Raw genomic sequence first — 57,428 nt, forward strand, 5'->3', positions numbered from 1 at the left:
GCGGCGGGAGGCGGTGATGATGTCCCAGGCGCGGGTGCCCTGCGGCAGCGGATCCGGTTCGGTCTGCGGGTCCGGCACCGGGGCGGGGACCTCACGGGCGCCCATGAGGACGTTGAGGACCATGTTCACCGTCGAGGCGATCCGCTCCGGTGAGAGCACTGCGTCGATGATGCCGTTGCGGTAGAGGTTCTCGCCGGTCTGCACGCTGTCGGGGAACTTCTCCCCATAGAGCTGTTCGAACACGCGCGGGCCGAGGAAGCCGATGAGGCTGCCGCGGTCAGCGACGGTGAAGTGTCCCAGCGAGCCCCAGGAGGCGAACACGCCGCCGGTGGTCGGGTGGCGCAGGTACACGAGGTACGGCAGGCCGGCCCTGCGGTGGGATTTGACGGCAGCGGCGAGCTTCACCATCGTGAGGAAGGCGACGGTGCCCTCCTGCATGCGGGTGCCGCCGGACGCCGGTCCGGCCAGCAGCGGCAGCCCTTCGGCCGTCGCGCGTTCGATGGCGCGGCACAGCCGTTCGGCTGCGGCCACGCCGATCGAGCCGGCGAGGAACCGGAACTCACACGCGACGACGGCCACGCGCCGACCGTAGATGCGGCCCTCACCGGTGATGACGGCCTCGTCGACGCCGGACTTCTCCGCTGCTGCCGCCAGTTCAGCGGCATACTCCTCGGAGAGGCCGTCGGCCGGGGTGATGGGCGGTTCGTCCCAGGAGACGAAGGTGCCGTCGTCGACGACGAGGTCGATGAGCTCGGCGGCGCTCAGTCGTGAGCTCATGACTCATCCTCCAGCCAGGCGCGGATCGCTGCGCCGTGCTCGTCGAGCAGCGGCGGGGCGAGGTGCTCGTGCGGGGTCGATTCGGTTTCGCCGGACGCATCGGCGTCGAAGAAGCGCAGCGGCGGTCCGGGCAGGTCGATCTGTCCGAGCACCGGGTGTTCGACGGAGAGCTTGAGCCCCTGGGACAGTGCCTGCTCCCACTGGTAGACGTCCTGCAGGGAGCGCACGATGCCGGAGGGCACACCGGCGGCGGAGAGCTTCTCGAGCAGCTCCTCAGCAGTGTAGGCGCTGAAACGGTCTTCGATGAGGTCGATGACCGCCGGCCGGTTGTCGACACGTTCGTGGTTGGTGGCCATGCCCGGGGTCTCCGGGTCGATGTCGAAGGCGGCGCAGAGCTTGTGCCACAGGTTCTGGTTGCCCACCGAGATCTGCACGGCGCCGCCCTTGCAGCGGAACAGGCCGTAGGGCGACAGGGACGGATGGTGGTTGCCGCCGGGGGCCGGGTTCTCCCCGGCGACGGTGGCGCGGGTGCCCTGAAAAGCGTGTACGCCGACCATGCTGGCGATGAGCGAGGTGCGCACGACCTTGCCGCGGCCGGTGCGCTCGCGTTCGAGGAGTGCGGCGAGCACACCGTAGGAGCCGTAGATGCCGGAGAGCAGATCGGCGATCGGCACGCCGACCTTCTGCATATCGTCCGGGCCGGAGCCGGTGAGCGACATGAGCCCGGCCTCTCCCTGGGCGATCTGGTCGTAGCCGGCGCGTGCCGCCTCGGGACCGTCGTGGCCGAAACCGGTGATTGAGAGGATCACGAGCCGCGGGTTGAGCTCCATGCAGCGTTCGGTGGGGAAGCCGAGGCGGGCGAGCACGCCGCCGCGGAAGTTCTCGATGAGCACATCGGAGCGGGCGAGGAGCTGGGCGAGGGTCTCATTGTCGGCCTCGTCTTTGAGGTTGAGGGCGATGGACTCCTTGTTGCGGTTGCAGGAGAGGAAGTAGGTGGCCTGCAGATCGTCCTCCGGGCCGACGAACGGCGGACCCCAGGAGCGGGAGTCGTCGCCGGCGGTCGGGTTCTCGACCTTGATGACGCGCGCACCGAGGTCGCCGAGCATCTGCCCGGCATGCGGGCCGGCGAGGGCGCGGGAGAGGTCGACGACGGTGTAGCCGGACAGCGGTCCGGAGCGGGCGGTGGTCTCGGAAGTGCTCATCGTCTGGCGGTTCTCCTTCGTCGTCGGGCCGGTGCAGGCAACAGGGCCTGCTGAGTCACAGTGTGCCCGAGGTGCCGGTCGTCTCACCGAGGCGTCTCATGCGGGTGCCTGCGCACCGGCACCGGGCGCCGCCTCAGTTGTCGGGCACATCGGGTGCACTGTACGTGTCCACGAGTCTACGCAACCGGTCACAGGCGCGGCGCGCCCGGTCTCCGTCGGCGGACTGGATCGCCATGACCGACAGGGTCGAGCCGTCGGAGAGGTCGAGCATCACCCAGGAGTCACCGCCTCGGGGGTGGTAGCTGATCGAGAGGATCCGCGACCATTCGACGCGGGTGGTGCCGATGATGTTGCGGACGATGAGCGCCTCATCGGTGACGAAGGCGGCGATCGCGCCGATCCGCCAGACAGCGACGCCGAAGAGCAGGCCGAGCGCGTTCATCCAGAGGATGTCGAGGCGGCTCCAGGCGGACCATTCGAGTGTTGTGAGTCCCCAGCTCAGCAGCGCGAAGGAGATGACGATCGTCACCGCGAGGACGACGGTGAGGATCCTCGTGAAGTAGGGCCGGAAGGGCCGGGTCTCAGATGCGGCAGGCGCCAATGTTCGTCACCAGGATCGCACGTGCGCCGACGGCGTGGAGCTGGTCCATGATCTTGTGCACGTCGCAGGCGGCGACCATCGTGCGCACGGCATACCAGTCGCTGTCGTGCAGCGCGGACACAGTCGGGCTCTCGAAGCCCGGGGTGAGGGCGGTCGCCTCGGCGAGGTGCTCGGCGGCGATGTCGTAGTCGACGAGGACGTAGTCGCGGGCGACCATGACGCTTTCGAGCCGGCGCAGGAACGTCGCTGCAGCCGAGGTGCGCTGCCGGTTGATGATGACGACGGCTTCGGAGTGCAGGATCGGGTCGCCGAATGTCTGCAGGCCGGCCATCCGCAGTGTGGTGCCGGTTTCGACGACATCGGCGATGGCGTCGGCGACGCCGAGCTCGATCGACACTTCGACGGCTCCGTCGAGTTTGATGACGCGGGCGCTGAGGCCGCGCTGGGCGAGGTCGCGTTCGACGAGTGTCGGATAGCTGGTCGCCACCGTGAGGCCATCGAGTTCGGTGATCTCGTGGAAGGCACCTTCCGGTCCGGCGTAGTGGAACCGGGAGCGGGCGAAGCCCAGCGGCAGGCATTCCTTCGCTTCGGCACCGGATTCGAGCAGCAGGTCGCGGCCGGTGATGCCGAGGTCGATGAGGCCGCGGCCGACGTAGATGGCGATATCGCGGGGGCGCAGATAGAAGAATTCGATGCCGTTGTCGGAGTCGCGGTGGACGAGGCGCTTGGAGGTTGCGCGCACCTGGTAGCCGGCCTCGCGCAGCATCGTGCCGGCCTCTTCGGACAGGGAGCCCTTATTGGGCACGGCCACCCGCAGCATGCCGTCGGTGCGCACGGTCGGAATCCGGGCGGTGTCGGGATTCTCGGGGCTCACAGCTTCCTTTCCGTTCACAGGGCGCGGTAGACGTCGTCGAGGCTGATCCCGCGGGCGATCATCATGACCTGCAGGTGATAGATCGCCTGGGCGATCTCCTCAGCCAGCTCGGCGTCGGATTCGTACTCGGCGGCCATCCATACCTCGGCGGCCTCTTCGACGACCTTCTTGCCGATCGCGTGGACGCCGGCGTCGAGTTCGGCCACGGTCGATGAACCGGCCGGACGGGTGGCTGCTTTGTGCGTGAGTTCTGCGAACAGTTCTTCGAAGGTCTTCACACGGCCAGGGTAGTACACGCTCCACGCCCAGCTGCAGCGGGTCTTGGTCGCTGTCTGCCCTCGGGTGCCGCGCCTGTCTGTGGTCAGGTACCGCGCCTGTCTGTGGTCAGGCGCCGCCCTCCCGCAGCGGTGCCGTGCGCAGGGCGCGCACCGTCAGCATCCAGCACGCGCAGATCGCAGCTGTGCAGATGGTCACGGCGATGAGCAGTCGCAAGGGGGTGTCAGCACTCAACGGCCAGCCGGTCGGTCCGAGGATCCACAGCGGTGACGCGGCGAGCACATCGCCGCCGAAGGTGGCGCTCACGACGATGCCTCCGATGCCGAGTCCCAGCGCCCAGCCGGGCCCGAGGCGGACGGCCAGCCACAGCGCCGCAAGCGTCTGTGCCGTGCCGAGCAGCAGGCACAGGAGTCCTGCCGCTGCGAGCTCACCGAATGCCATGGGGTGAGCCGTGGTGAGATTGAACACCGCAGCCAGCACCCAGAACCCGAGTGTGACAGCGGTGACGCAGGTGAGCAGGTGGGCAGGCAGCGCCGTGGTCACGCGCTGGCTGCGGACGAGCAGCAGTCGCCACCCCGGCGCCAGGGTCAGCCAGGCGATGCTCGCCAGCAGCACGGCACCGGCAGGCAGCAGCAGGAAGCTGTAGAAGCCGATGATCGCAGCAGGCCGGTAGACGAGGGCGGCGGCCAGGCACAGCAGCAGCGCCGTCGCACACAGGATGCCGATCCCCCTCCCCCGCAGGACTGCGCGGATGCCGGGGCCGGCACCGGGTCGCATGGAACGCCAGCCGACCGGGGCGCTGTCACGTGCACCGCGGACGGAGGCCGAACGGCGGTGCAGCAGCGGGCGCAGGACGAGGACTGCGGCTGCGGCGCTGAGGAGGATGGCCGGCCAGGCCGGTGCCGTGGTCAGCGTGTCAGCGGCGGTCAGTGGTGTGGCGTTTGCGTGGATGCCGAGCACCGGCAGCATCGCCCGCACCGACCAGATCGGCGGGATCGCCCACCACAGCGGCCATTCGGCACACAGGGTGCCGATGAGCTGCCATGCGCAGCCGATGAGGAAGGCGGCGATGACGCCGAAGGCTTCGGAGAGGACGAGCGCGGCAGCGAGGAATCCGAGGCTCGAGGCCCAGGCCACCACCGCTGCCTGCAGCATGGCCGGTGGATCGATCGGCTGGCCGAGGACAGCGCCGAACGGGATCGTCAGACCGAAGACAAGCAGATTCAGAAGAGCGGCCAGCCCGGCGAGGACCGCGAACCGGGCCGCTGTCACTGCTGCCGGACGCACCGGCCGCCACATCGTGCCTCCTTCCCGGGCGCGCTGCTCACGGGAGCTCGTCAGGCCGGCGATGAGGGCCAGCAGCGGGGCGCTCATGCCGGTGACGAAGAGCGCCTGCCACATGAACACCGACCGGCCCGCGGCATCGGGGGTGGCGTAGGTGCCCGAGACCGTGGCGATGACCGCGATCGGGATGCCGATGAGGGTCAGCCATGCTGCGGCCGATCCTGTGGTGCGGACGAGTTCGGCGCGGAGTGCCGGAAGCTGGCCGATCATGACCGTGTCCTCCCCACGGTCGTCGGCATGGTGAGGTTGAGGAAGGCCTGTTCGAGTCGTCCTGCCGGTGCGAAATCGTGGAGCCGGCCGCTGTAGCGGCACTGTCCGTCGGCGAGGACTGAGATGTCGTCGGCGAGGTGGGTGATCTCACCGAGCTGGTGTGAGCTGACGAGCACGGTCCTGCCGGCAGCGGCAAAGCTGCGCAGCAGTTCGCGCAGTTCGACGATGCCCTGCGGGTCGAGTCCGTTCTGCGGTTCGTCGAGGATGAGGATCTGCGGTTCGGTGAGGATGGCGATGCCGAGTGCGAGGCGGGCCTTCATTCCGGTGGAGAAGCTGCGCACGCGTTTGCGGCCGGTCCCAGCCAGGCCGACGATCTCAAGGACGTCCTCGATGCGCTGGCGGCCGATGCCGGTGAGCCTGGCGTGGATGAGAAGATTGTCGAAGGCGCTCAGGTGTCCGTAGACGGCCGGCCCGTCGATGCTCGCGCCGACATGGGCTAGGACCTCGCGTCCGGCATGCGGGGTGATCGGCTGGCCGAGGATCTCAGCGCTGCCGGAGTCGGCGTGCAGCAGCCCGAGGATGATCCTGAAGGTGGTCGATTTGCCTGCCCCATTGCGCCCGAGGAGGGCGTGGACGCGTCCGGGCATGACGGTGAGGTTGAGTCCGTTGAGGATCGGGGAGCCGCCGCGGGAGATCTGCAGATCGGCACACCGGATGGCAGGTGCTGCAGCCACCGACGCGGGAGCCTGGTGCTGGGGACGCTGGTGCTGGGGATGCTGGTGTTCGTTCATAACCTCAGCGTCACGCAGCGGCGGCGTTCGCGGCACCGCCGCTGGGAGGAGATCTGCACCCGCCTGTCTCCTCCTTACGGAGGATGCCGAAGCCTGCCCGGCCGTCAGTTCCGCCGCAGGTCTGCAGCCAGCACGACGAGGGCGATGCGGTCGCGGCACTGGAGTTTGAGCAGCAGGTTCGACACGTGTGTCTTGACGGTCGTTTCGCCGATGACGAGCTCGTCGGCGATCTCGGCGTTCGTGAGTCCCTGTGCGATGAGTTCGAAGACCTCGAACTCCCGTGGCGTCAGGGTGCTGAGCCCGGGAACCGCTTCAGGCGCGGTGCGGCGGGCGGTGGTGAGCATCTCCTGGTAGGCGGTCACAAGATGCCCGGCGGCTGCAGCCGAGATGACCGGCTGACCGGAGCTGACCGCCTGGATGCCTGTGGCCAGTTCGGTGGGGTCGGCGTCCTTGAGCAGGAATCCGGCTGCGCCTGCGTCGAGTGCCTCGCGTACGAGCTCCGGTTCGTTGAAGGTTGTGAGGAACAGCACGGCCGTCTCAGGGTGCTGCTGCCGGATCCGCCTGGCGGTCTCCAGGCCGTCGAGGACGGGCATGCGGATGTCGAGCACAGCGACATCGACGCGGTGGCGCACCATGTGCTCAAGCGCCTCGGCGCCGTTGCCGGCGGTCGCGGTGACCTCCAGGCCGTCGACGGCGTCGATGACGGTCGCCAGGGCGGACAGGAGCAGCGGCTGATCATCGGCGATGAGGACGCGCACGGCGGGTTCCCGCTGCGAGTTCATGTGCTCACCTGCCTCGCGGGGATCCTGGCGCCGAGGTGGAATCCCGGTGCCGGTGTCGGCCCGGCGGTCAGCGTGCCCCCGAGCAGGGCGGTGCGCTCGGCCAGGCCGGTCAGTCCCCAGCCGTGTTCTGCCCGCCTGGCAGCTGTTGAGCCACCGGACCGTGGAGGTGTGGTGACGACTGGGGTGGTGTCGGCGGTGATGAGAATCTCGCGCTCACCGATCACCAGCTGCAGATCGGTGAGAGCCTCCTCCGGTGCGTGACGCCGCGCGTTGGTGAGCGCCTCCTGGATGATGCGCCGGACGGCCAGGCGCACAGCCAGCGGCAGGGTCGTCTGCGCTACCGCCAGCTCCTCGGCCGTCGGGAGGTCTGCCGTCACCTGCATGCCGGTGGCGGTGAAGGCGGTGACGACCTGCGGCAGTGCGGTCAGGTCAGCCGATGGAAGTGCTGCGGCAGAACCCGTTGGTGCCGGTTCTGAGGTGTCGTCGGTTTCGCGCAGCAGGGTGACGAAGGCGCGAACATCGCTCAGCGACTGCCCGGCAGCCGAGGCGATCTGCGTCAGTGAGGCAACCGCCGCCTCGGGATCGGTGCGCGCGGTGACCTGACCGGCATGTGCCTGGGCGCGGATGAGCGTGAGACCGTGGGCGAGGACGTCGTGGAGTTCGCGGGCGATGCGCTCGCGTTCGGCAGCCGCGGCCGCCTGCTCGGCATCGCGGGTGCGCTGTTCGGCAGCGAGCGCGGCCGTGCGCATACTGCGGGCGGCGAGGAACACCGCGGCAAGGACCGCCCAGTGGGTGATGACGCGCCAGAGGTAGTAGTCGAATCCGGTGCCCGGCAGCGGCACGTACATTGCAGGTGAGGCGAAGGCGCCGGCGCAGGCGATGGCCAGGGCGGTCCACCCGGCGGCAGGGGCTGGTGCCCAGCGCGTCCAGGCGAAGACGACGAGCGGAGCAGTCAGCAGGAACGGGGTGATGCCGGTGTTGTACGGCAGTGCCGTCCAGAAGGTGACCGCCCAGATCGCCAGCAGCACACCCATCGCAATGCCGGCGGGAAGGAGTGCGCGCCGCCAGAAGAGGAGCGCTGTGACGAAGCCGCAGGCGAGGGCGGCTAGCAGCCAGTCGACGAGACTGCCGCTCTCGGCTGCGATGAGCACGTAGAGCCCGGCCACGAGCGCAGCGGGCACTGCCGCGGCCAGCTCGCTGGGACGCGGCCACCTGCGGTGCGCCTGAGCGGGGATGGGCGGGGAGTTCACAGCTCCAGGCTACCGACACCTCGGGCGCAGGCCATCCTCCTTGAGGAGGAGGCTGGTCGGTTCAGCCGAGCTCCTCACGCAGGCACGACCCGATCGCTGCGGCCCCGTCAGTGCCGAGGACCACGGTGTAGTGGTTGAGGTCAGGCAGCTCGAGGTGCCGGACCGACGGGAAGTGCGGCAGCAGCGACTCGACATGGGCAGGCGGGTACAGGCCGGGGGTCTCGTCCTGGAGTCCGCGCGGCACGGTGGTGAAGAGCACCGGACGGCCCCAGTCCCCCAGCGCGGCCAGCGCCTCGGGCAGGGCGGACCCGGTGTTCATGTCGACCGTGTCCTCCTTCGTGGTGCGCAGGCTGGTGGCCGGGCGCAGCTCGTTTCCGGCGGGCACGAGATCGTAGGCGAAGTAGTCTTCGAGCACCGGTGTCCAGGCGCCGCGGAATGCAGGGTGGTCGCGCCAGAAGTCGAGGTATTCGCTGACCGAGCCGAAGCGCATGGATAGCCGGGCAGCAGTCGGGCCGAGGATCGCCTGGACGAGGTCCTCCGGGTCGAGGCCTGCTGGAGCGTTGAGCGGCAGGCCGCCGTCGATGAGGACGAGGCGCTCGACACGCTGCGGGGCGAGGTGGGCGAGGACGACGGAGACGAAACCGCCCATCGAGTGGCCGATGACCGGCAGGGACTCGATGCTGAGGGCGTCGAGGACGGCGATCATGTCGCGGGCGTGTGCGGCCATGCCGCCTTCGCCTGCCAGGTCGCGGCTGACCCCGCGGCCGCGCAGGTCAGGTGCGATGATCCGGGTGTGCGGCAGCTCGGCGACGACGTGCGGCCACACGAGGTGTGAGGAGGTGACGCCGTGGATGGCGAGCACGGTGGGCACGGCCGCACCTTCGGCGACCTCGATGGGGTCCCAGATGCCGGCGTGCAGGCGTCCGCCGTCGACGGGTACATCGATGGTGCTGTATCTGTGCGTCATCATCCTCGGGTCCACCGGCCTTTCGTCGAAGTCGTGTGCAGCTGTGTCATGTGTCGTGGCTGTCATCTGCCGTCGCCCTGCTGTGGTGCGGTCAGTGCGTTGGAGATGAAGCGCATCATCCCGTCGAATACGGCGGGGTCGAGCTGTGCGGGAGCGTTGCCGTCTGGGTCGCGCTCCCACAGGATGTAGCGCATGCCGATGAGTTCGCCCATGCCCATGAGCGCCCAGGCCGCAACAGCCGGGTCGAGGTGCGGATCGATGTCTCCGCGCTGCTGGGCGTCGGTGAGCCCGGCTGTGTAGCCTTCGACGATGCGCTGGTAGTGGGTGTGCATGACCTCAGGTGAGACGAGCTCGGCTTCGCGGACCACGCGGTAGAGGGCGGGATGCTCTGCGGTGAAGCGGAAGAAGCCCTGGAAGCCGAGGCGTTCTGCCTCGACGCGGTCAGCGGCTCCAGCCATCGCCTCGCTCATCGACTGGCGCACGCGGCTGTTGAGATCGAGGACGAGGGCCTCGAAGACGGTCTTCTTGCTGTCGAAGTAGAGGTAGAAGGTGCCCAGTGCCACTCCGGCGCGCTCGGTCAGCTTGACGATCGAGGCTTCGTGGTAGCCGAGCTCAGCGAACACCTCTTCGGCGGCTTCGAGGATGCGGCGCCGGGTCGCTTCTCCGCGTTTCGTCAGGGGCCGTCCGGTGGCCAGCGACACCGGTGCCGCCTCTGCGTTGCTGACGACGTCACTCTTCTCAGGCATGTGTCTGTCCCTTCTGGCGGAGGCTTTCAACTGCTTTCTGTGCGCGCCGGCGCAGCCGGTGTCGCGCGATCTTCTCGATGGTGCTCTTGGGCAGTTCGTCGACGAACTCGACATGCACCGGGATTTTGAAGCCGGCCAGGCGCGTGCGCGCGAAGGCGAGCAGATCCTCGGCGCGAACCGGTTCTCGGGTCACGACGAAAGCCACTCCCCTCTCACCCCAGACCGGGTCGGGGGCGCTGACGACGACGGCCTCGTCGACGTGGTCGTGGGCGAGCAGCACCAGCTCCACCTCTGCTGGAGCGACATTCTCGCCGCCGGAAACGTAGATGTTCTTGATCCGGTCGACGACGCGGTGAATACCGGCATCATCCCGCTCGACGAGGTCGCCGGTGCGCAGCCAGCCGTCACTCATGGCTGCTGCGGTGGCCGCCTCGTCATCGAGATATCCGGTGAAGATGCTCGGCCCGCCCACCCACAGCTCGCCGGTCGCCGCGCCGTCGAGGACGTTGCCTGTGCTCGGGTCGACGAGCTGGACGTCGACGCTCGGGTACGGCCTGCCGACGGCGCCGGGATTGTCAGCGAGTTCGTCCGGTGGCAGGAAGAGCACGTTGGGACCGGCCTCGGTCAGACCGTAGCCCTGTGTCAGCTGCACGCCTCGCTGCGCCCAGGCCTGGGCGAGTTCGATGGGGATCGTCGCTCCGCCGACGACTGCCCGGCGCAGTGAGCTGAAATCCCGCGCTTCCGAACCGGGCACGTCGAGCAGCATCTGGTATTGCGTCGGCACGCCCATCATCGTCGTCACCTGCCGCTGTTCGATCAGCTGGAGAACCCGTTCGGGCTGGAAGGACCGTTCGAGCACGACGGTCGCGCCCTCCCGCCAGGCGAGGAGGGGCTGCACATTCCATGCTGCGACGTGGTGCTGCGGCAGCATCGACAGGACGACATCATCGCGGGTCATCGGCATCGCCTGAGCGAGTGCCTCGTTGTTGGCGCAGCAATTGGCGTGGCTGAGCACGACGCCCTTCGGGGCGGCTTCGCTGCCGGAGGTGTAGATCACCAGCAGCGGGTCCTCACCGCGGGCTGCGCGCATGGGCCTCGATCGGTGTGCTGCTGGGAGCCCGAGGTCGATGCCGGCTGCTGCGATGTCGATGTGCGGGGGCACGGCGGCGTGCGCGTCCCGCTGGTTCCACTGCCGGAGCGCTTCTTCGCCGAGGGACATGTGTTCGTCTTCGATGAGCACGAGGTCGGGTTCGCTGCGCCTCAGCAGCTCGCTGAGCTCCGCTGGGGTCAGGCGCCACGACAGCGGCATGAACACGGCACCGGCCAGCGCGCAGGCGAAGAAGGCCGCCACATGGTCGATGGAGTTTCCAGAGACAGTGCAGATACGCGAGCCGGCACCATACCCGGCGGTGCCGAGATGCTCGGCCAGCGCCTCGGCGCGGGCGCACAGGCTCGCGTAGTCGATGAGCACGCCTCGGTCGTCGATGGCGATGGCGCGCGGATCGGCGACTGCGCGCTGCTGCAGCCAGGTGCCGATCGTCTGGGCGCCCTCTGTCGTCATCGTCTCATCGCCGCGCGTCTCAGGGCCGGGTGTCTGCACCCGGGCCTGCCTGCTGGTCGGCAGCCTCTGCCTGGTCGAGAGCCGTCAGGCCGACTGCCGGGCCGGCAGAGCGGTGACGTGCACGAGCCCAGGCCTTGTCGATCGTACCTGCGATGCCGCCGGGGAGGAACATGACGACGAGGATGAACAGCGTTCCCAGCAGGAACAGCGGTTCGGACAGCGGCACGCGCAGCACATCGGGCAGCGCCTGGATGGCGTCTGTCTTCGCCAGCACCGTCAGACGCTGGTCGAGCAGTGTGTAGATGACACCGCCGGCGATTGCACCCCAGCGGAAGCCGACACCGCCGAGCACCACCATCACGAGGACGGTGATCGTCAGGTCCGCGGACACCGCCCGGGGGACGGTGCCCGACTGCAGCAGCAGATATCCCATGCCGGCCAGGCTTGCGAGCACTGCCGCAATGACGAAGACGATGACCTTCGCGGTGTACGGGCGCAGGCCGAGAACCTGGACGCGCTGTTCGTTCTCACGGGCGGCGCGCACCAGGTGGCCAAGCTGGCTCTTGTCCACCCACAGGCACACGAGGTACACGAAGACGAGCAGGGCCAGAAGCACCCAGTAGAGGTTGCGTGTGTTGGCAACGCCGACCAGGGCGTCGGGCACCTGCGCTGTTGCCAGGCTCAGTCCTTCTTCACCGCCGGTGACCTTCGAGTTCCGTCGCACCAGCACAGAGCCGGCCTGGGCGAACGCGAGGGTCACCATAGCGAACGGTACGCCGCCGATCCGGTTGGCGATCGATCCGGTCAGCAGGGCGATGACGAGCCCGCCGAGGAGTGCCACCGCGGTCGCTGGGATGAGGGGCATCTCGAGATACCGTAGCACCATGCCGAGCAGGTAGGCGCCGCCGCCGAATGACAGGGCGTGTCCGAAGGACAGCATTCCTGCGGTGCCGAGCAGCATGTTGTAGGACAGTGCGAGGGCAGCGAACACCATGCACAGCGACAGGAGTGCCAGGGTTCCCGGCATGTAGGTCGGGGTCGGGAGGATTCCCGGCAGGGAGATGTTGAGCAGCGGCAGCATCGCCATGAGTGCGATGAGGCCGATGCCGATGCCGATCGGAAAGAGTGCGCCGCGCTTGGCCGGCGACTGCGTGGGAGCTGATGTCTTGCTCATGCTTTCCTTCCGATCAGTCCTGACGGCCGCACCAGCAGCACGACAGCGAGGAGGATGACGACGATGAAGTCACCGGTGCCGGCGAGGTAGAAATTCGCGAACTGCTGCAGCACAGCGACGAGCACTGAGGCGATCGCCGCGCCGGCCAGCGAACCGAGTCCGCCGACGACAGTGACGATGAACGCGAAGATCAGCAGTGTCTGGCCGAGGTGGGCCGAGACGAACGTCATGTAGTGCATCGCCAGCACTCCGCCGATCCCGGCAGCCGCACCGCCGATGGTGAAGACGAGGGTGAAGGCCCTGCGGACGTCAATGCCGAGTGCTGTGACCATCGCACGGTTCTCCACACCGGCGCGGATGATCATGCCGTAGCGCGTCTTCTGCAGGAACAGCACCAGGAGGCCGAGGACGACACCGGCGGAGATGATGAGCAGCCAGTAGACGTTGGGCACGCGCGCACCGAGGACCTCAGTGGTCTGGCGCAGCCAGGCGGGGCCGGTGATGTTGATCGGGTCGCTGCCCCAGATCCCTTCGAACAGGGCGATGGCCGCAAACGACAGACCCACAGTCACGAGCACCTGTTCGATGTGGCGCTCATACAGCGGTTGGATGAGCAACAGCTCGGTCAGGGTTGCCACCAGCGCTCCCACAAGTGCGCCGACGAGGATCGAGACGAGCAGCGCGGTCCAGGTGCTGGCACCGAGTGCCTGGGCGGTCTGCCAGCCGATGAAGGCGGCGAGGGTGAGAAATGCGCCGTGTGCGAAGTTGAGCACGTGCATAAGGCCGTAGATGAGGCTCAAGCCCGAGGCGACGAGGAAGTACAGTGCGCCGAGTCCGATACCGGTGATGAGGGTGAGGATGACAGCGCTCATGCCGTGGCCTCCTCGTCGGCGTGGACGCCGAGCAGCTTCTGGGTCAGGGCTGCATCGTCGAGGATCTCCGCTGCCTTTCCGGTGTGCACCACGCGTCCGCCGGAGATGACGAAGGCGTCATCGGCGAGCTGCCGTACGACTTCGAGGTTCTGCTCCACGAGCAGGATGGGCACAGTCTTCGATGCCTCTGCGAGAGCATCAGCGACTTCTCCGACGATCTTGGGAGCAAGGCCCTTGGTGGGTTCATCGACGAGCAGGATCTTGTTGTCGTTGATGAGGGCGCGGGCGACCGAGACCATCTGCTGCTGACCGCCCGACAGGGTCCCGGCCTGCTGGTTCGCCCGCGCGATGAGGTCGGGAAACAGCTCAGCGACGAAATCGCGGCGCGGGTGCGCCTGGCGCTCGGCGAGGGCGAGGTTCTCTGCGACCGTCAGTGAGGCGAAGACCTCACGGTCTTCGGGCACGTAGCCGATGCCGCGCTGCACGATCTTGTGCGTCGGCAGCCGGCCGATGCTCTCCCCTGCCAGTCGCACCTCTCCGGTGCGGGCGATGAGGCCCATGATGCCGCGCAGCGTCGAAGTCTTGCCTGCGCCGTTGCGCCCGAGAACGGCGGTGATGCCGGTTGGCGGCACTGAGAAGGAGACATCTTCGACGACCTGCTGCCCGGCAATGCTGCACCGCAGGTTCGCTACTTCGAGAATCGGCTCGGTCATGCGGTCTTTCCTAGATATGCGCTCTGCACTGTCGGGTTGTCCATGATCTTCTGTGGGGTGTCGTAGGCGATGATGCTGCCGAAGTACATGACCGCAACCATGTCGACGAAGCCCAGGAGCACGTCGATGTGGTGTTCGACCATGAGCACCGTGCATGCCTTCTCCTGCTGCATCGTGCGAATGGTCTGCACGAGGCCTGCGACATCTCCGGACGCCACTCCGGCCATGGGCTCGTCGAGGAGCACGAGGCTTGCTTCGGCCACCAGCAGGACGGCGATCTCCAGCTTGCGCTTATCGCCATGGGCGATGTCTCCAGCCAGAGCGTGCGCCTTATGCGCAAGCCCGACGAGCTCGAGCGTCTCCATCGCCCGCTCAGTGGAGCGATCGTGAGCTCGGGGGAAGCGGAACAGCGAATAGCTTCCGCCGACCGAAACCTGTGCTGCAAGGCGCACATTCTCCAGCACGCTCAGACCCGGGAAATAGCTCGATGTCTGGAAGGTGCGGCCCAGCCCCGCCCGGGCCCGGGCGGGGACTGATGCCTTGGTGATGTCCTTGCCGTGCATCCGCACGATACCGGCAGTCGGCGTGATGAGGCCGGAGACCGCGTTGAAGAATGTGGTCTTGCCTGCACCATTGGGGCCGATGATCCCGACAATGGAGCCTTCCGGGACGTCCAGATCAACATCCTTGAGGATCGTCGCGCCACCGATCTGGAGTCCGAGGCCCTCAACGTGGAGAGCCGAGGCGGGTGTATCCATGAATCCAGCCCTCACTCTGCTCGCAGGATCGATCGACTGCCGATCTTCGAGATCACGGAGCGACCTCGTCGCCCGGGACGGTGTCGATGAGTTCGGGTTCGAACTCTCCGTCCTTCTCGACGAGCTTGACGTGGTACATGTCCTGGATCAGCGCGTGGTCTTCTGGACGCACGGTGTTCGAGCCCTTCGGGCCTTCGAAAGTGAAGCCCTCCAGCGCATCGATCATCGCAGGCACGTCGTTCTTGCCTTCCTTGATGGCCTCAACGATCATGATCGCTGCGTTGAAGCCGTCTGGCGTGAACAGGTCCGGCGTTCCGCCTGCCTCTTCGACGGCCTTGACCATGGTGTCGTTGATCTCGTTGTCGGGCGCGTCGGGGAAATAGTGGTTGAGGAAGCTGATGTCCTCGGAGGCTTCACCGTAGGCACCGAAGGTTGCGGCGTCACCGAGGCCGGTGACGACGGGAGCTGAATCGAAGATGCCCTGCTGGCTCATCGCCTGCCACATGGCACCAGAGGTGGCACCTGCCCACGCGACGAAGACCAGATCAGGTTCGGCGGCCACGACCTGCTTGGCAAACGGGGTGAATTCTGTGACGTCTTCAGCGACGAGGACGGAGTCGACCTCTGCTCCCTTTGCGCCGAGCACGTCCTCGACAGCCGTCACGTTGCCCTGGCCGAACGCATTGTCCTGGGCGTAGACCATGACCTTCTTGCCGTCGAGGTCATCGATGAAGGTGCCGGCGGTCGCCACGTCCTGCGCGCTCTGACGACCACTGCGGAACGTGTAGTCGTTGATGCCGGTGACGGGATCGCCTGCAGCCGGACCGGAGATGAAGAGCACCTCGTTCTGCGCAGCCTGTTCGGCGACCTTGAGTGCCACACCTGAGGAGGCGCTGCCGGCGAGGATCTTGACGTCCTGGCCGATGAGCTCCTTCGCGGAGGTCACTGCCTTGTCGGGATCTCCGGCATCATCGACGTATTCCACCTTGATTGCAGTGCCGTCGACTTCGCCGCTGCCGTCTGTCGCGTAGTCGAGTCCTGCCTTGAATCCGTCCAGGTACTGCTCGCCGTATCCGGCCAGTGGGCCGGTTTCGCTAGTCACGACACCGACAGTGACTTCCTCCGGGGCGTCTTCTCCCCCGCCGGATCCCGAGGCCGGCGCACACGCCGAGATTGCGGTGACTGCCCAGAGGGCCGTCACGCCAATGGTGAGTTTCTTCGGAACGCGCATGCGCTTGCCTTTCGTCTTCGGAAGGTGTTTATGAAACCTGGTTCAGGTATCACTCTAAAGGTAGTTCTGATTGTGACCCGGGTCAAGGACTAACGGTGATTTGTGCCACAAATGTGTAGCACGGCTCAGCGGTCACGGCAGTCACGCCCACGCGGGGCTGCGGAGTGTGTGAGCCGCGCTCCTGACTGGAGCGCGGCTCACACGACAAGGGATGGCCGTCAGTCTGCGCAGTCGCTGACGAGTGCGTAGGATTCAGCAGACTGGCGCTCCAGGCTCGTGACCGTCGCATCGCCTTGGCCCATATAGGCCCGGGTTCCGATCGCGTAGTAGGGATTGTGAGGATCCGCTCCGTAGGACACGGCACGGCCCGCGGCCTGGTGCTCGGCGTTGCTGACGGTCACGCATTCACCCACCGGATCGGGATCCGGTTGAGGGCCGGGGTCCGGTGATGGGCTCGGGTCACCCCCGGGTGGCGCGTCTTCACGTTCGATCCGGCGATTGTTCTCGAAGAAGAATGACGTGAGATACGCCGGGTAGTCGATGCTGTTGGAGGAGATGTAGGTGCCTCCTGCCCCGGTTCCAGCCGGCCAGGCGTGACCCAGACCGGTATTGCTGATGACCGACACCCGCGGACCTGAGTCGTCGGAGTACTGGACCCCAGTGCCATTGGTGTTCTGACCGGCGAGTTCTGACAGGCTGAACCCCGCTTGGGTGCCGGCTCCGTAGAGTTCGGCCATGATCGCGCCGTTGAGGCGACCGTATCCCTGCGCGACGGTGTAGTCCGCACTGCCGTAGACCACGGATGTCAGCTGTGTGCCGAAGGATGCCTCCGCGTCGCCGGCAAAGGAGGTGCACGTGGCCGCGCCCTGCGCCTGGGAGACAGCAACCCGGCCGATCTGCAGTGAGGTCGTGCCGACCGTCGGGCCGGCGCTGATGCCGATGCCTGCGAACACGTCCGGGGCGAGGCAGCCCATCACCATCGCCTGGCCGGCTCCTGAGGAGAGGCCGGAGATGTAGACCTGGTTGGCGTCGATCGCAAGGTCCGCATCGCCTTTGAGTTCGGCGACGAGATCGAGGAGATTGTCGTCGTGCCTGCTCGGGGAGGTCCGGGAGTGACCGGAGTCGTAGTAGTCCCAGCACCCCATGATGACTCCGCCATCGGGGGCGTCGGGCAGGGCGACGATCATGCCATGCGCTTCAGCGGATGCAGCCCAGTTGCCGTGCTCCTGGAGGTCGGCGCTGCTCTGTGCACATCCGTGGAGGTTGACCATGAGCGCCCTGCCGGTCCCGGCGGCGTGCTCACTGGTGGGGACGTAGAGCCGAACGTTCATGCCGGCAATCGTGGCCGTTGACCAGGTCCCGGCTTTCGCGTCGGTACTCACGCCAGTCACCTCCCTATTCGCACTCTGTGATTCTGAAACGGCATCGGAAGGATGTGCAGCTGAGGCCGGTGGTGCTAGGCCGATGAGCCCGGCGGCTGAAACGCTGAGCAGTGTCAGCACGGCCGCCGCTCTCCTCGGCCGACGTTGCGATGACTGCAGTTCGGATGTGGTCGTCATTGACTCTCCCAATCAGGTGTGGAGAGGGCTCAGGTATGGCACCTCCCCCAGCCTGCTGGGCGCATCATCCGCTTAGCGGATGCAGAAAGGACTGCATGACACCTGCAGACTGTGTCTGAGAACACAGTAACGTGAAAGGCGATTCAGGTCTATAGGACTTTTGATGTAGGCGGCCCGGCACGATGCCGCCCGGGCCGCCAACGGCATTCAGTTGTCGGCGGAGTGTCCGGCGATCGTCTGGGCGGGTTCGGCCGGCGACGCGATCGTCTGGCGGGACTTCTTGGCCCAGTCGATGATGCCGATGATCACCATGACGAGGAAGAAGAGGTAGACGGCGCCGGAGAACAGCAGTCCGCCCATGATCGCCAGCGGAATGCCGACGAGGTCGACCGCCAGCCACACGAACCAGAACTCGACGATCGCCCGGCCCTGAGCATACATCGCCGCGAGCGAGCCGATGAAGATATAGGCGTCCGGGTATGGGTTCCACGACCAGTCGTTGACGGCGAGGATCCAGCCGAATCCCGCGGTTCCCGCTGCCAGTGCGGCGATGAGGACGAGACGTTCCTTCCACGTCGCCCAGCGCACGCTGATCTCACCGGTCTGCTGCTGAGAGCGCTTCCACTGGCTCCAGCCCCAGATCGCGGCGGCGATGATGACGACCTGGCGGGCGGCATTGCCGCCGAGTCCGGCAGACACGCTGGCAGAGAACAGGAAGATCGAGCCGGTGATCTGCACCGGCCAGGAGAAGATGTTGCGGCGCAGGGCGAGGAAGACGGTCGCCAGGGCGCAGATGTTGCCGATGACATCGGACCACGGAACGGGCTTGCCCATGAGTTCGAAGACGGGGGCGTTGAGCCACGAGAAGATGTCCACTGCTGTTCCGAAACCTTTCATTTCAGGCTCCGGGATTGCGACGCGTGAATAGCGCGTGACGCCGCGCAGGTCACCGACGGGTCGCCCCATCGGCTGCGCAGACGCAGACGTGCTTCCTCCCATCCGGACTTTCACCGTCGGTACTGGAATCCCACCAGTTCAGCCCCGCCATGGACGGGGGTCGCGGACTTTCACCGCCGGCTCGGACTTTCACCGACCCCGGAGCACGTACTCCTAGCCGAACTATAGGCTCAGCTTCAGCAGCGCAGCAAATCCGTCTCACCAGCACATTCAGTGCCGGCGAGGGTCAGTCGCGGGCGGCGAGGGTCAGTCGCGGGCGGCGAGGGCGAGTTCGCGCAGCTCCTCGATCGCGGCGGTGCGGTCCTCGGCGCTGTAGACCGCAGAGCCGGCCACTAGCACATTCGCTCCGGCCTCCACCGCCCGGGCGACGGTCCGGGCGGAGACGCCGCCGTCGACCTGCAGCTGGACGTCAAGTCCGGAGTCCTCGATCGCCTGCCGGGTGCGGGTGACCTTCGGCAGGCACACATCGAGGAAGGACTGGCCGCCGAACCCGGGTTCGACCGTCATGATGAGGACCTGGTCGAACTCCGGCAGCAGGTCGATGAACGGTTCGATCGGCGTGGCCGGGCGGATCGCGAGCGAGGCCTTGGCGCCCAGCGCCCGGATCTCACGGGCCAGCCGGACAGGAGCGGCGGAGGCCTCGACATGGAAGCTCACCGAGGCGCAGCCCATCTCGGCATAGACCGGAGCGTGCCGGTCGGCCTGTTCGATCATGAGGTGGGCGTCGATGGGGATCGGCGAAACCTCGCGGATCCGGTCGACCACCGGCGGGCCGAAGGTGAGGTTCGGGACGAAATGGTTGTCCATGACGTCGACATGGGCCATATCGGCCGCCGCGATCGATTCGAGTTCCTCGGACAGGCGGGAGAAGTCGCAGGACAGGATGCTGGGATGAATGCGAATGCTCACCCTTCAAGCATAGGGGCTCCGCCGGCTCTCAGCTGCCGCGGCGCAGCAGCGCCAGGAACATCCCATCGGTGCCATGGGCGTGCGGCCACAGCTGCACGGCCCGCCCGCCGCCGATCTGCGCGGAGGCGAACCGGCTCGCCGGTGCACCGGTGACCGCGGCCATGACAGCGGCCGCGTCGAGGACGTCCGCATCCGCGCCCGAGGTGGCGAGCACCTCGGCGACGATATCGATCGTCTCTGCGTGGTGCGGTGAGCAGGTGGTGTAGGCGACCACTCCCCCAGGTGCCGCCAGCGTGAGGGCGTGGGTGAGCAATTCGCGCTGGACCGGCTGGAGCGCTGCGATGTCGTCGGCGCTGCGCCGCCACCGGGCCTCCGGGCGGCGGCGCAGCGCACCCAGTCCGGTGCACGGCACATCGGCGAGCACCCGGGCATAGCGGCCGAGGTGTTCGCCGTCCAGGGTGCGGCCGTCGGTGCTGAGGACGGTGATATCCGTGTCGATGGCGCGCACGGAGTCGCGGACGAGTGCGGCACGGTGGGCGGAGACATCGCAGGCGACGACCGAGGTGCCGGAGACCGCAGCGGCAGCGGCGAGGATTGCGGTCTTGCCGCCGGGCCCGGCGCACAGATCGAGGACTGGGCCCGGCTGAGTCGCGGTGCCGTTGAGGGCCAGTGCGACAAGCTGGGAGCCTTCGTCCTGCACCCGGGCGGTGCCGGCCTGCACCTCGGGCAGGGCGTACGGGTCACCGGAGCTGAGCTCGACACCCAGCGGCGAGAGCTCGGTCAGCTCACCGCGGCCCTCAGCCATCGCCTCGCGGTCGGCCAGGCCCGGCAGGGCGGTGAGGCAGACCCGGGCCGGGGCGTTGTCGGCTTCGAGCAGGGCGGTGACTTCGGCGGCGTCGCGTCCGTGGGCGGTGAGCGAGTCGCGCAGGGCGGTGACGATCCAGGCGGGGTGGGAGTGGCTGAGGCCAAGGCGCTCGTCCTCGCTCGCATCGGCGGTGACGATCTGCAGCCAGGTGTCGCGGTCGCGTTCGCTGATCCGGCGCATGACGGCGTTGACGAATCCGGCGGCCTTCATGTGCTTGGTCGCACGCATGAGTCCGACGGTCTCGTTCACGGCGGCATGGGCTGCGGTCCGCATGCCCAGCAGCTGGTGGGCACCCATGCGCAGCGCATTGCGGGCAGGAACGTCGAGGTCGTCGACGGGGCGTTTGGCGGCGCGGGCGATGATCGCATCGTAGAGGCCGCGTCCGCGCAGCGTGCCGTAGGTGAGTTCGGTTGCCAGGCCGGCATCGGCGGTGCTCAGCGCTGCGCGGCTGAGCCGCGGCGGCAGCAGCAGATTGGCATAGGCGTCGTCTTCGTCGACGGCGATGAGCACTTCGAAGGCGATGCGCCGGCCGGGGTTGAGGCGGCTGCGGCGCTGCCGGCCCCGACCCTGTGCGTTCCGGCCCTGTGGGCTCCGACGCTGCGGTCCACCGGAGCGCGGCCGGCTGCTGTGGGGATCAGCCATCGGCTCGCTCCGCGCTGGTGTCGAAGGCGGCCTGGCCGCGGCCGCGGAGGAAGTCGGCGGCGTTCATCATCGGCTTGCCGAAGGGCTGGATGCGGTCCACGGTCACGGCCCCATCTGCGGTGCCGATGAGCACGGAGTCGTCCGGCCCGGCGGCGAGCCGGCCGGGCCGCTGCCAGGCGGGACTGTCCGCTGCCGAGGCGGGGGCGAGTCCGGCGAGCTTCGTCCGCTTACCGTCCATGAGGGCCCACGGTCCGGGAGCTGGGGTGACGCCGTTGGCGCGGGCGACGATGGCAGCACTCGGGCTGGTGAAGTCGAGTTCGGCTTCAGCAGGGGTGATCTTCTCAGCATGGCTCACCTCGCCCTGCTGAGGTGTCAGCTCGGCGGTGCCGGCAGCGAGCTCGTCGAAGGCGGATACGAGCAGTGCGGCGCCGATGCGCGCATAGGAGTCGAGCACCTCACCGGCTGGTGCTGATGGCAGGTCGAGCTGCTGCTGGGCGAGCACCGGGCCGGTGTCCATGCCGGTGTCGATGCGGAAGACGGTGAGGCCCGAGGTGGTCTGTCCGCTCATGAGCGCCCGCTGCACCGGGGCTGCGCCGCGCCACTGCGGCAGCAGGGAGAAGTGCAGGTTGTACCAGCCGTGTGCGCTGATCGACAGGGCGCGCGGGCCGGCGATCGCGCCGTAGGCGACAACGGCGACAGCATCGGGGTTGAGGGCAGCGAGCTCGTCGAGGATCTCACCGCGCAGCCGTTCGGCTTCGAGCACGGGCACGCCGGCGGCGATTGCGCGCTCCTTCACCGGGCTGGGTGTCAGCACGCGTTTACGGCCGACGGGCGCATCGGGGCGGGTAAGCACCGCGATGACCTCGTGCTCGGAGGCGAGCAGCGCCTCGAGTGCCGGAACGGCGACAGCGGGGGTTCCTGCGAAGATGATTCTCACCCGGCCAGTCTAACGACCGTGCCACCGGCATGTGCTCAGTCCTACCGCTGCCCACTGGCCCGGCTGTGAGCCGGGTCAGAGCACATCGGGGTCGTCGACGCGGGCGAAGACGGACTCTTCGCGGCGCATCGAGCGGGCTGCGATCTCGGCGGCGATGCGGCGGGTGACAGCGCTGCCAGAGGCGATCGTCGTGCCGATGATCCGCTCATAGGGCTCCTCATGAGCGAAGATGTCCCAGACCTCTCCCGCCTCGGAGGCGGCAGCGACCACCTCGGCGACGGCACGGCGCTCGCCGCGCAGCCCGATTGTGCGCACAGCAGGCGGGAAGCGCAGCTCGCTGCGCGCCTCATACTGCTCATCAGCCCAGGTGACAGGGGCGAAGTCGGTGATGACCTGGCGGATCGAGGGGTCGTCGTCCATGAGCAGGATGCGTCCGCCGTGCTGCCAGCTGCGCACGAGGCAGGCGGCGCGCATGCGGCGGGCGATGGCACGGTCGGTGGCCTGCAGGCCGGGGCCGGGCCACAGCGAGTCGAGCAGCAGCGCGAGGGCGTATCCGTTGTCGGCATAGGGCTCCGCTCCGGTTGTGGCCACGATGATGCTCGGTTCATCGGGCACCCGGTCGATGATGTGGCTGCCTCCGGAGCGGATGACCTTGACGCCGGGGAATGCGCGACCGAGCTCTTCGAAGGTGCGGTCGATTCCGGCGACGACGGATCGGATGGCGTGGCTGGAGCACTGCGGGCAGGTGAAGGTCTCTGCACGGAACCCGCAGGTGCGGCAGGCGAAGGGCCCGGTCTGGGAGGCCGCTTCGAGCTTGCCGGCGCATTGGGGGCATTCGATGACTGCGCGGCAGCCGGCGCAGGCGATGACCGGCAGGTAGCCAGCGCGCGGGACTTGGACGAGCACGGGCCCCACCGCCGGGCTCTGCTTGGTCCGGCCGAGGGCGGCTTGGGCGAGCTGAAAGCCGAGTTCGGGCAGCCGCTGGCGCTGCTGTGGGGGCAGGTCATCCGGCGGCAGCTGGCACAAAGGCGTGCGCTGCCGGTGGACGGCCGGCGGATAGCTGATCTCTCCCATCCAGCCGATGCGCACGAGCCGTTGGATCTCGACGGTGCGGTTGTAGTCGAGGAACAGGGCGGCAGCGCCGGTGTGCTGGATCCGGCTGAGCAGCACCTGGCGGGCGTGCGGGTACGGTGCGTGCTGGTCGAGGTAGTTCTCGTCACCGTCGTCGAGGCAGATGATGAGCCGGATGTCATCGGCCGGGGCGAAGGCCGCCGCGCGGGTGCCGATGATGAGGCGGCCGGTCCCCTGCAGGGCGCGCACCCAGGCCGACCAGCGCGCTGATTGGCCCTGGTCGGCCGACAGGCGGATCGCCAGGGGTGTGAGGTCGCCGAGCGCGGCTTCGAGTGCGGCGAGTTCGCGGTGATCCGGCACGAGCCACAGCACTGAGCTTCCCGTGCGCAGCACTCGCGCGGCTGCGCGCAGACCGCAGTGGATCCAGCCGGTGCCTGGCAGTGAACCGGGCAGCAGTGCCATCGCCGCCCGCGGCCCCGATGCGGGCGCCGCCGTCTCCGCCGGCTCCGCCGCGTCATCTGGCTCCGCCTGACCGTCTGACTCCGCTGCGGGAACTGACTCTGGCGCGTCCCCTGACTCCGCCGCGTTATCGTGGCCGGATCGTGCCAGCCACTCGACGATGGCAGTGAGATACGCGGCGAAGGCTGGAGGCTCATCGGGGTGGGAGCTGAGCTCATCGCAGATCTGGCGCCGCTCCACCGCCCCCAACGGCTCAGGCTCAGCTTGGCGGGCGCGCTTCTCTGCCGTCGCGTGCCGAGGCGGGATCGCCAGGCGCAGCACATCGGGCAGAGTGCCGGCGTAGCGGTCGGCGATCTCCTCGCACAGCTGCCGCAGACCGGGGGTGAGGACGACGAGGTCGGAGACGATCCGCTCGATCGCCGTCAGCTCACCCACATGGTCGGTCGTGTCCTTGCGGGCGATGATGAACCCGGAGATGAGGCGTCCGGCGAAGCGCACGCGCACGCGCACGCCCAGCTGGGCGGCTGCGTCATCGGCTTCCGTGACCGCGTAGTCGAAGGGCCGGGCCAGGTGGGGCAGCTGGGTCTCGACGAGCACCTCGGCCACCGGCAGCTGCGCGGCTGGGGTCTTGCCGCCGCGCACACGGATGCCGGTGTCGAGACTGTCATCATCACCGTCGTCGCTGATGAGCCGCGGTTGCTGACTCATGGTCGGGATCCCCTGAACGGGTCAGGAGCACAGGCGGCGCAGATCCTCTGCGCGGTCCGTGCGCTCCCACGTGAAGTTCTCGCCGCTGCGCCCGAAGTGTCCGTGGGTGGCGGTCGCGGTGTAGATCGGACGCTTGAGGTCGAGGCTGCGGATGATCATGGACGGACGCAGGTCGAACACCTCGCGCACGGCGGCTTCGATGCGCTGCGGATCGACGGTCTCCGTGCCGAAGGTCTCGACATAGAGACCGACTGGCCATGCGGAGCCGATCGCATAGGCGACCTGGGCCTCGCAGCGGCGGGCCAGTCCGGCGGCGACGACGTTCTTCGCCACCCAGCGCATCGCATAGGCGCCCGACCGGTCGACCTTCGAGGGGTCCTTGCCGGAGAAGGCGCCGCCGCCGTGTCGAGCGAATCCGCCGTAGGTGTCGACGATGATCTTGCGGCCGGTCAGCCCGGCATCACCCATCGGCCCACCGACGACGAAGGGACCGGCAGGGTTGATGTAGAACTTGGTGTCGCCGGTGTCGAGGGAGAAGTCGGCGAGCACCGGGTCGACGACCTCACGCTTGATCTCGGTCTCCAGCTGGTGCTGTCCGATCGCCGCATCGTGCTGGGTCGAGACGACGAGCGCCTCGACGGTGCGAGCGGTGTCCCCGTCGTAGCCGATCGTCACCTGGGTCTTGCCGTCGGGCCGCAGGTAGTCCAGCCGTCCGGACTTGCGCACCCGGCTCAGCTGCTCGCTCAGCCGGTGCGCAAGATGGATCGGCAGCGGCATGAGGGCGTCGGTGGAATCATCTGCGTAGCCGAACATGAGGCCCTGGTCGCCGGCACCCAGCAGGGAGTCAGCGTCGTCGAGCTCACTGCCGCTGCGGTGTTCGAGCGAAGTGGTGACGGCATCGGCGATGTTCTGGGACTGTGCGCCGATCGACACCGACACGCCGCAGGAGTGGCCGTCGAAGCCCTTCTCCGAGGAGTCGTAGCCGATGTCGGTGATGATCTTCCGCGCGATGCCGGCGACATCGGCGTAGCCGTCGGTGGAGACCTCACCTGCGACGTGGACGAGACCGGTCGTCACCATCGTCTCAACAGCGACGCGCGCATCGGGGTCCTGCCGCAGCAGTTCGTCGAGCACCCCATCGCTGATCTGATCGCAGATCTTGTCAGGATGCCCCTCGGTGACGGACTCGGACGTGAATTGACGAAGATGTTGTGTGCTCACACAGCCATCCTAACGATTCGCACGGACAGCGACAGCTGCCATGACTTCCCGTGACACATTCTCCTTCGCCCCTGCCGCGCGCAGAACTTCGCGCACGACAGCGCTCTCACCAGGGGCTTCACTGCGGGCATCGACATCGGCGAGACGTTCGTAGACGACGAGGCTGGTGTCGTCGCGGTCGAAGGCCTGCCCACCGGAGACATCGTTGAGCACGAGCATGTCGCAGCCTTTGCGCAGCAGCTTCTGCTGGGCGAGCTCCTCGGGGGTGGCGTCCGGTGAACCGGTTTCGGCAGCGAAGCCGACGATCGTCTGCCCGGACGGGCGGGTGATGACGAGGCCGGCGAGGATATCGGGGTTCTGCACGAGTTCGAGCGTCATGCCCGCATCCCCGGACTTCTTCATCTTGTGCTCAGCGCGTGCCGCCGGGCGGTAGTCGGAGACCGCAGCGCACATGATGACGATATCGGCATCCGGCTGGGCGGCCTGGCAGGCTTCCTGCAGCTCGGCCGTTGTCTCGACCCTGGTGAGGGTGATCGTCTCGCCGAGCCCATCGGTCAGCCGTGCTTCGACATTTGCGGCGATGAGGGTGACATCAGCGCCGAGGGCCGCTGCGGCCCGGGCCAGCGCGACCCCCTGCTTGCCGGAGGACCGGTTGCCGAGGAACCGCACGGGATCGAGGGGCTCACGGGTCCCGCCTGCGGAGATGAGGACGCGGCGGCCGGCGAGCACCGCCTCGGGCGCGGCAGCCGGGCCCGAGGTGTGGGTCCGGTGCGCCTCCAGCGCGGCGGTGACGATCTCCTCGGGTTCGGGTAACCGGCCGGGGCCGGAGTCCGCTCCGGTGAGTCGGCCGGTGGCCGGTTCGATGATGTGCATCCCGCGTTCGCGCAGCACCGCGACGTTCTCGACCGTGGCGGGGTTGAGCCACATCTCGGTGTGCATCGCCGGGGCCACGACGACCGGGGCGGTCGTCGTGATGACGGTCGCGGCAAGCAGGTCATCGGCACGGCCGGCGCGCAGCCTGGCGATGACGTCAGCGGTGGCGGGAGCGATGAGCACAAGATCGGCGTCCTGGCCGATCCGCACATGCTCGACTTCGTCGACGCGGTCGAACACCGTCGTCTGCACCGGCTGTCCGCTCAGCGCCTCCCAGGTGGCGGCGCCGACGAAGTTGAGGGAGGTGGCGGTGGGCACGACCTTGACGCTGTGCCCCTGTTCGCGCAGGGCGCGGACGACATGGCAGACCTTGTATGCCGCGATGCCTCCGCTGACCCCGACGACGATGTTCACTGCTCGGTGGGGGTGTCGAAGCTCAGATCGATGTCGGGGGTCTCAGCCGTGTCGAACTCATCAGCGACCGGCGGGGCGAAGTCCTCTTCGCGTGGCTCGCGGATGAGGATCTTGCCGTCGTTGACCTCGCGCAGCGCGATGGACAGCGGCTTCTCGTTCGGCTCCGGGGTGACGAGCGGACCGACGTTTTCGAGCAGGCCTTCCTGGAGCTGCGCGTAATAGGCATTGATCTGCCGGGCGCGACGGGCGGCTTCGATGACGAGCTCGTACTTCGACTCCGTCACCGCCAGCAGGTCGTCGATCGGCGGATTGGTGATACCTTTCGGTTCAGCGGACACTCAAACTCCATCAGTTGTCGGGGGTGTTGTCGACTGACAACCCCATCAATGCTACTAGTTCCTCGGCTGCTTCTGAAATGTCGTGGTTGATGACGGTGTGGTCGAACTCCGTCTCAGCAGCGAGTTCCTCTTTGGCGGTCTCCAGTCGGCGGGCCTGTTCTTCTGCCGATTCGGTGCCGCGGCCGATGAGCCGGCGGACGAGCTCATCCCAGCTGGGCGGGCCGAGGAACACGAAGCGCGCCTCCGGCATCGTCTCCTTGACCTGGCGTGCGCCCTGCAGGTCGATCTCCAGCAGCGGGTGGCACCCGGCTTCGAGTGCTTCGCGCACCGGTTGGGCCGGGGTGCCGTAGCGGTAGCGGCCGTGGACGGTGGCGTATTCGAGGAGCTCACCGTCGTCGATCATGCGGTCGAACTCCTCTTCGCTGACGAAGAAGTAGTCGATGCCCTCGCGCTCACCCTTTCGCGGCGGTCGGGTGGTGGCGGAGACGGAGAACCAGATCTGTGGGAAGTTCCTGCGGATGTGTGCGCCGACGGTGCCTTTGCCGACGGCAGTGGGTCCGGCCAGAACGGTCAGTCGTTGACTCACGCTGTTTCGAATCTCTCCAGGAGTGCAGCCTTCTGATGGACGCCGAGGCCTTTGAGGCGTCGGGATTCTGCGATGCCGATCTGCTTCATGAGCGCAGAGGCTCGGCGCTTGCCCACCCCGGGCATCGAGCGGAGCAGATCATGGACCTTCATCTTCGACAGTGCTTCATCGCCTGCGGCCTCCTTGAGCACAGTCGCCAGACTCTTCGCGCCCGATTTGAGCGCGGCCTTCGCATCAGCTCGAGCCTGCCGGGCTCTGAACGCCTTGTCGAGTGCTGCAGATCGCTGTTCCGGGGTCAAAGGTTGGAGAGCCACGTCTACTCCTTTGTGATCCTTTCCGCATCCGCGGATTTGTATCAGTGTAGACCTTCTCACCCGCTCAGTGCACGAGTCGTTTCCCGGATCCTCTCCCGCAGCGCAGGAATATCCGGCCCGGCTGACAGGATGGTGCGCCCGGCGTTGACGATGACGCGCCTATCGGCGAATGCCGGGCCGAAGACCTCGTGCAGCTCGCTCACTCCAGCGCCCTGGGCTCCGTAGCCGGGTGCGAGGATCGGGAAGTCGCCTGCTGCCAGGTCGATGCCGATGTCACGGGCCGCCGTTCCGGTCGTCGCGCCGACGACGACGCCCAGACGCGGGGCACCGAGCTGCGCGTTCACCTGCTGCACTCCGGCGATGACCTCGGCAGCGACCGCCTGCCCGCCGGTGGTGCGGGCGTGCTGGACGCGGGCGCCATCGGGGTTGGAGGTCAGGGCGAGGACGAAAGCGCCGCTGCCGTAGCGGCGGGCGCAGTCGAATGCCGGTTCCAGTGAGCCGAAGCCCAGATAGGGCGACAGGGTCACGGCATGGGCATACAGCGGCGACGCCGGGTTCATATAGGCCTCGGCGTAGCCGGCCATCGTTGAGCCGATGTCGCCGCGCTTGATGTCGAGGATCGTCGACAGTCCCGCGGCATGCGCGGCCGCGAGGATGTCTTCGAGGGCGCCCAGGCCGCGGGAGCCGTGGCGTTCGAAGAACGCTGCCTGCGGCTTGACGATGCCGCACTCCCCTGCAGCGGCCTCGACGACCCGCAGGCCGAAGTCGCGGGCGCCGGCGGCGCTGTCGGGCAGCGACCAGTCGGCCAGCAGCCCGGCGTGCGGGTCGATGCCGACGCACAGCCGACTGCGGTTGGCCTCAGGCCAGCTGCGGCCGTAGTCGTGGAACTGCGGTGTCGGCGTCTGCTCTGGGGTCGGCGTCTGCTGTGGGGTGGTCATCTGCGCGTCCTCACTCATGCCCAGTCCTGCAGGGACCGCACACCGAAGTCCGCCGCCCGCTGCCCTTCGATCGCGGTGACGGCTGCGGTGAACTCCGCGACCGTCGTCACGAGTGGGATCGAGGAGGCAACAGCCGCGGCGCGGATCTCGTAGCCGTCGGCGCGCTCCTGGCGGCCGGCCGGCACATTGATGACGAGGTCGATGCGGCCTTCGCTGATGTCGTCGAGGATCGTCCGCTCACCATCTGCAGCCTCATAGTGCTTGGCGATTCGGGTGCTGGTGATGCCGTAGCGGTCGAGCATCGCCGCGGTGCCGGCGGTGGCGACGACTTCGAAGCCCATGTCGACGAGCTGCTTGGCTGCGAGCACGGAGGAGCGCTTGTCGCGGTCGGCGACGGAGACGAAGGCGGTGCCCGAGGTGGGCAGCGCCGCTCCGGCGGCCAGCTCCGACTTGGCGAAGGCGACCGGGAAGGAGGTGTCGATGCCCATCACCTCGCCGGTCGAGCGCATCTCCGGGCCGAGGATCGAGTCGACGACTTTGCCGTCGACGGTGCGGAACCGGCGGAAGGGCAGCACCGCTTCCTTCACCGCGATCGGGTGGTCGACCGGCAGCGTCGATCCGTCGTGCTCAGCGGCGAGGATGCTGCCGCGCAGCTCCTCGATCGTGTGGCCGACGGCGATGAGGGCAGCCGCCTTGGCCAGCGGCACGGCCGTGGCCTTCGAGACGAAGGGCACCGTGCGCGAAGCCCGCGGATTGGCTTCGATGACGTAGAGCACATCGGCAGCGACCGCGAACTGGATGTTGAGCAGGCCGCGCACATTGGTGCCGCGGGCGATCGCCGCGGTGGCGTTGCGGACCTGTTCGAGGACGTTCTCCCCCAGCGTCAGCGAGGGCAGCACGGAGGCTGAGTCGCCGGAGTGGATGCCGGCCTCCTCGATGTGCTCCATGATCCCGCCGATGTAGGTCTCATGTCCGTCGTAGAGGGCGTCAACGTCGATCTCAACAGCGTCCTCGAGGAAGCGGTCGACGAGCACCGGCCGGTCGATCGACACCTCGGTGGCGGTGGCCATGTAGTTCATCAGCTGTTCGGTGTCGTAGACGATCTGCATGCCGCGACCGCCGAGCACATAGCTCGGGCGCACGAGGACCGGATAGCCGATGTCCTCGGCGATCGACTGCGCCTCGTCATAGGTGGTGGCGGTGCCGTGCTTGGGTGCGCGCAGTCTCGCCTCGGCGAGCACCTGGCCGAACTCGCCGCGGTCCTCAGCCAGGTGGATGGCCTCCGGCTGGGTGCCGAGCACCGGAACGCCTGCGGCCTTGAGCTGATCGGCCAGGCCGAGCGGGGTCTGTCCGCCCAGGGTGCAGACGACGCCGGCGACCGGTCCGGCCTGCTTCTCGGCGTGGTAGACCTCCATGACGTCTTCGAAGGTCAGCGGTTCGAAGTACAGGCGGTCGGCGGTGTCGTAGTCCGTCGAGACGGTCTCGGGGTTGCAGTTGACCATGATCGTCTCGTAGCCGGCCTCGGCCAGCGCCATCGTCGCGTGCACGCACGAGTAGTCGAACTCGATGCCCTGACCGATCCGGTTGGGACCGGATCCGAGGATGATGACGGCTTCGCGTTCGCGCGGCAGCACCTCGGTCTCGGCGTCGTAGCTGGAGTAGTGGTACGGGGTCTTCGCTTCGAACTCGCCGGCACAGGTGTCCACGGTCTTGAACACCGGGCGCAGGCCGAGCGCCTGCCGCACTGCGGTGACGACGGATTCGTCGAGGTGGCGCAGCTGGCCGATCTGGGCATCGGAGAAGCCGTGGTTCTTGGCCAGGCGCAGCGTGTCGACATCGAGGCTGTCGGCAGCGGCGACCTCAGCGGCGACCTCGTTGATGAGCTGGATCTGGTCGAGGAACCACGGGTCGATGTCGCAGGCCTCGTGCACCTCGTCGACGCTCATCCCGGCGGCCAGCGCCCGCTGCACGGTGTAGAGGCGTTCGGTGGTGGCGTGCCCGAGCTCGGCGATCACCTGGGCGCGGGCCTCCGAAGTGGAGATGTCGAGCGGGGCGTTCCAGGAGAAGGAGGAGTTCTTCTGCTCGATCGAGCGCATCGCCTTCTGCAGCGCGGTGGTGAAGTTGCGGCCGAGCGCCATCGCCTCGCCGACGGACTTCATGGTCGTCGTGAGGGTCGGGTCGGCGGCCGGGAACTTCTCGAAGGCGAAGCGCGGCACCTTGACGACGATGTAGTCGAGAGCCGGTTCGAATGCAGCCGGCGTGACCTCGGTGATGTCGTTGGGGATCTCATCGAGGCTGTAGCCGATCGCCAGCTTCGCGGCGATCTTGGCGATCGGGAAGCCGGTGGCCTTCGAGGCCAGCGCCGAGGACCGGGAGACGCGCGGGTTCATCTCGATGACGACGATCCGGCCATCATCGGGGTCGATGGCGAACTGGATGTTGCAGCCGCCGGTGTCGACGCCGACCTCGCGGATGACGGCGATGCCGATATCGCGGATCTGCTGGTATTCGACATCGGTGAGCGTCAGCGCGGGGGCGACGGTGATCGAGTCGCCGGTGTGCACGCCGACCGGGTCGACGTTCTCGATCGAGCACACGACGACGACATTGTCGTTCTTGTCGCGCATGAGCTCGAGCTCGTACTCCTTCCAGCCGAGGATCGACTCCTCCAGCAGCACCTCATGGGTGAGGGAGTCGACGAGTCCGTCACCGGCGATGCGGCGCAGATCGGCTTCGTCGAAGGCCATGCCGGAGCCGAGCCCGCCCATCGTGAAGGAGGGCCGGACCACCATCGGGTAGCCGAGCTGCTCGGCGGCCGCGAGGCACTCCTCCATCGAATGGCAGATCGCAGAGCGGGCGACCTCCGCGCCGCAGCGTTCGACGACCTGCTTGAACTGCTGGCGGTCCTCACCGCGCTGGATCGCGTCGATATCGGCACCGATGAGTTCGACGCCGTACTTCTCCAGCACGCCAGCCTCATGCAGGTTGATCGCGGCGTTGAGAGCGGTCTGCCCGCCGAGGGTCGGCAGCAGGGCGTCGGGGCGCTCCTTGGCGATGATCGTCTCGATGACGCTCGGGTCGATCGGCTCGACGTAGGTAGCGTCGGCGAGCTCCGGGTCGGTCATGATCGTCGCCGGATTCGAGTTCACGAGGATGACGCGCAGGCCCTCGGCCTTGAGCACGCGGCAGGCCTGGGTGCCGGAGTAGTCGAACTCGCAGGCCTGGCCGATGACGATGGGCCCGGATCCGATGACGAGGACGGAGGAGAGATCGTCCCTCTTAGGCATTGGCAGTGTCTCCTTCGGTCTGGGCGGTGGTGGTCTCGATGCTCGGTGTCACGCCGGCGGCACCGTCGAGCAGCTCGATGAACCGGTCGAAGAGGTCGCGGGCGTCGTGCGGACCGGCAGCTGATTCGGGATGGAACTGGACGGAGAAGGCTGGGATGTCGAGGCAGCGCAGACCTTCGACGACCTGGTCGTTGAGGCCGATGTAGCTGACGGCGACCCGCCCGAGGTGCTCACCGGCCGGTGCGGTGACGACCTCGCGCAGCGGGGCGTCGACGGCGAAGCCGTGGTTCTGGGTGGTGATGTGCACCCGTCCGTTGGCGGTGTCGAGGACCGGCTGGTTCGAGCCGCGGTGGCCGAAGGGCAGCTTGTAGGTCTCGAAGCCGAGCGCACGGCCGAGCAGCTGATTGCCCAGGCAGATGCCGAAGAACGGGATCTTCGCCTCCAGCACCTGCCGCAGCACCGCGATCGCGTTGGCGGCCGTGGCCGGGTCGCCCGGGCCGTTGGAGAAGAACACGCCGTCCGGGCGCAGCTCGCTGAGCTGTTCGAAGGTGAAGTCCTCTGGCACGACGGTCGTCTCGATGCCGCGGGCAGCGAACTGGTCGAGGGTCGTCGTTTTGATGCCGAGGTCGTAGGCGACGATGCTGTGCTTCTTCTCCCCCACGGCCGGGATCGTGTAGGGCTCCGCGACGGTGACCTCGGCGCTGAGGTGGGAGCCCGCCATCGGGGCGGTGGCCTGCACCTCGGCGAGGAGCTCTGCGGCGGGGCGCTCCGCCGCGGGACCGGAGAAGATCCCGGCGCGCATCGCGCCCTTGTCACGCAGGTGGCGGGTGAGCGCGCGGGTGTCGATATCGGTGATGCCGACGATGCCGCGCTCTGCGAGCCGGGCTTCGAGATCGCCGGTGGCCCGCCAGTTCGAGCGGCGGCGGGCGGCGTCGCGGACGACATAGCCGGCGGCCCAGATGTCGCGCGACTCGTCGTCTGCGTCGTTGACTCCAGTGTTGCCGATGTGCGGCATCGTCTGGATGACGATCTGCCGCCGGAAGGACGGGTCGGTGAGGATCTCCTGATAGCCGGTCATCGAGGTGACGAACACGGCCTCACCGGTGGTCGAGCCCTCAGCGCCGTAGGCGCGGCCGGTGAGGGTGCGGCCGTCGTCGAGGACGAGGACGGCAGGTGGGCGCTGGTGCAGGGTCATGAATCCTCCCCGAGGAGCTGGCGGATGGAAGCGAGGGTCGGTGTGCGGTCAGCGGAATGGCGCGGCCGGAAGCCGGTGTCGACGAGGGTGTCGCCGAGCCGCCAGGTGACGATGATGAGCCCGTCGCGTTCGACGAACTTGCCGATCATCCCCGAATCGGTGCGCACGCCTTCGAGTGCGGCTGCTGGGATGAGAATGTCGGGCACGCCGTCGCGGTCGAGGACGATGCCGGTGCCGCTGATGCCCAGTGAGGCGGTGGTGCGGACGCCGAGGTGGTGGACGGCGACGCGTTCGAGCGGCTCGGCCGCCAGGGTGGTCGCCACATAGGTGCCTGCGATGGGTGGCGAGCTCAGCCGCAGGTCCGCAGCCGGCGCCTCGGGCGCGGGGATCGCGCTCTGGCGGCGCTGCCGTCCAGTCCAACCCCACCACATGAGGGCGAAGAGCCCGATGATGACGGCGACGATGATGAGGGTCGGAATCAGGCGATCCATGCGCCGCCTCGGGTGATGGGGTGCGGCTCAGCCAGCTGGGAGTCGGCGACGACGCGGTGGCCGTAGAGGATCGTGTGGACGATCCGGCTGGAGACCTCGATCCCGGCGAAGGGGTTGTTGCGGCCCATCGTCGCGTGCGACTCAGGGGTGATGCGGTCATCGGCGTCCGGGTCGACGAGCACGAGGTTCGCGCCGGTGCCGATCTCCAGGCTGCCCTGTTCGCGCAGGCCGGAGATCCGTGCCGGCGTCGTCGACATGACGCGGGCGATATCGGCCCAGCCGAAGTCGTATTCGGCCATTGCCTCGACGACGATCGGCAGCGCCGACTCCATGCCGACCATGCCCATCGCCGCGGCGGTCCATTCGCAGCACTTGTGCTCCGAGGGGTGCGGGGCGTGGTCGGTGCCGATGATGTCGATGGTGCCGTCGGCCAGTCCGGCGCGCACGGCGTCGACATCGGCCTGGGTGCGCAGCGGCGGGTTGACCTTGTAGACGGGGTCGAAGCTGCGGACGAGCTCATCGGTGAGCATGAGATGGTGCGGGGTGACCTCGGCGGTGACCTGCACGCCGCGGGACTTCGCCCAGCGCACGAGGTCGACCGCGCCCTTGGTCGACAGGTGGCAGATGTGCAGGCGGGAGCCGACGTGCTCGGCGAGCAGGATGTCGCGGGCGATGATCGCCTCCTCGGCTACCGCCGGCCAGCCGGGCAGGCCGAGCTCGGAGGATACGACGCCTTCGTTCATCTGCGCGTCTTCGGTCAGGCGCGGCTCCTGGGAGTGCTGGGCGATGACGCCGCCGAAGGTCTTGACGTACTCCAGGGCGCGGCGCATGATAAGCGGATCGAACACGCACAGCCCGTCATCGGAGAAGATCGTGACACCGGCCGCTGAACGGGCCATGGCGCCGAGTTCGGCCAGCTGGGTGCCCTTCTGTCCGACGGTCACTGCGCCGATCGGCACCACCTCGGTGTAGCCGGCTTCGCGCCCGAGGTGGTAGACCTGCTCGACGACGCCGGCGGTATCGGCCACCGGTGCGGTGTTGGCCATCGCGTGCACAGCGGTGAAGCCGCCGCGGGCAGCGGACTGGGAGCCGGTGAGCACAGTCTCGGCGTCCTCGCGGCCGGGTTCGCGCAGATGGGTGTGCAGGTCGACGAGGCCGGGCAGGGCGATGAGTCCGGTGGCGTCGATGACCTCATCCGGGCTGCTGAGGGAGGCGGGGTCGATGAACCGCCCGTCGGCGATCGCGATGTCGCCGACCTCCTGGCCGAGGATGTTCGCACTGCGGATGAGCAGCGATGTCATAGGGCACCTTCCTGTCCGGTGAGCAGACTGTAGAGCACGGCCATGCGCACAGCCACGCCGTTCTCCACCTGGTTGAGGATGACCGCGCGCGGGGAGTCGGCGGCCTGCGCGCAGATCTCAAAGCCGCGGTTCATCGGGCCCGGATGCATGATCGCCGTGTGCTCGGGCAGCCGGCGGTAGCGGGTGGCGGTCAGGCCCCACAGCCGGCTGTACTCGCGGGTGTTGGGGAAGAACGACTGGTGCATCCGCTCGAACTGCACGCGCAGCATCATGACGGCGTCGAAGTCATAGGCGTCGAGGGCGTCGTCGAAGTCGTAGAACACCTCGGCCGGCCAGGTGTCGACGCCCCACGGCAGCAGGGTCGGCGGGGCGATGAGCACGACCCGGGCGCCGAGGGTGGTGAGCAGATGGACGTTCGAGCGTGCGACCCGCGAGTGGAGGATGTCGCCGACGACGGCGATCGTCGTGCCGGCCAGGTCGGTGCCGCGGGCGCTGCCTCCCGGGCCCGAGGCGGGGGAACCGGTGAGCGTGCGCCGCAGCGTGAAGGAGTCGAGCAGCGCCTGGGTGGGGTGCTCGTGCGTGCCGTCGCCGGCGTTGACGACCCCGGCGTCGATCCAGCCGGTGGTCGCCAGCCGGTAGGGGGTGCCGGAGCCGTTGTGGCGGACGACGACGGCATCGGCGCCCATTGCGCCCAGCGTCTGGGCGGTGTCCTGCAGGCTCTCGCCCTTGGAGACGCTCGATCCCTTCGCAGAGAAGTTGATGACATCGGCTGAGAGCCGCTTGGCGGCGGCTTCGAAGGAGATGCGGGTGCGGGTGGAGTCCTCGAAGAAGAGGTTGACGACGGTGTGGCCGCGCAGCACCGGCAGCTTCTTCACCGAGTGGGTGCTCACCTGCGTCATCTCCTCAGCGACGTCGAGGAGGCCGATGGCGTCCTCCCGGCTGAGGTCAGCGGTCGACAGGAGGTGCTTCATGCCTGGCCTCCCTCCGCCTCGGCGGTCTCCGGCCAGGAGATCGTGACGGTGTCCTCGCCGTCGATCTCATCGAGGCCGACGAAGACGCGCTCCTCGATGGCGGTCGGCAGGTTCTTGCCGACGTGGTCGGCGCGGATCGGCAGGCAGCGGTGGCCGCGGTCGACGAGGACGGCGAGGCGCACTGCGGCGGGGCGGCCGATATCGGCGATCGCGTCGAGGGCCGCGCGGATGGTGCGCCCGGAGAACAGCACATCGTCGACGAGCACGACGGTGCGCCCGTCGATGCCGCCGGGCGGGATGCGAGTGGGTTCAGGTGCACGGAGCTTGCCGTGGCGCAGATCGTCACGGTACATCGTGATGTCGAGGCTGCCGCAGATCTGGGCGGGGGCGACGCCGGGTTCGATGGCGGCGATCTTGGCGGCCAGCCGCTGGGCCAGCGGGACGCCGCGGGTGGGGATGCCGAGGATCGTCAGATTGCCGGCGCCTTTGTTGCTTTCGAGGATCTCATGGGCGATCCGCGTGACGGCGCGGGACATCTCGTCGGCGTTCAGGACAGTGCGAACACGCATGTGCGGTCCCCCTTCTCCGCCTCACAGGACGGTGGTTAAAGGAGTGTCGTCTGCACACGAGTGTACCCCCTCGGGCCGCGCCCGGAACCGGCTGGGTGGTGTGCCCGGCAGGCTGTGATTAGACTCTCACCACAATGCGACGCACTTGAGCGCCCCGAGCCCGGCCCGACTGCGCCGGGCGCACCCGCCCTTTGTGAGGAGAACCGCGTGAGTTCCACAGCATCACACGCACAGCTGCCCGCCCTCGACCTCGACGTCCACAATGCCGGGCTTCCCGCCGAGGTGTCGTTCGCCACTGCGACCTACCCCACCGCTGATGGCGAGCACACGTGCGGATACCTGCACGCCGGCAGTGCCGACGATCCGCTCATCGTGTTCCTGCACGGCTGGCCGGAGCTCGGGCGCTCCTTCGCCCCGCTGCTGCCGATGATCGCAGCTGAGGGCTATTTCGCCGTCGCCCCGGATATGCGCGGCTACGGCGCTTCGACGATCTATGCGGATCCGACGGCCTACGCGATCGAGAATGCAGTCGCCGATGTGCGCGGCCTCATCAGCGCACTCAGGCCGGGTGCGGACGCCGAGGCGATCGTCGTCGGCCATGACTACGGCGCCCCGGTCGCCTGGACCTTCGCTGCCGCGCATCCGGAGATGTGCCGGGCCGTGGCCGGGATGTGCGTGCCGCACCTGCCGGCAGGCGCGTCGATGACTGCGCATGTCAATCGGTCGATGTACCCGGAGGACACTTTCCCCCACGGCCAGTGGGACTATATGGTCGCCCACCAGCAGATGCCGGAGAAGCTCGCAGCGGAGTTCGATGCCGATGTGCCCGGCTTCATCGCCACCATCATGCGCCGCGGCAATCCGAAGCAGATGTCGAAACCTGCCCTGCAGTCCAAGATCCGGGTCCGAGGCGGTTGGTTCCCTGAGGGCGTGCCGTTCGAGGAGCGCGATCCCCGGGTGCTGAGCGAAGAGGACTTCGCTGCGCTCGTCGTCTCGCTCTCACGCACCGGTTTCGCCTACCCGAATGCCTGGTACCGCAATGTCGAGGCGAATGCCGCCTTCACCGAGAGCCTGCCCGGCGGCGGGCGGATCACTCAGCCGGCGCTGTTCGTCCACGCCCGCTACGACCAGGTCTGCGACACTCTCGGCTCCACTCTGGCAGAGCCGATGCGCGAGGCGATCCCGCAGCTGACCGAGCGCATCATCGAGGCCGGCCACTGGGTGGTGCAGGAGAAGCCGATCCACACCGCCGAGGTGCTCACCGACTGGCTCGAATCGCTGCCACATTCGGCGTGAGCCCGGCGACCTACCTCCGCGGAGCGGCCATATGCAGGATTCAACGAACTATCAGAAGCGGATCTGCGCCGGAAAGCTGATCCACTGTAATGTGCCAACAGCATTGAACCCGCACCGCACCTTCAATTCAGTTCTTAAAGAACCCAGATGCACGATTCTCTCGGCATCCGACTCCGTGCAGTTCGTTGAACTAACGAACCAGATTCGATTTCCCGAGCGCTTCAGCGCGACTTTCCCACTAAACTCCGCAGCGTTCATCAACGGTGAAGTGCCTGACAGGTAGCCGCAATAGTGTATCAGCTCAATGCCAAGCAAGCGCCCATCGAGATAGTAGTCGACGCTGGTTCCAGGGTCCATGCAACCAGATTCATAGAGCGTGATAACAGGCAAGCCCGATCGACCGCCATTGGGAACCGTCAAATAGAGCGCACGAGCTTCACTGTCGCGTTTAAAGCAAAACTCCATCGCACCTCGCATTTAAAGCCGTCTAACCACAACACCCGCCCGCATTCGCACTGCGGAGACCTCGCTCCAGCGCAGTTCGAGGAACACTACTACACTGAAACCAGTCGGCCAGTGGTGGCTGGCGTACCGCTATGAACTCTCCACCAAGCTCGGGGCGATCCAATCCTCATCCCCGGTACGGCCCTGATCAACTGGTACGGGCAGAACTTCGAGTTCATGCCCGAGCTGAGCTGGCCCTACACCGCCTGGGTCCAGATCGCCGGAGTGTTCCTGCTCGCCGCCCTTCCCATCTACGTCATCAAGCGCGCCGGACAACTCTGATGACCCTCCCACCCCACCACTCCCACTGCGTCATTTGCTCAAGCCGTTGAGAGTTGGATAGGGTGGTAGGTTGGGGCCGACAGGCCCCCACAGCGTGTGTGAGGAGGTGATCCGTCGTGAGTGACGAACACAGTCGATCGATGTGCCCGAGCGGGGCGACGGGTCGGCCCCGAAAGGTGTCGAGCGCGGTCCGCCGGGGCCCGACAACCATTTTCCAGCGACGCTGACACGCCCGCGCATGCCCCATCTTCGGCACCCGGCGTTCTGCCGCGTCCGAACCCGATGGGAGACACTTCCATGCATACCCTCTACGCCCGCGCCCGGCTTCTGACCTCGCCGCCGCTTAGCCCCACGCCCGGCCTCCCGCCCCGCCCGCCGCGGAACAAGAAGAAGAACACCGACCCGCGGGCCTCGAACCTTCCCGGCGGTCAGCAGCGGCTTCTGGTGGAGTCGGCGAAGCTGCCCGCCGAGGCGACCCTGGACACGTTCAGCACCAGCTGCAAAGGCCTGACCGAGGACGCGGTGGCCCAGGTCCGCGCCCGTTACGGCCGCAACGAGGTCCGCCACGACAAGCCCGCCCCGGCGGTGGTGCAGTTCGCCGCGACCTTCGTCAACCCGTTCATCCTGATCCTGATCTTCCTGGTCGCGATCATGGTGTGCACCGATGTGATCTTCGCTGACCCCGCCGAGGGGCCGGACTTCACCGGCGTGATCACGATCAGCATCATGGTCTTGGTCAGCACCACCGCGGCGGTGACCCGCATGGTCGCCGGCAAGCCGGTCACCGGTGAGCGGCCGATCGAGGAGATCGTGCGCGGCGACATCGTCCAGCTCGCCGCCGGTGACATGATCCCCGCCGACGTGCGGTTCCTGCGCACCAAGGACCTGCAGATCAACCAGGCCATGCTCACCGGTGAGGCCATGCCGGCGGAGAAGACGGCCCAGCCTCACCCGGGCGCCACGACCGCGACCATCATCGACGCACCGAACCTGGGGTTCATGGGTACCTCCGTGGTCTCCGGGTCCGGTACCGCGGTTGTGATCGGCGCCGGCACGCTCAGCTACTTCGGCCGGATGTCCTCGGCGATCGTCGGGGTGCGCCCCGAGACCGCTTTCGACGCCGGGATCAAGAAGGTCAGCTTCACCCTCATCAAGTTCATGCTGGTGATGGTGCCGGTGGTGTTCCTGATCAACGGCCTCACCAAGGACTGGACCAGCGCGTTCCTGTTCGGAGTGACCACCGCGGTCAGCCTGACCCCGGAGATGCTGCCCCTGATCGTCACCGCCAACCTCGCCAAGGGCGCACGGTTCATGGCGGCCCGCAAGGTGATCGTCAAGCGGCTCAACAGCATCCAGAACTTCGGCGCGATGGACGTGCTCGCCGTGGACAAGACCGGCGCCCTCACCGAGGACCGCATCGTCTTGGAGCGCCACCTGGACGTCACCGGCCGCACCAACCGGACCACGCTGCGCTACGCGACCCTGAACGCGCACTTCCAGACCGGGCTGCGCAACCTCCTCGATACAGCGATCCTCACCGCCGCCGGACCGAGCGAGCTGGACCGGGTGCGCCGCGGATATACGCTGATCGACGAGATGCCGTTCGACTTCGTGCGGCGTCGGATGTCGGTGGTCGTCGACGACGGCTTCGCGCAGACGATCATCACCAAGGGCGCCGTCGAAGAAGTCCTGGCACAGTGCACCACCGAGCTGAACGACGGCGACAAGACCCGCCTGAGCGCCGCACGCCGCAGCGAGCTGGACGCGCTGGTGGCCGAGCAGAACGAAGCCGGGATGCGGGTGCTCGCCGTGGCCGTGCGATCGGTGGCCCGCCAAGGTCAGACCGCCGAGTACAGCACCGCCGATGAGCGGGAGATGACCCTGGTCGGCTTCCTGACCTTCCTCGACCCGCCCAAGGCCACGGCGGGAGCTGCGATCGCCAGCCTGAACGGACACGGCGTGGCTGTGAAGATCATCACCGGCGACAACCCACTGGTGGCTGCCACCGTGTGCCGGCAGATCGGCGTCGAGCCGGGCACCATCATCCTCGGCTCCGACATCGAGCAGCTCACCGCGGCGGAACTGGGAGAGCTGGCCGAGCACACCACCGTGTTCGCGAAGGTCAGCCCCTCACAGAAGGCCCGGATCGTTGCGGCCATGCGGGAGCACGGACACACCGTGGGGTTCATGGGCGACGGCATCAACGACGCCCACGCGCTGCGCACCGCCGACGTCGGTATCTCCGTCGACACGGCCGTGGACATCGCCAAGGAGTCCGCCGACATCATCTTGCTGGACAAGGACCTCACCGTGCTGGAAGGCGGGGTGCTCGAAGGGCGCCTCACCTTCGTCAACACGATGAAGTACATCAAGATGACCGCGTCGTCGAACTTCGGCAACATGTTCTCGATCCTGGTCGCCAGCGCGATGCTGCCGTTCCTGCCGATGATCCCTCTGGTCGTCCTGGTACAGAACCTCGCCTACGACCTTTCGATGCTCACCCTGCTGTGGGACAAGGTCGACGAGGGCGACATCAAAGCGCCCCGCACGTGGGAGTCCAAGAGCCTGTCCAGGTTCATGGTCTTCCTCGGCCCGACCTCGTCCATCTTCGACATCACCACCTACCTGCTGATGTGGTTCGTGTTCCAGGCCAACTCGCCCGAGATGGCCGCCCTGTTCCAGTCCGGCTGGTTCATCGAGTCGATCATCTCCCAGACCCTGATCGTGCACATGCTGCGCACCCGCCGTATCCCGTTCATCCAGTCCCGGCCCAGCCTGCCGGTGCTGCTAGCCACCGCAACGGTCTGCGTCTTCGGGCTCATCCTGCCGTTCAGCGGATGGGGTCAGGCGCTGGGGCTGGTAGCCTTGCCCTGGACATACTTCCCGTGGCTGATCCTCACCCTGACCACGTACTGCGTGCTCGTGCAGGGCGTCAAGACGCTGTTCATCCGCACGTTCGGCGCCTGGATCTGACCCACCACCCACGGGGTTCGGCCGAGCAGAACCCGGCCGCACCCCGCACCCATGCCCTCCACACCCACGACGCCCCGCACTCGGCGACGCATCACCCCGCGACGCCGGGTCGCCCCACGACTACGCAAAGGACACCCATCATGATCGACGCGATCGACATCGCCATCCGCATCATCGCCGGCGTCGGATTCGGCACCCTCATCGGATTCGAGCGTCAATGGCGCGCCCGCACCGCCGGGGTGCGCACCAACGCGCTGGTCAGCCTGGGCTCGACCCTGTACGTGATCATGGGCGCCTACAGCTTCGACGGACCCGGCGCCGACCCCACCAGGGTGGCCGCACAGATCGTCTCCGGCATCGGCTTCCTCGGCGCCGGCGTCATCATGAAGCAAGGCGCGTCCATCTCCGGACTCAACACCGCCGCCACCCTCTGGGCATCGGCTGCGGTCGGCGCGCTGGCTGGGGGAGGGATGGTGTGGGTCGCCGCTGCCGGCACGGTCGTCGTGATCGCCGCGAACGTGCTGCTGCGCCCGGTGGGACGGATGCTGGATCGCCGTCCCGGCTCCACCGGACGGGAGAAGAACACCGAGGTCGAGTACACCTTCGAGGTCCGCTGCGCCCGCGAGAACGAGGTCGCCGTTCGCGCCATCGTCTTCGATGCCGTGCACCGTCCCGACCTCACCGTGCAGTCCGTCGCCGCCACTGACCTGCCCGATGATCTGGTCGTCATCACCGCGACGGTAACCAGCCTTGAGCGGGATGACCGTCAGATCGAACAGGCGATCGCCGACGTGATCCACACCCCCGAAGTGCTCGGAGTGCGGTGGAGCGCCGAAGACATCAGCCCCGTGGACTGACCGCCCCGGCGGTCTCGAACCGCGGCAGCCGCGGCGGGCGCCGCTGATCGGCCGACCCGGCGAGGATCCCGTCCGGGGCGATATGGGAGAACATCTGCTCGATCACGGTGAGGATGTGCGGGTCCTCCACCCGGTACAGCTGCCGGCGTCCCTCACGGCGGGCAGTGACGATCCCCGCCGCGCGCAGCTTCGCCAGATGCTGGCTCGCCGCCGGAACGTTCGACCCGGACTACTCAGCCAGCGTCGAGACGTCGTACTCCCCGGTGGCCAGCAGCCACACCAGGTGCAGCCGGCTCGGGGCCGACAGCATGTCGAACGTCGCCGCCGCCAGTTGCGCGTCGGTCACCGGGCGGGGCTATCTGTGAGGTTCCATCCCTCCATCATCCAAACGATCTGAGATATGCGCACGTCATTGAGCGTTGAGTATGCTGAGGGGTGACCCATATCGGGCCGCAGACACCGGAGGTGAACGGTATGAGTTCAGACCCTGCCAGTACCGCCTGCTGGTGCCTTCGCTGCCCGCCACGCTGATGCTCTGAGGGTGCTCGGCGCGGCCTGTCCCGCACCCTCCAGGAGACCGTGATGGCTACGCCGCGCCCCTTTCACCAGCCAGGGCTCCTCGCTGCGCGCCCGCAGCCACATCGCGGCCGACGCGGTCGTGCTCGGGCGTCGCCGTGCTGTTCTGGTTGGTGATCCATCTCTCCCACGGGATCACCGCACCGTTCGATCAGGTCACCGCCCCCTCCACCGCCTCCACCGACCCGGCGAACCTGCCCTACTATGCGGCTCGTTCGCTGCTGCGCATGTTCGCGGCCCTGGCCGTCTCAGTGGTGTTCACCTTCGTCTACGCCACCGCCAAACCACCCAAACCCCTCACACACAAATAACTTGACACCCTCCCAACGAAGACACTGCCCAGACAGCGTTGGACGAGTTCGCAGCCTCTGAACTGGGGCAGAAATACCCCTCAGCGGTCGCGACCTGGACCAACGCCTGGGACCGGTTCACTCCGTTCCTAGCGTTCCCGCCAGCCCTTAGACGGGTGATCTACACGACGAATGCGATCGAGTCGCTGAACTATCAGCTGCGCAAGATCACGAAGAACCGGTCCCAGTTCCCCACCGATGAGGCCGTCGTGAAACTGTTCTGGCTAGCGATCTGCAACATCGAGGACAAACGAGCCCGTGAACGCGCCAAAGAACGCGGCAAACCCGCCCACCAGCGCAAAGCCGCCGGACGGCTCATCGAGGGCCAGCAGACCACGAACTGGAAACAAGCCCTGGCCCAGCTCGCTGTGGCCTTCCCCGACCGCATGGAACCCTACCTGTGAAAACCGCCCCATACACACTCAAGTTGACAAGCCCTATGCCATCGATTCGCGAATGAAATCGCGGCTGGCTGTAGCAGCGATTGACGATGCTGTGGCCCGTCGTGGCGGGCCCAGCGTTGTGGCCGGTTGAATCCGCCTTCTCTGTCCTCGAATCCCGGTCACAACCTCCCGAGGAACCACAACTAGACGCTTCGCCCCACGCTGGATTATCAAGATCCTGATTGCCCAACTTGTGTATGCCGGTGTGCCTCACCGACAGCCGCTACCAACGTTGGCCACAAAGCCAACAGCATGTCCTATCGCTCCGGTGATGTTCGGTTGAAGCCAGCTACCAGCACGTGCCGAGAGCCGATGAGGCTTGCGCTGTGAACACGCGCAACCGTTAACACTCTTAGAATGGTGGCTATATCAGAATGCTCACTTAACAGCTTGGTCATTGCAATCATGCTTCCTGCTGCAGACTCCGACGCTGAAGAACGCTGCCTCGGCTCAAGAGGGTCAGCGAGAATCTGCCGCGCCTGGGTCGACTTCTGAGCTCTCAGCGAGCTGGATCGATGCGGCATCAGCCAGCGCCACCTCGGATGCGGAGGCCTTCGGCGCTGCGATCGGCGGCTGAGCCTCGCCGGTGCGGCGCTTGCGGCTGACGGCATCGAGCACGGCGTTGATGAACCGCGGGGAGTCATCGCGCGAGTAGCTCCTGCCGAGCGCGACCGCCTCATCGATGGCAACGGGATCGTCGACGTCGTCGTTGTGCATGATCTCCCAGATGCCCATGCGCAGCAGCGCCCGGTCGACAGCCGGCATACGCGAGACCGGCCAGTCGGTGACGAACTCCTCGATGAGCCCGTCGATCTCGCCGCGGTGCTCGACCACGCCGGAGACGATCTCGACAGCGTAGGGCTTCATCGGATAGTCCGGATCACCCGAGCGCATGCGGATGAGCTCGGGCTCCGGCAGACGACGCTGCTCAGCTTCGAAGAGCAGTTCGAGAGCGCGCTTGCGGGCGCGGGTGCGGGAGTTCACTCCTTGACGCGGCCGAGGTACTCGCCCGAACGGGTGTCGACCTTGACCTTGGTGCCCTCTTCGAGGAACAGCGGCACCTGGATCTCATAGCCGGTCTCGACGGTCGCCGGCTTCGAACCGCCGGTCGAGCGGTCGCCCTGCAGGCCCGGCTCGGTGTGGGTGATGACGAGTTCGACGCTCGGCGGCAGCTCGATGTAGAGCGGGGTGCCGTCGTGGAAGGCAACCTGCACCTTCTGGTTCTCCAGCATGAAGTTCGCTGCATCGCCGACGAGATCCGGGGAGATCGCGACCTGGTCGTAGTCCTGCTGGTCCATGAAGACGTAGTCGGTGCCGTCGTTGTAGAGGTACTCCATGTCACGGCGGTCGACATTGGCGGTCTCGACCTTGGTGCCGGCATTGAACGTCTTGTCGATGATCTTGCCGGAGGTCACGTTCTTGATCTTCGTGCGCACGAAAGCCGGTCCCTTGCCGGGCTTGACGTGGAGGAACTCGAGCACCTGCCACAGCTGGTTCTCGATCTTGAGGACCATGCCGTTCTTCAAGTCGTTGGTCGTTGCCAATGGAAATCCTTCGCAGTCGATGACGGCGCCGTTCGCGGCGCACCAGGGGTCAAGTGTAGCAAGCGGTGCTCCGCTTCCCGGTCAGCCCAGATGCTTGACCGGGGATTCGGTGCCGATGGCCTGATAGGCGGTGAACAGCAGGCTGGTGTCGGCGGCTTCGAGCACGGCGGGGCTGGCGAGATCGTCGAGGACGATGAAGCGCATGAGGCTGCCGCGGGCCTTCTTGTCCCGGCGCATCGTCTCCAGCAGCTGCGGCCACTTGTCGCCGCGGTAGCCGGTCGGCAGACCGAGGTGTTCGAGCACGCTGCGGTGCCGGTCGACGATCGCGGCGTCGAGGCTGCGGGTCATCGCCGAGAGCTCAGCGGCGAACATCATGCCGACAGCCACCGCAGCGCCGTGGCGCCACTGGTAGCGTTCCGTGCGCTCGATCGCATGGCCGAGCGTATGGCCGTAGTTGAGGATCTCGCGGCGGCCGGATTCCTTGAAGTCATCGGAGACGACCGCGGCCTTGACGCGGATGGAGCGTTCGATGACCTCGCGCAGCTGCGGTGAAGTGTGCTCCGCCAGCCGCTGCCGAGGTGTCGACTCCAGGATGTCGAGGATCGCCGGGTCGGCGATGAACCCGCACTTCACCGCCTCGGCCAACCCGGTGAACAGCTCGTTTTCCGGCAGCGTGGCCAGGGTGTCGGTATCAACGAGCACACCGGCCGGAGCATGGAAGGCACCGACGAGGTTCTTGCCCTCAGCGGTGTTGATGCCGGTCTTGCCGCCGATCGCGGCGTCGACCATGCCGAGCACGGTGGTCGGGATGGTGACGAAGCGGATGCCGCGCAGCCAGGTGGCGGCGACAAAGCCGGCCAGATCGGTCACCGCTCCCCCGCCGACGGCGACGATCGCATCGGTACGGGTGAAGTCGGCCTGCCCGAGGACCTGCCAGCAGAAGCCGGCGACCTGGATGTGCTTGGCCTCCTCCGCATCGGGGATCTCCGCCGAGAGCGCTTCGAAGCCGGCCGCGCTGAGGTCCTCACGGACGAGCTCGCCGGTGGTGCGCAGCGCCCGCGGATGGATGACGAGCACCTTGCTCACCCGGGAGCCGAGCAGCTCCGGCAGCGTGCCGAGCAGGCCCGAGCCGACGTGGACGCTGTATTTCCCGCCGCCGGTCACATCGATGCGCGTGGAGCTCACGCCTCATCACTTCCTTCTGTGTCGTCTGCGTCTGTGTCGTCTGCAGCTGTGCGCTGGCCGTCCTCAGCGTACCCATCGTGGGAGCCGGACGTTGCAGCATCCTCCTCGACGGCGAACTTCGCATAGCTCTCCGCGCGCTGCAGTCCGGTGAGCACATCGACGACCCGGTTGACGAGTGTCGACGGCGGATCGTTTGAGGCCGAGACCGTCGCCGTCGCCAGCGCGTCGTAGAGCGGCCTGCGCTCAGCAGCCAGCGCTGTCCAGCGTTCCAGCGGATCCTCCTCGGCCAGCAGCGGCCGGTGTGAGCCGTGCAGCCGGGCAGCAGCGGTTTCTTCGTCGATGAGGATGCTGATGACTTTGATCGCCGGATGCCGCAGCTGGGCGCGGGTCCCCGAATTCAGGATCGCTCCGCCGCCTAAGGACACAACGCCGGGCCGGTCGAGCAGCCGGCGCAGGGCACGCCTGACGACATCGCGTTCGATGTCCCGGAACCGCGCCTCGCCGCGGTCCTGGAAGATCTCGGCGATCGGTCCGTGCGCTGCGACGATCATCGCATCGGTGTCGATGAAGGGGATCCCGAGGCGGTCGCCGAGCAGCCGGCCGATCGTCGACTTGCCGGCCGCGGGTGGTCCGATGAGCACGATCCGAGCCGCGGCAGCCGGCACCGGATCGAGCGGCGGAGCCGGGCGTGGGACCGGCAGCTCCGAGCCGGTCACGAGCGTGTGCGCAGCGTGTCCGGGATCGCGGCGAGGTAGGAGTCGAGGTTGCGCTGCACCTCGGCCAGGGAGTCCCCACCGAACTTCTCACACACCGCCTCGGCGACGACGAGGGCGACCATCGCCTCGGCGACGACGCCGGCGGCCGGAACCGCACAGACATCGGAGCGCTGGTGGTGCGCGCGGGCCGTCTCGCCGGTGGCGACGTCGACGGTGTCGAGTGCCCGGGGCACGGTGGCGATCGGCTTCATCGCCGCCCGCACCCGCAGGGTCTCACCGGTGGACATGCCGCCTTCGGTACCGCCGGCGCGATTGCTGCGGCGGGCGATCCGGCCGGCGGCGAGCTCGATCTCATCGTGGGCTGCGGAACCCCGGCGGGCAGCGGTGCGGAAGCCGTCACCAACCTCAACCCCCTTGATCGCCTGAATGCCCATGAGGGCGGCGGCCAGGCGCGAATCGAGACGGCGGTCCCAGTGCACATGGGAGCCGAGACCGGGCGGCACACCGTCGACGAGCACTTCGACGACACCGCCGAGGGTGTCGCCGGACTTCTTGGCGTCGTCGACCTCGGCGACCATGCGGGCGGAGAGCTCCGCATCGAAGCAGCGCAGCGGATCGGCGTCGAGGGCTGGGACGTCGTCGATCGTCGGCTGGGCCTCATCGCCGGTGCCGGAGACCGGGCCGATCGCCACGGTGTGCGAGAGCACCGTGATGCCGAGCTCGGCGATGAACCTCTGGGCCACAGCCGCCAGGGCCACGCGCGTCGCGGTCTCCCGGGCGGAGGCGCGTTCGAGGATCGGCCGGGCCTCATCGAAGCCGTACTTCTGCATGCCGACGAGATCGGCGTGGCCCGGACGCGGACGTGAGAGCGGGGCGTTGCGGGCCTGGCCCTCCAGCACTGCCGGGTTCACCGGGTCGGCGCTCATGACGGTCTCCCACTTGGGCCATTCCGTATTGCCGATCTCGATGGCGATCGGTGAGCCGAGGGTCGATCCGTGGCGCACACCGCCGAGGATGCGCACCTCATCGGCTTCGAACTTCATGCGCGCACCGCGGCCGTAGCCGAGGCGGCGGCGCGCCAGTGCCTGGGAAACGTCGTCGCGAGTGACCGGGACGTGCGCCGGAATGCCTTCGAGGATTCCGACGAGCGCCTCACCGTGTGACTCGCCTGCAGTCAGCCATCTCAACATTCCACCCATCTTACAAAAAGGCGGTGCCGACCAGGACCGTCGTCCATGTGCCGATCAGCATATAGGGACCGAAGGCGATCTTGGAGGTCCACTGGCGACGGCGGGCGGCGAGCAGCAGGAGGACGTGGACGACGGCGATGCCGTTGATGAGCACAATGGCCAGCAGCGGGCCGTAGGGGCTGACCGCAGCAGTGAGCAGGCCGACGCTGATGGAGAGCTTGACGTCTCCCAGGCCCATCGTCGACCGGCGCATGAGAGTGCCGGCGACGTTGAGGATGACGAACAGCAGCAGCATGCCGAGCGCGCCGAGCAGCCCGTTGAGCGCGCCGGTGCCGGCGCCGGCCCACAGATGCTCATCGCTATGATCGGGCTGGCCGACGCCCATGACGAGTGAGATGAGGAACAGCAGCAGCGACAGCCCGGTGATCGGCATGACGATCCGGTTGGGCAACCGGTGGATCGAGATGTCGACCCAGTACAGCCAGCCGGTCGCACCGGCGAGCATCGCAACAGCGATCATAATCGGGATGTCGGCTGCGGTGCGCGACAGCGCCCCGGGGACGATGAATGCGGCCAGCCAGGAGAGCACGAGGCCGACGCTCGTGAGCACGAAGGTCACGAGTCCCCCGGGCCGGTTGATGCTGTTGACGCCGCGCAGCAGCCGGATGCCGGCCTCATCGTCGATGATCCACGGGAAGCGCAGCCAGATGATGAGGCTGGTGAGCAGCGCAACGCCGACGGTGAGGGTGAGACTGGCGACGAGGGAGAGCTGCTCGATCATCGAGGACCTCCGGACGTGTCTGCGCTTGCAGCGTCCGGGCTGAGCGCAGCGCTCATGGCAGCGGCCAAACGCGGACGCCAGAGAGCAGCCGGTGCTTCGATGCCGGCGGCGGCCGCGAAGAGCAGCTGCTGTTCGACTGCCTGGTGGATGAGCATCCGCTGCCCGCTGATCGCCTGCCCGCCGTGGGCGGCGAAATCGGCGCCGAGGCTGTAGCCGGCATCCGCATAGGCGACGTCGAGGAGGACTGCCGGGGCGCCGACGGTCTCCGACCAGGAGAAGGAGTCCGGGCGCAGCGCTCCCCCGGGCAGGGTGGAGACGGTCAGGGGCTGAGCGCCGGGAATGAACTCCGCCAGCGGATGGACCGCGGACTCCATGCCGAGGCGGCCGGCGAGCTCGGCTGCCGCTGCGGCGCGTTCGGGCCGGCGGGCGAAGATCTCCAGCTGCGCAACTCCCAGCCGGTGCAGGGCGACCACAGCCGAGGCGGCGGTCGCCCCGCTGCCGAGCAGCGCCGCACGTCCCGGGCCGGGCTGGCCTGCCGGGTGCTCCCGCGCAGGGTTCTCCCCCGCCGGGTGCTCGCCAACCGGGCGCTCCCCTGACACTTCGGACAGCCGTTCGCTCACCGCTTCGACGATGCCGATGACATCGGTGTTGGCGATCCGCTGACCGGCAGGGTGCCGGATGAGGGTGTTGGCTGCGCCGGTCTGCACGGCGGTGTCGTCTGCCGGCCAGCCGGCCTCGGCAGCCATGCGCACGAGTTCGGTCTTGAGCGGCATCGTCAGTGAGAACCCGGTGTGCTCCGGGTGCGCGGTGAGGAAGTCGGAGAGCTCCTCCTCGGTCACCTCGCAGCGGCTGTAGCTGCTGGTTGCCGCGATGCCGAGGCAGTGATACCCGGCGGTGTGCAGAACCGGTGAGAGGCTGTGTGCGATCGGCGAGCCGAGCACAGCGGCGGTGATCCCGTTCATCGGGGCTCCTCTCTGCGGCAGTCGATGCGGCTCAATGCCTCGCCGGCGCAGGTCTGCCGGCGCCTGTGCTGCGGCTCAGCCGTCGCCGCCCTCTTCTTCGCTGGGGTTGTTCTTGCGGTGCTCGCGCAGCCAGGCCCGGTACTCCTCGACGTTCTTCTGGTGCTCGTCGTAGGTCTCGGCGTACTTCGTCTCACCGGTGTCCGGATTCACGGCGACGAAGAACAGCCACTTGCCGTCAGCGGGGTTCTGTGCGGCATCGACCGCTTCTGCGCTCGGCGAGTTGATCGGTCCCGGCGGCAGCCCGGTGTGCTTGTAGGTGTTGTAGGGGTTGTCGGATTGACGCTCTTCCTCCGTCGTCGTGAGATCGGAGCGCGCACCGTGGATGTAGCTGACGGTCGCATCGGACTGCAGGGCCTGGTCCTTCTCGATGCGATTGAGGAACACGCGTGCGACCTTCGCCCGGTCCTCCTCATTGCCGGGGGCCTCGACCTGCACGATGCTCGCCAGGGTGAAGACCTCGTTGACCTTGTCGGCTGGGATGCCGAGCTCGTCGATCTCCGCCTTGGTCTTGTCGACCATCTCCTGGACCATCTGCTCTGCCGTCATCTTCGGCTTGATCTCATAGGTCGCCGGGTACAGATAGCCTTCGAGGTTCGGTGCGTCGATGTCGAGACCGTAGTCGCTGGGCTTTTTGTCGTCGATCGCCTCGTTGATCGCGCTCTCGTCCATGCCGGAGTCGATCATCCGGCCCTTGATCTGCTTGATGCTGAAGCCCTCGGGGATCGTCAGGCGCTGATTCTCCAGCGGGTTGACGAGCGCTTCGACGGCTGCGGCCGAGCTCATCTGCTTGCGCATCGTGAAGTCACCGGCCTGGATGACGGCATCGCGCTTCTCGATCTCATCGAGGAAGGGTCTGGAGGACATGATGACGTCCTCCTTCACGAGGTTGTTCGCGACCTCCCGGGCGGAGCTGCCGGGTGAGACGGTGATGACGATCTCGTCTTTGCCCTCGCCTTCATAGTCGCCCTTCTCCGCGAAAATCTCGGAGAAGACACCGGTGACGGTTGTGAAGGCCACGGTGCCGACGACACCGAGCACGAGCACGGCTGCCAGGAGGATCGTGACGGTGCGGCGCCGGCGCAGCATCTGGCGGCGACGTTTGGCCCGCAGCTCCTGACGGGAGAGGCCTTCATCGGTTGCGTCGAACTCCTCGGACAGGTTCACCTCAGGGCTCCTCGGTTCTGGCGATGGGGCTACCGGCCGGCTCACCGGTGCGCTTCTCCTGATCGATCGCCGCCTGCAGGATCATGACCGCCGCAACAGAATCGACGATTTCGCGTCGCTGACGCGAACTTCTGCCTGCCGACTGTAACACGCCATGGGCCTGCGCAGTGGTGAATCGCTCATCGACCTCCCGCACAGGGATGTCGATCTGGGCGGCCAGGGCCTGCGCGAACTCGCGGGCTGCCGCCGCCGAGGCGCGCTGCTGACCATCGAGTGAGGTCGGCAGTCCGGTGATGATCTCAATCGGCTCATGCTCGGCGATGAGTGAGCGCAGCTGCTGCAGCGCCTGCTCATCGCCGTCGCGGCGGTACACCGTCGTCAGCGGCGTGGCGAGGATCCCGTCAGGATCGCATTGGGCCATGCCGATGCGCACGGAGCCGATGTCGAGGCTGAGCCGCCGGCCGCGCCGGAAGGTCACGCGGCGGCTCCGAGTTCACGACGCAGGGCCGCGAGGGCTTCCGGCGCCTGTGCGATATCGCTGCCGCCGCCCTGTGCGAGGTCGGGGCGGCCGCCGCCACCGCCGCCGAGGACCCGGCAGGCGATCTTGACGAGGTCGCCGGCCTTGTATCCGGCCAGCAGTGCACCGTCGTTGAGCCCGACGACGACGCTGGGCTTGCCGCCGGCATCGCCGATCGCGGCGACGACGGCCGGTTCGGAGCCGAGCCGATTGCGCACGTCTTGGACGAAGGAGCGCACGTCATCGGCCGAGGAGACGGGTCCGAGCTCGGTGCCGCTGAAGACCAGATCGCCGATCCGCTCGGCAGACTGCACCGCCGAGCCGGCTGCTGCGAGCACCTGCTGCTGGTTGAGCTTGGCGATCGTGCGCTCGGCTTCCTTGAGCTTCTCGAGCAGTCCGGAGACGCGTTCGATGACGCCCGGGCCGGGCACCTTGAGCATGTCCGACAGGGACTGCACGATGGTGCGCTCCTTGGCCAGCTCACGGAATGCGCTCAGACCGACGGTCGCCTCGATCCGGCGGGTGCCGGAGCCGACGGAGGCTTCGGAGACGACGGAGATCGGACCGATCTCCGTTGTGCGCAGCACATGGGTGCCGCCGCACAGCTCGCGAGAGAACGGACCGCCGATGTCGACGACGCGCACGATCTCCGGGTACTTCTCACCGAACAGCGCCAGCGCACCGGAGCGCTTGGCCTCTTCGAAGGGCATGTACTCATAGGCGACATCGAGGTTGTCGCGCACGGCGACATTGGCGGCGTCTTCGATCTCCGCCCGCGCCGCAGCCGAGGGCGCCTCAGGGAAGGAGTAGTCGAAGCGCATATAGCCGGGCTGGTTGAGCGAACCGGCCTGCACGGCGTTCGAGCCGAGCACTTCGCGCAGCGCAGCATGGATGAGGTGGGTGGCCGAATGTGCCTGGGCCGACTGGAAGCGATGGCCGGCATCCACCTCGGCGTGGGCGTCGGAGCCCGCATGCAGGGCGCCTTCGATGATGCGCACGCGGTGGGCTGGCAGCCCCTTGAGGGCGTTCTGCACATCGAGGACTTCGGCGACGAAGCCGTCACCGCGGATGATGCCGACATCGGCCTTCTGGCCGCCGGACTCAGCATAGAAGGGGGTGACGTCGAGGACGAGGTCGACTTCGTCACCGACAGCGGCGGTCTCCACGTTCTGACCTGCTGCGACGATGCCGCGGACGCGGGAGTCGGCGCTCAGGGTGTCATAGCCGACGAACTCGCTGGATCCCTCGTCGAGCAGTGCCGAGTATGCCGACAGGTCTGTGTGCAGGCCGCCCTTGCGCGCCTTCGCATCGGCTTTGGCGCGCTCGCGCTGTTCGGCCATGAGCGCGGCGAAGCCCTCCTCATCGACGGACACCCCGTGTTCGGCGGCCATCTCCAGAGTCATGTCGATGGGGAAGCCGTGGGTGTCGTGCAGGGCGAAGGCGACGTCACCGCTGATGGTGCCGCCGGCACCGACTGCCTCCACCGAGCGGCCGAGCAGCTGGGTGCCGGATTCGAGGGTCCGCAGGAAGGCGGTCTCCTCGGCGTAGGCGATCCGAGAGATGCGGTCGAAGTCGGTCTCCAGCTCCGGATAGGACGCCTTCATCGCATCCTTCGACACCGGCAGCAGGGTCGGCAGCACCGGTTCGGTCACGCCGAGCAGACGCATCGCCCGCACGGCGCGGCGCAGCAGGCGGCGCAGGATGTAGCCGCGGCCTTCGTTCGACGGGCGCACACCGTCACCGATGATGATGAGGGCTGAGCGGACGTGGTCGGCGACGACGCGCATGCGCACATCGTCCTCCTCATTCGCGCCGTACGTCCGGCCGGAGAGCTCCGAGGCTGCGGCGATGACGGGATAGACCTCGTCGATCTCGTACATGTTCTCGACGCCCTGCTTGAGGAAGGCGACGCGTTCGAGGCCCATGCCGGTGTCGATGTTCTTGGCCGGCAGCTCCTTCTCGATCGTGAAGTCGACCTTGGAGCGGACCTCGGAGAGCGCGAACTCCATGAACACGAGGTTCCAGATCTCGATGTAGCGGTCCTCATCGGCCACCGGCCCGCCTTCGGCGCCGTAGGCCGGTCCGCGGTCGTAGTAGATCTCCGAGCAGTAGCCGCCGGGTCCCGGCTGGCCGGTGTGCCAGAAGTTGTCCTCATTGCCGCGGGTCTGGATGCGTTCGGCCGGGATCGAGGTGTTCTGCAGCCACAGGTCGATGGTCTCGGCGTCATCGGCGTGGACGGTCGCCCACAGCCGGTCGGGGTCGAAGCCGAGTCCGCCGTCCTCCTCCGCGGTCGTCAGCAGCTCCCAGGCGAAGCGGATCGCCTCGTCCTTGAAGTAGTCACCGAAGGAGAAGTTGCCGTTCATCTGGAAGAACGTGCCGTGGCGGGTGGTCTTGCCGACCTCTTCGATGTCCTGGGTGCGCACGCACTTCTGCACGCTCGTGGCGCGCGGGTAGGGGGCGGGTTCGCGGCCGGAGAGGTACGGGATGAACTGCACCATGCCGGCGATGTTGAACAGGATCGTCGGGTCGCTGCTGATGACCGACGCTGACGGCACGACGGTGTGGCCGTTGGCGGCGAAGTACTCGAGCCAGCGCCGTTTGATCTCTGCAGTCTTCATGCGAACCTTTCGAAACTGTTGCGGGGTCAGGCGGCGACGATCACGGCTGGTGACCGGCGCCTCGGGAGCGGTGCACTCCCCTGCGCCATCATACAAACCTGCACGGGCGTTCGCAGGGGCGAAGACCCGGGCAGGAGGTGCTGCGCAGGGACTGCGCAGGTGCTCGATCAGCGGGAGTAGTACTCGACGACGAGCTGGACGTCGCAGGTGACCGGAATCTCTTCGCGCTTCGGGCGGCGCAGCAGCGTCGCCTGCAGAGCTTCGAGGTCGACCTTGAGGTAGCCCGGGACGGTCGGCAGGACATCGCGGTGTCCGCCGCCGGCTGCGATCTGGAAGGGCTCCATCTCAGCGGACTTCTGGTGCACGTGGATCATCTGGCCCTCCTTGACGCGGAAGGACGGACGGTCAACGCGCTGGCCGTCGACCAGGATGTGGCGGTGCACCACGAACTGGCGGGCCTGCTGGATGGTGCGGGCGAAGCCGGCGCGCAGGACGAGGGCGTCGAGACGCATCTCCAGGAGCTCGACAAGGTTCTCACCGGTCAGACCCTGCTCGCGGCGGGCCTCCTTGTAGACCTTGAGCATCTGGGCTTCGCGGATGTTGTACTGGGCGCGCAGACGCTGCTTCTCCTTCAGACGCACCGAGTAGTCGCTGTCGTTGCGGCGACGGGCGCGGCCGTGCTCACCGGGCGGGTACGGGCGGCGCTCGAAGTACTTCTCGGCCTTGGGAGTCAGCGGCAGACCCAGGGACCGCGAGAGGCGGACCTGGCGGCGCGAACGTGCGGGTGCAGGCATGGATGCCAACCTTTCATGCTTCATCTGCCTCGGCCGGTTCCACCTGTGTGGATGTCTCGTCCAGCGTGAGGCTGCTGTTTCCGCGTGTGGAAAGAGGATCGGCTCCGCGAGACCGGAACCCATCGACCGCCCTGCAGCCGGTTTCGGCCAGGCACAGCAACACACAATTATAGCCGCTGTCAGGCCGACAGAGCAAATGATGCGCTGGTCTCCCGTGCGGCGCGGCTCTCACTTCCCGGCGCGCAGCCGGGCGATCGCTGCCAGACGCTCGGCCATGCCCTTCTCTGCACCATTGGCCGTGGGCGTGTAGTAGGAGGCCTCGGCAAGGGATTCGGGCAGGTAGTCCTGGGCGGCCACAGAGTGCGGAAAGCTGTGGGCGTACTTGTATCCGGCACCGTGCCCGAGGGCTTTCGCACCTGGGTAGTGGGCGTCGCGCAGGTGCATGGGCACCTCCCCCGCCCTGCCAGCGCGGACATCGGCGATGGCGGCGTCGATGGCGGTGTAGGAGGCGTTCGACTTCGGCGCGCAGGCAAGGTAGACGACCGCCTCGGCAAGCGGGATGCGGCCTTCGGGCATGCCGATGCGCTCGACGGCGGTCTGTGCGGCCACCGCCAACGGCAGTGCCTGCGGATCGGCCATGCCGATGTCCTCCGCGGCGGAGATGACGATGCGACGGGCAATGAATCGCGGGTCCTCACCGGCGACGATCATCCGGGCCAGATAGTGCAGGGCAGCATCTGGGTCGGAGCCGCGGATCGACTTGATGAACGCGGAGACGACGTCGTAGTGCTGGTCGCCGGCCCGGTCGTAGCGCACAACTGCCTGGTTGGCCGACTCCGCTGCCTGCTCGCGGGTGATCGCGGTGACCTCGTCTGTGCCGGCTGTCGCCCGCGCGCTGGCGGCTGCGGCTTCGAGCACGGTGAGCGCGCGGCGGCCGTCTCCGGAGGCGACCTGGACGATGTAGTCGCGGGCGTCCTCATTGAGGGTGAAGGTGCCGGCCAGACCGCGCGGGGATTCCAGCGCCCGGTCGATGAGCGTGCCGACGCCTGCATCGGTGAGCGGTTTGAGGGTGAGCACGAGGGAGCGGGAGACGAGCGGGGCGATGACGGAGAAGGAGGGATTCTCCGTGGTCGCGGCGATGAGCACGACGAGGCGGTTCTCCACCGCCGGCAGCAGGGCGTCCTGCTGGGCTTTGGAGAAGCGGTGGATCTCGTCGAGGAACAGCACCGTGGTGCGCTGGTAGAGCTCGCGGTCATTGCGGGCGTTCTCGATGACCTGGCGGACGTCCTTGACGCCGGCGGTGATGGCCGAGAGCTCGACGAACTTGCGGTTGGGGCTGTGCGAGATGACGTGGGCGATCGTCGTCTTGCCCACACCGGGCGGACCCCACAGGATCACCGAGGTGGCCCCGGCGCGAGCGCCGGTGCGGGCTTCGGCGAGCTGGTGCAGCGGTGAGCCGGGAGCGGTCAGATGCTCCTGGCCGACGATCTCGTCGATGCTGCGCGGGCGCATCCGCACGGCCAGCGGATCGAGTGCGCTGACGCCGGAGAGGTCCGCATCGGCAGGCCGGCTGTCGGCGGGGTCTGCGCCAGAGGCGGCTGCCGGTGCCTCGTCGGCCCTGGCAGCCGCCTCATTGGCTGATGAGAACAGGTCGCTCATTCGTCCTCGGCGTCGGGATCGTAGTCGACCCCGGCTTCGGCACGCTGTTCGGCGGTGATCGGTGCCGGGGCGTCGGTGAGCGGGTCGTAGCCGCCGCCGGTCTTGGGGAAGGCGATGACTTCGCGGATCGAGTCGGTGCCGGCCAGCAGCGCGACGATCCGGTCCCAACCGAAGGCGATACCGCCGTGCGGAGGCGCACCGAAGCTCAGCGCCTCGAGCAGGA

At 67.5% G+C, this 57,428-nt stretch carries 55 protein-coding genes, 1 pseudogene and 1 riboswitch (2 of these 57 cut by a window edge); of the genes and pseudogenes, 6 read left to right on the plus strand and 50 right to left on the minus strand.

The annotated features are described in order from the left end of the window. The 35 genes from ACFFN1_RS10050 to pyrR all read right to left on the minus strand — a co-directional run. Nucleotides 1-777 carry the 5' portion of a carboxyl transferase domain-containing protein gene (locus ACFFN1_RS10050; protein WP_376840595.1) on the minus strand. It extends 729 nt beyond the left edge of the window, so the window shows 777 of its 1,506 coding nt (coding positions 1-777); its start codon is at nt 775-777; its stop codon lies off the left edge, out of view. After that, the gene (locus tag ACFFN1_RS10055; RefSeq protein ID WP_376840596.1) at nt 774-1,979 is read right to left on the minus strand and encodes a CaiB/BaiF CoA transferase family protein; all 1,206 of its coding nucleotides are present in this window, start codon (nt 1,977-1,979) and stop codon (nt 774-776) included. Before ACFFN1_RS10055 ends, ACFFN1_RS10050 begins: the two co-directional genes overlap by 4 nt. Before the next feature lie 133 nt (nt 1,980-2,112). Then, a complete protein-coding gene (locus ACFFN1_RS10060) occupies nt 2,113-2,580 on the minus strand; it encodes a PH domain-containing protein (protein ID WP_376840597.1) in 468 nt (155 codons plus the stop codon). Then, nucleotides 2,561-3,400 (minus strand): ATP phosphoribosyltransferase, encoded by an 840-nt coding sequence (hisG, locus tag ACFFN1_RS10065; protein WP_376840705.1) that lies wholly within the window; start codon nt 3,398-3,400, stop codon nt 2,561-2,563. Before hisG ends, ACFFN1_RS10060 begins: the two co-directional genes overlap by 20 nt. Before the next feature lie 68 nt (nt 3,401-3,468). Beyond that, nucleotides 3,469-3,732, minus strand: coding sequence for a phosphoribosyl-ATP diphosphatase (locus ACFFN1_RS10070; RefSeq protein WP_376840598.1), 264 nt, complete (start codon nt 3,730-3,732; stop codon nt 3,469-3,471). Nucleotides 3,733-3,838: 106 nt separating this feature from the next. Further along, the gene (locus ACFFN1_RS10075; RefSeq protein WP_376840599.1) at nt 3,839-5,284 is read right to left on the minus strand and encodes an ABC-2 family transporter permease; all 1,446 of its coding nucleotides are present in this window, start codon (nt 5,282-5,284) and stop codon (nt 3,839-3,841) included. Next, complete coding sequence (locus ACFFN1_RS10080) at nt 5,281-6,075, minus strand: ATP-binding cassette domain-containing protein (protein WP_376840600.1); 795 nt, start codon at nt 6,073-6,075, stop codon at nt 5,281-5,283. Before ACFFN1_RS10080 ends, ACFFN1_RS10075 begins: the two co-directional genes overlap by 4 nt. 104 nt (nt 6,076-6,179) lie before the next feature. After that, nucleotides 6,180-6,857, minus strand: a complete 678-nt coding sequence (locus tag ACFFN1_RS10085) for a response regulator (RefSeq protein WP_376840601.1) — start codon at nt 6,855-6,857, stop codon at nt 6,180-6,182. Continuing rightward, nucleotides 6,854-8,107: a sensor histidine kinase gene (locus tag ACFFN1_RS10090; protein WP_376840602.1), complete on the minus strand. Its 1,254-nt coding sequence runs from the start codon at nt 8,105-8,107 to the stop codon at nt 6,854-6,856. Before ACFFN1_RS10090 ends, ACFFN1_RS10085 begins: the two co-directional genes overlap by 4 nt. Before the next feature lie 61 nt (nt 8,108-8,168). Then, nucleotides 8,169-9,077, minus strand: coding sequence for an alpha/beta fold hydrolase (locus tag ACFFN1_RS10095; protein WP_376840603.1), 909 nt, complete (start codon nt 9,075-9,077; stop codon nt 8,169-8,171). 59 nt (nt 9,078-9,136) lie between these two features. Continuing rightward, on the minus strand, nt 9,137-9,820 hold the full coding sequence (locus tag ACFFN1_RS10100) for a TetR/AcrR family transcriptional regulator (RefSeq protein ID WP_376840604.1): 684 nt from the start codon (nt 9,818-9,820) through the stop codon (nt 9,137-9,139). Continuing rightward, nucleotides 9,813-11,381, minus strand: coding sequence for a class I adenylate-forming enzyme family protein (locus ACFFN1_RS10105; RefSeq protein ID WP_376840605.1), 1,569 nt, complete (start codon nt 11,379-11,381; stop codon nt 9,813-9,815). The genes ACFFN1_RS10100 and ACFFN1_RS10105 overlap by 8 nt, the downstream gene beginning before the upstream one ends. 19 nt (nt 11,382-11,400) lie before the next feature. Then, nucleotides 11,401-12,555: a branched-chain amino acid ABC transporter permease gene (locus ACFFN1_RS10110; RefSeq protein ID WP_376840606.1), complete on the minus strand. Its 1,155-nt coding sequence runs from the start codon at nt 12,553-12,555 to the stop codon at nt 11,401-11,403. Beyond that, complete coding sequence (locus ACFFN1_RS10115; protein ID WP_376840607.1) at nt 12,552-13,427, minus strand: branched-chain amino acid ABC transporter permease; 876 nt, start codon at nt 13,425-13,427, stop codon at nt 12,552-12,554. The genes ACFFN1_RS10110 and ACFFN1_RS10115 overlap by 4 nt, the downstream gene beginning before the upstream one ends. Next, nucleotides 13,424-14,140, minus strand: a complete 717-nt coding sequence (locus tag ACFFN1_RS10120; RefSeq protein ID WP_376840608.1) for an ABC transporter ATP-binding protein — start codon at nt 14,138-14,140, stop codon at nt 13,424-13,426. The genes ACFFN1_RS10115 and ACFFN1_RS10120 overlap by 4 nt, the downstream gene beginning before the upstream one ends. Beyond that, nucleotides 14,137-14,898: an ABC transporter ATP-binding protein gene (locus tag ACFFN1_RS10125; protein WP_376840609.1), complete on the minus strand. Its 762-nt coding sequence runs from the start codon at nt 14,896-14,898 to the stop codon at nt 14,137-14,139. Before ACFFN1_RS10125 ends, ACFFN1_RS10120 begins: the two co-directional genes overlap by 4 nt. Before the next feature lie 52 nt (nt 14,899-14,950). Beyond that, entirely contained in the window at nt 14,951-16,129 is a 1,179-nt protein-coding gene (locus ACFFN1_RS10130; RefSeq protein WP_376840610.1) for a substrate-binding domain-containing protein, read from the minus strand. 218 nt (nt 16,130-16,347) lie between these two features. Further along, complete coding sequence (locus ACFFN1_RS10135; protein ID WP_376840611.1) at nt 16,348-17,511, minus strand: extracellular catalytic domain type 1 short-chain-length polyhydroxyalkanoate depolymerase; 1,164 nt, start codon at nt 17,509-17,511, stop codon at nt 16,348-16,350. A 384-nt stretch (nt 17,512-17,895) separates the two neighbouring features. Next, complete coding sequence (locus ACFFN1_RS10140) at nt 17,896-18,564, minus strand: nicotinamide mononucleotide transporter family protein (protein ID WP_376840612.1); 669 nt, start codon at nt 18,562-18,564, stop codon at nt 17,896-17,898. Nucleotides 18,565-18,669: 105 nt separating this feature from the next. Next, a riboswitch (FMN riboswitch) is annotated at nt 18,670-18,796 on the minus strand. A gap of 95 nt (nt 18,797-18,891) precedes the next feature. Then, entirely contained in the window at nt 18,892-19,554 is a 663-nt protein-coding gene (rpe, locus tag ACFFN1_RS10145; protein WP_376840613.1) for a ribulose-phosphate 3-epimerase, read from the minus strand. A gap of 28 nt (nt 19,555-19,582) precedes the next feature. Further along, entirely contained in the window at nt 19,583-21,061 is a 1,479-nt protein-coding gene (locus ACFFN1_RS10150) for an RsmB/NOP family class I SAM-dependent RNA methyltransferase (RefSeq protein WP_376840614.1), read from the minus strand. Continuing rightward, nucleotides 21,054-21,998, minus strand: coding sequence for a methionyl-tRNA formyltransferase (gene fmt, locus ACFFN1_RS10155; RefSeq protein WP_376840615.1), 945 nt, complete (start codon nt 21,996-21,998; stop codon nt 21,054-21,056). Before fmt ends, ACFFN1_RS10150 begins: the two co-directional genes overlap by 8 nt. Before the next feature lie 75 nt (nt 21,999-22,073). Beyond that, entirely contained in the window at nt 22,074-24,236 is a 2,163-nt protein-coding gene (locus tag ACFFN1_RS10160; RefSeq protein ID WP_376840616.1) for a primosomal protein N' family DNA-binding protein, read from the minus strand. Nucleotides 24,237-24,257: 21 nt separating this feature from the next. Next, nucleotides 24,258-25,457, minus strand: a complete 1,200-nt coding sequence (metK, locus tag ACFFN1_RS10165; RefSeq protein WP_376840617.1) for a methionine adenosyltransferase — start codon at nt 25,455-25,457, stop codon at nt 24,258-24,260. Between the two features lie 9 nt (nt 25,458-25,466). Continuing rightward, a complete protein-coding gene (gene coaBC, locus ACFFN1_RS10170) occupies nt 25,467-26,744 on the minus strand; it encodes a bifunctional phosphopantothenoylcysteine decarboxylase/phosphopantothenate--cysteine ligase CoaBC (protein WP_376840618.1) in 1,278 nt (425 codons plus the stop codon). Then, nucleotides 26,741-27,082 (minus strand): DNA-directed RNA polymerase subunit omega, encoded by a 342-nt coding sequence (gene rpoZ / locus ACFFN1_RS10175; protein ID WP_376840619.1) that lies wholly within the window; start codon nt 27,080-27,082, stop codon nt 26,741-26,743. Before rpoZ ends, coaBC begins: the two co-directional genes overlap by 4 nt. Before the next feature lie 10 nt (nt 27,083-27,092). Next, on the minus strand, nt 27,093-27,668 hold the full coding sequence (gene gmk / locus ACFFN1_RS10180; protein ID WP_376840620.1) for a guanylate kinase: 576 nt from the start codon (nt 27,666-27,668) through the stop codon (nt 27,093-27,095). Further along, the gene (gene mihF, locus ACFFN1_RS10185; protein WP_376840621.1) at nt 27,665-27,982 is read right to left on the minus strand and encodes an integration host factor, actinobacterial type; all 318 of its coding nucleotides are present in this window, start codon (nt 27,980-27,982) and stop codon (nt 27,665-27,667) included. The genes gmk and mihF overlap by 4 nt, the downstream gene beginning before the upstream one ends. A 56-nt stretch (nt 27,983-28,038) precedes the next feature. Then, nucleotides 28,039-28,938 carry an orotidine-5'-phosphate decarboxylase gene (gene pyrF, locus ACFFN1_RS10190; RefSeq protein ID WP_376840622.1) on the minus strand — a complete coding sequence of 300 codons (900 nt, stop codon included), beginning with the start codon at nt 28,936-28,938 and terminating at the stop codon, nt 28,039-28,041. Further along, entirely contained in the window at nt 28,935-32,207 is a 3,273-nt protein-coding gene (gene carB, locus ACFFN1_RS10195) for a carbamoyl-phosphate synthase large subunit (RefSeq protein WP_376840623.1), read from the minus strand. The genes pyrF and carB overlap by 4 nt, the downstream gene beginning before the upstream one ends. Continuing rightward, a complete protein-coding gene (gene carA / locus ACFFN1_RS10200; RefSeq protein WP_376840624.1) occupies nt 32,200-33,402 on the minus strand; it encodes a glutamine-hydrolyzing carbamoyl-phosphate synthase small subunit in 1,203 nt (400 codons plus the stop codon). Before carA ends, carB begins: the two co-directional genes overlap by 8 nt. Continuing rightward, nucleotides 33,399-33,893, minus strand: a complete 495-nt coding sequence (locus ACFFN1_RS10205) for a PH-like domain-containing protein (RefSeq protein WP_376840625.1) — start codon at nt 33,891-33,893, stop codon at nt 33,399-33,401. Before ACFFN1_RS10205 ends, carA begins: the two co-directional genes overlap by 4 nt. Further along, nucleotides 33,881-35,194: a dihydroorotase gene (locus tag ACFFN1_RS10210; RefSeq protein WP_376840626.1), complete on the minus strand. Its 1,314-nt coding sequence runs from the start codon at nt 35,192-35,194 to the stop codon at nt 33,881-33,883. The genes ACFFN1_RS10205 and ACFFN1_RS10210 overlap by 13 nt, the downstream gene beginning before the upstream one ends. After that, nucleotides 35,191-36,165 (minus strand): aspartate carbamoyltransferase catalytic subunit, encoded by a 975-nt coding sequence (locus ACFFN1_RS10215; RefSeq protein ID WP_376840627.1) that lies wholly within the window; start codon nt 36,163-36,165, stop codon nt 35,191-35,193. The genes ACFFN1_RS10210 and ACFFN1_RS10215 overlap by 4 nt, the downstream gene beginning before the upstream one ends. Then, entirely contained in the window at nt 36,162-36,734 is a 573-nt protein-coding gene (gene pyrR, locus ACFFN1_RS10220) for a bifunctional pyr operon transcriptional regulator/uracil phosphoribosyltransferase PyrR (protein WP_376840628.1), read from the minus strand. The genes ACFFN1_RS10215 and pyrR overlap by 4 nt, the downstream gene beginning before the upstream one ends. 207 nt (nt 36,735-36,941) lie before the next feature. Here pyrR and ACFFN1_RS10225 point away from each other — a divergent pair, with 207 nt between their 5' ends. Next, nucleotides 36,942-38,030 carry an alpha/beta hydrolase gene (locus tag ACFFN1_RS10225; RefSeq protein ID WP_376840629.1) on the plus strand — a complete coding sequence of 363 codons (1,089 nt, stop codon included), beginning with the start codon at nt 36,942-36,944 and terminating at the stop codon, nt 38,028-38,030. A 51-nt stretch (nt 38,031-38,081) separates the two neighbouring features. Here ACFFN1_RS10225 and ACFFN1_RS10230 read toward each other — a convergent pair whose 3' ends face one another. Further along, on the minus strand, nt 38,082-38,507 hold the full coding sequence (locus ACFFN1_RS10230) for a DUF2283 domain-containing protein (RefSeq protein WP_376840630.1): 426 nt from the start codon (nt 38,505-38,507) through the stop codon (nt 38,082-38,084). A 156-nt stretch (nt 38,508-38,663) separates the two neighbouring features. Between ACFFN1_RS10230 and ACFFN1_RS10235 the strand changes: the two genes are divergently transcribed. The 3 genes from ACFFN1_RS10235 to ACFFN1_RS10245 all read left to right on the plus strand — a co-directional run bounded on the left by ACFFN1_RS10235 (nt 38,664) and on the right by ACFFN1_RS10245 (nt 42,646). Then, a complete protein-coding gene (locus ACFFN1_RS10235; RefSeq protein ID WP_465252678.1) occupies nt 38,664-38,816 on the plus strand; it encodes a CorA family divalent cation transporter in 153 nt (50 codons plus the stop codon). Between the two features lie 120 nt (nt 38,817-38,936). Next, entirely contained in the window at nt 38,937-41,789 is a 2,853-nt protein-coding gene (gene mgtA, locus ACFFN1_RS10240) for a magnesium-translocating P-type ATPase (protein WP_376840631.1), read from the plus strand. A 140-nt stretch (nt 41,790-41,929) separates the two neighbouring features. Then, nucleotides 41,930-42,646, plus strand: coding sequence for an MgtC/SapB family protein (locus ACFFN1_RS10245; protein WP_376840632.1), 717 nt, complete (start codon nt 41,930-41,932; stop codon nt 42,644-42,646). Here the strand turns inward: ACFFN1_RS10245 and ACFFN1_RS10250 are convergent. Continuing rightward, a complete protein-coding gene (locus tag ACFFN1_RS10250; protein ID WP_376840633.1) occupies nt 42,630-42,776 on the minus strand; it encodes a hypothetical protein in 147 nt (48 codons plus the stop codon). The two genes, ACFFN1_RS10245 and ACFFN1_RS10250, sit on opposite strands and share 17 nt — an antisense overlap. A gap of 559 nt (nt 42,777-43,335) precedes the next feature. Between ACFFN1_RS10250 and ACFFN1_RS10255 the strand changes: the two genes are divergently transcribed. After that, entirely contained in the window at nt 43,336-43,533 is a 198-nt protein-coding gene (locus ACFFN1_RS10255) for a hypothetical protein (RefSeq protein ID WP_376840634.1), read from the plus strand. Nucleotides 43,534-43,559: 26 nt separating this feature from the next. Beyond that, nucleotides 43,560-43,976 (plus strand): annotated as a pseudogene (locus ACFFN1_RS10260) (transposase); the annotation flags it as partial. A gap of 498 nt (nt 43,977-44,474) precedes the next feature. Here the strand turns inward: ACFFN1_RS10260 and nusB are convergent. From nusB to aspS, 13 genes are all read right to left on the minus strand, one after another. After that, nucleotides 44,475-44,999, minus strand: coding sequence for a transcription antitermination factor NusB (gene nusB / locus ACFFN1_RS10265; protein WP_376840635.1), 525 nt, complete (start codon nt 44,997-44,999; stop codon nt 44,475-44,477). Further along, nucleotides 44,996-45,559 (minus strand): elongation factor P, encoded by a 564-nt coding sequence (gene efp / locus ACFFN1_RS10270; protein WP_376840636.1) that lies wholly within the window; start codon nt 45,557-45,559, stop codon nt 44,996-44,998. Before efp ends, nusB begins: the two co-directional genes overlap by 4 nt. Before the next feature lie 81 nt (nt 45,560-45,640). Further along, nucleotides 45,641-46,744, minus strand: coding sequence for a 3-dehydroquinate synthase (aroB, locus tag ACFFN1_RS10275; RefSeq protein ID WP_376840637.1), 1,104 nt, complete (start codon nt 46,742-46,744; stop codon nt 45,641-45,643). Continuing rightward, nucleotides 46,741-47,460 (minus strand): shikimate kinase, encoded by a 720-nt coding sequence (locus tag ACFFN1_RS10280; protein ID WP_376840638.1) that lies wholly within the window; start codon nt 47,458-47,460, stop codon nt 46,741-46,743. The genes aroB and ACFFN1_RS10280 overlap by 4 nt, the downstream gene beginning before the upstream one ends. Then, on the minus strand, nt 47,457-48,650 hold the full coding sequence (aroC, locus tag ACFFN1_RS10285) for a chorismate synthase (RefSeq protein ID WP_376840639.1): 1,194 nt from the start codon (nt 48,648-48,650) through the stop codon (nt 47,457-47,459). Before aroC ends, ACFFN1_RS10280 begins: the two co-directional genes overlap by 4 nt. 10 nt (nt 48,651-48,660) lie before the next feature. After that, entirely contained in the window at nt 48,661-49,431 is a 771-nt protein-coding gene (locus tag ACFFN1_RS10290; protein ID WP_376840640.1) for an A24 family peptidase, read from the minus strand. After that, a complete protein-coding gene (locus ACFFN1_RS10295; protein WP_376840641.1) occupies nt 49,428-50,393 on the minus strand; it encodes a shikimate dehydrogenase family protein in 966 nt (321 codons plus the stop codon). Before ACFFN1_RS10295 ends, ACFFN1_RS10290 begins: the two co-directional genes overlap by 4 nt. Before the next feature lie 75 nt (nt 50,394-50,468). After that, the gene (gene mltG / locus ACFFN1_RS10300) at nt 50,469-51,617 is read right to left on the minus strand and encodes an endolytic transglycosylase MltG (protein ID WP_376840642.1); all 1,149 of its coding nucleotides are present in this window, start codon (nt 51,615-51,617) and stop codon (nt 50,469-50,471) included. 1 nt (nt 51,618) lies between these two features. Next, complete coding sequence (ruvX, locus tag ACFFN1_RS10305) at nt 51,619-52,095, minus strand: Holliday junction resolvase RuvX (RefSeq protein ID WP_376840643.1); 477 nt, start codon at nt 52,093-52,095, stop codon at nt 51,619-51,621. Then, a complete protein-coding gene (gene alaS / locus ACFFN1_RS10310; protein WP_376840644.1) occupies nt 52,092-54,752 on the minus strand; it encodes an alanine--tRNA ligase in 2,661 nt (886 codons plus the stop codon). Before alaS ends, ruvX begins: the two co-directional genes overlap by 4 nt. A gap of 167 nt (nt 54,753-54,919) precedes the next feature. Continuing rightward, on the minus strand, nt 54,920-55,546 hold the full coding sequence (rpsD, locus tag ACFFN1_RS10315) for a 30S ribosomal protein S4 (protein ID WP_376840645.1): 627 nt from the start codon (nt 55,544-55,546) through the stop codon (nt 54,920-54,922). Between the two features lie 228 nt (nt 55,547-55,774). Further along, nucleotides 55,775-57,205 (minus strand): replication-associated recombination protein A, encoded by a 1,431-nt coding sequence (locus ACFFN1_RS10320; protein WP_376840646.1) that lies wholly within the window; start codon nt 57,203-57,205, stop codon nt 55,775-55,777. Next, on the minus strand, nt 57,202-57,428 hold the end of the coding sequence (gene aspS / locus ACFFN1_RS10325; RefSeq protein WP_376840647.1) for an aspartate--tRNA ligase. 1,552 nt of this gene lie beyond the right edge of the window; 227 of the gene's 1,779 nt are visible here — the last part of the coding sequence; its start codon lies off the right edge, out of view; it ends in the stop codon at nt 57,202-57,204. The genes ACFFN1_RS10320 and aspS overlap by 4 nt, the downstream gene beginning before the upstream one ends.

It is taken from the genome of Brevibacterium otitidis (assembly GCF_042429315.1).
Taxonomy (GTDB): domain Bacteria; phylum Actinomycetota; class Actinomycetes; order Actinomycetales; family Brevibacteriaceae; genus Brevibacterium; species Brevibacterium otitidis.

Excerpts from the sequence above, each read along its gene's own strand:
- ACFFN1_RS10290 (WP_376840640.1), bottom strand. The coding sequence starts at position 49,431 with ATGATCGAGCAGCTCTCCCTCGTCGCCAGTCTCACCCTCACCGTCGGC.
- ACFFN1_RS10245 (WP_376840632.1), top strand. The coding sequence starts at position 41,930 with ATGATCGACGCGATCGACATCGCCATCCGCATCATCGCCGGCGTCGGA.
- ACFFN1_RS10075 (WP_376840599.1), bottom strand. The coding sequence starts at position 5,284 with ATGATCGGCCAGCTTCCGGCACTCCGCGCCGAACTCGTCCGCACCACA.
- rpsD (WP_376840645.1), bottom strand. The coding sequence starts at position 55,546 with ATGCCTGCACCCGCACGTTCGCGCCGCCAGGTCCGCCTCTCGCGGTCC.
- ACFFN1_RS10130 (WP_376840610.1), bottom strand. The coding sequence starts at position 16,129 with ATGCGCGTTCCGAAGAAACTCACCATTGGCGTGACGGCCCTCTGGGCA.
- ACFFN1_RS10320 (WP_376840646.1), bottom strand. The coding sequence starts at position 57,205 with ATGAGCGACCTGTTCTCATCAGCCAATGAGGCGGCTGCCAGGGCCGAC.
- ACFFN1_RS10105 (WP_376840605.1), bottom strand. The coding sequence starts at position 11,381 with ATGACGACAGAGGGCGCCCAGACGATCGGCACCTGGCTGCAGCAGCGC.
- carB (WP_376840623.1), bottom strand. The coding sequence starts at position 32,207 with ATGCCTAAGAGGGACGATCTCTCCTCCGTCCTCGTCATCGGATCCGGG.
- pyrR (WP_376840628.1), bottom strand. The coding sequence starts at position 36,734 with ATGCGTGTTCGCACTGTCCTGAACGCCGACGAGATGTCCCGCGCCGTC.
- ACFFN1_RS10095 (WP_376840603.1), bottom strand. The coding sequence starts at position 9,077 with ATGATGACGCACAGATACAGCACCATCGATGTACCCGTCGACGGCGGA.
- ACFFN1_RS10210 (WP_376840626.1), bottom strand. The coding sequence starts at position 35,194 with ATGACATCGCTGCTCATCCGCAGTGCGAACATCCTCGGCCAGGAGGTC.
- ACFFN1_RS10080 (WP_376840600.1), bottom strand. The coding sequence starts at position 6,075 with ATGAACGAACACCAGCATCCCCAGCACCAGCGTCCCCAGCACCAGGCT.
- ACFFN1_RS10205 (WP_376840625.1), bottom strand. The coding sequence starts at position 33,893 with ATGGATCGCCTGATTCCGACCCTCATCATCGTCGCCGTCATCATCGGG.
- alaS (WP_376840644.1), bottom strand. The coding sequence starts at position 54,752 with ATGAAGACTGCAGAGATCAAACGGCGCTGGCTCGAGTACTTCGCCGCC.
- ACFFN1_RS10055 (WP_376840596.1), bottom strand. The coding sequence starts at position 1,979 with ATGAGCACTTCCGAGACCACCGCCCGCTCCGGACCGCTGTCCGGCTAC.
- ACFFN1_RS10120 (WP_376840608.1), bottom strand. The coding sequence starts at position 14,140 with ATGACCGAGCCGATTCTCGAAGTAGCGAACCTGCGGTGCAGCATTGCC.
- ACFFN1_RS10215 (WP_376840627.1), bottom strand. The coding sequence starts at position 36,165 with ATGAAGCACCTCCTGTCGACCGCTGACCTCAGCCGGGAGGACGCCATC.
- hisG (WP_376840705.1), bottom strand. The coding sequence starts at position 3,400 with ATGCTGCGGGTGGCCGTGCCCAATAAGGGCTCCCTGTCCGAAGAGGCC.
- ACFFN1_RS10125 (WP_376840609.1), bottom strand. The coding sequence starts at position 14,898 with ATGGATACACCCGCCTCGGCTCTCCACGTTGAGGGCCTCGGACTCCAG.
- carA (WP_376840624.1), bottom strand. The coding sequence starts at position 33,402 with ATGACCCTGCACCAGCGCCCACCTGCCGTCCTCGTCCTCGACGACGGC.
- ACFFN1_RS10295 (WP_376840641.1), bottom strand. The coding sequence starts at position 50,393 with ATGAACGGGATCACCGCCGCTGTGCTCGGCTCGCCGATCGCACACAGC.
- ACFFN1_RS10150 (WP_376840614.1), bottom strand. The coding sequence starts at position 21,061 with ATGGCTGATCCCCACAGCAGCCGGCCGCGCTCCGGTGGACCGCAGCGT.
- ACFFN1_RS10115 (WP_376840607.1), bottom strand. The coding sequence starts at position 13,427 with ATGAGCGCTGTCATCCTCACCCTCATCACCGGTATCGGACTCGGCGCA.
- ACFFN1_RS10100 (WP_376840604.1), bottom strand. The coding sequence starts at position 9,820 with ATGCCTGAGAAGAGTGACGTCGTCAGCAACGCAGAGGCGGCACCGGTG.
- pyrF (WP_376840622.1), bottom strand. The coding sequence starts at position 28,938 with ATGAGTGAGGACGCGCAGATGACCACCCCACAGCAGACGCCGACCCCA.
- ACFFN1_RS10085 (WP_376840601.1), bottom strand. The coding sequence starts at position 6,857 with ATGAACTCGCAGCGGGAACCCGCCGTGCGCGTCCTCATCGCCGATGAT.
- aroC (WP_376840639.1), bottom strand. The coding sequence starts at position 48,650 with ATGTTGAGATGGCTGACTGCAGGCGAGTCACACGGTGAGGCGCTCGTC.
- ACFFN1_RS10230 (WP_376840630.1), bottom strand. The coding sequence starts at position 38,507 with ATGCGAGGTGCGATGGAGTTTTGCTTTAAACGCGACAGTGAAGCTCGT.
- ACFFN1_RS10110 (WP_376840606.1), bottom strand. The coding sequence starts at position 12,555 with ATGAGCAAGACATCAGCTCCCACGCAGTCGCCGGCCAAGCGCGGCGCA.
- ACFFN1_RS10160 (WP_376840616.1), bottom strand. The coding sequence starts at position 24,236 with ATGAGTCAGCAACCGCGGCTCATCAGCGACGACGGTGATGATGACAGT.